Origin of the sequence: Acinetobacter sp. 1294596, from assembly GCF_000582925.1 — a bacterium.
Classification (GTDB): Bacteria; Pseudomonadota; Gammaproteobacteria; order Pseudomonadales; family Moraxellaceae; genus Acinetobacter; species Acinetobacter radioresistens.
In genome coordinates, this window is the sequence record NZ_JFCC01000006.1 from 57,672 (window position 1) to 106,718 (window position 49,047).

The 49,047-nt window shown below is 40.1% G+C and carries 47 protein-coding genes and 1 pseudogene (1 of these 48 cut by a window edge); 22 read left to right on the forward strand and 26 right to left on the reverse strand.

The genetic code is table 11. The annotated features are described in order from the left end of the window. Positions 1-167, forward strand: partial view of an NF038105 family protein gene (locus J502_RS04265; protein WP_005406867.1) — the 3' portion only. It extends 22 nt beyond the left edge of the window; 167 of the gene's 189 nt are visible here — the last part of the coding sequence; its start codon lies beyond the left edge, outside the window; the stop codon is at positions 165-167. Positions 168-220: 53 nt separating this feature from the next. On the opposite strand, the gene pal is transcribed toward J502_RS04265, so the two are convergent. From pal to ybgC, 6 genes are all read right to left on the reverse strand, one after another. After that, positions 221-793 (reverse strand): peptidoglycan-associated lipoprotein Pal, encoded by a 573-nt coding sequence (pal, locus tag J502_RS04270; RefSeq protein ID WP_005406681.1) that lies wholly within the window; start codon positions 791-793, stop codon positions 221-223. Positions 794-830: 37 nt separating this feature from the next. After that, the gene (tolB, locus tag J502_RS04275; RefSeq protein WP_005406536.1) at positions 831-2,114 is read right to left on the reverse strand and encodes a Tol-Pal system beta propeller repeat protein TolB; all 1,284 of its coding nucleotides are present in this window, start codon (positions 2,112-2,114) and stop codon (positions 831-833) included. A 281-nt stretch (positions 2,115-2,395) separates the two neighbouring features. After that, on the reverse strand, positions 2,396-4,072 hold the full coding sequence (gene tolA / locus J502_RS04280; protein WP_034683211.1) for a cell envelope integrity protein TolA: 1,677 nt from the start codon (positions 4,070-4,072) through the stop codon (positions 2,396-2,398). A gap of 4 nt (positions 4,073-4,076) precedes the next feature. After that, positions 4,077-4,526: a protein TolR gene (tolR, locus tag J502_RS04285; RefSeq protein ID WP_005019311.1), complete on the reverse strand. Its 450-nt coding sequence runs from the start codon at positions 4,524-4,526 to the stop codon at positions 4,077-4,079. Continuing rightward, a complete protein-coding gene (gene tolQ, locus J502_RS04290) occupies positions 4,526-5,224 on the reverse strand; it encodes a protein TolQ (protein ID WP_005027054.1) in 699 nt (232 codons plus the stop codon). Before tolQ ends, tolR begins: the two co-directional genes overlap by 1 nt. Positions 5,225-5,246: 22 nt before the next feature. Continuing rightward, the gene (gene ybgC / locus J502_RS04295; RefSeq protein WP_005019316.1) at positions 5,247-5,654 is read right to left on the reverse strand and encodes a tol-pal system-associated acyl-CoA thioesterase; all 408 of its coding nucleotides are present in this window, start codon (positions 5,652-5,654) and stop codon (positions 5,247-5,249) included. A 519-nt stretch (positions 5,655-6,173) separates the two neighbouring features. On the opposite strand from ybgC, the gene J502_RS04300 reads away from it, so the two are divergent. Genes J502_RS04300 through J502_RS04310 form a run of 3 tightly spaced genes read left to right on the forward strand, consistent with a single transcriptional unit; the run spans position 6,174 to position 9,591 of the window. Then, positions 6,174-7,169 (forward strand): metal-dependent hydrolase, encoded by a 996-nt coding sequence (locus J502_RS04300; protein WP_034683214.1) that lies wholly within the window; start codon positions 6,174-6,176, stop codon positions 7,167-7,169. Positions 7,170-7,199: 30 nt separating this feature from the next. Continuing rightward, complete coding sequence (locus tag J502_RS04305; RefSeq protein WP_005406609.1) at positions 7,200-8,033, forward strand: SDR family NAD(P)-dependent oxidoreductase; 834 nt, start codon at positions 7,200-7,202, stop codon at positions 8,031-8,033. A 13-nt stretch (positions 8,034-8,046) separates the two neighbouring features. Next, complete coding sequence (locus tag J502_RS04310) at positions 8,047-9,591, forward strand: flavin-containing monooxygenase (RefSeq protein ID WP_005406810.1); 1,545 nt, start codon at positions 8,047-8,049, stop codon at positions 9,589-9,591. A gap of 89 nt (positions 9,592-9,680) precedes the next feature. Here the strand turns inward: J502_RS04310 and ruvB are convergent, their stop codons facing one another. The 3 genes from ruvB to J502_RS04325 are packed head-to-tail and all read right to left on the reverse strand — an operon-like array spanning position 9,681 to position 12,660. After that, the gene (ruvB, locus tag J502_RS04315; RefSeq protein ID WP_005027049.1) at positions 9,681-10,685 is read right to left on the reverse strand and encodes a Holliday junction branch migration DNA helicase RuvB; all 1,005 of its coding nucleotides are present in this window, start codon (positions 10,683-10,685) and stop codon (positions 9,681-9,683) included. Positions 10,686-10,705: 20 nt separating this feature from the next. After that, complete coding sequence (gene ruvA / locus J502_RS04320) at positions 10,706-11,308, reverse strand: Holliday junction branch migration protein RuvA (RefSeq protein WP_005019323.1); 603 nt, start codon at positions 11,306-11,308, stop codon at positions 10,706-10,708. A gap of 20 nt (positions 11,309-11,328) precedes the next feature. Beyond that, entirely contained in the window at positions 11,329-12,660 is a 1,332-nt protein-coding gene (locus J502_RS04325) for a deoxyguanosinetriphosphate triphosphohydrolase (RefSeq protein ID WP_034428985.1), read from the reverse strand. Between the two features lie 2 nt (positions 12,661-12,662). Between J502_RS04325 and J502_RS16920 the strand changes: the two genes are divergently transcribed. Next, the gene (locus tag J502_RS16920) at positions 12,663-12,827 is read left to right on the forward strand and encodes a hypothetical protein (protein WP_005406730.1); all 165 of its coding nucleotides are present in this window, start codon (positions 12,663-12,665) and stop codon (positions 12,825-12,827) included. Positions 12,828-13,210: 383 nt separating this feature from the next. Beyond that, positions 13,211-17,044: a phosphoribosylformylglycinamidine synthase gene (purL, locus tag J502_RS04330; RefSeq protein WP_005406641.1), complete on the forward strand. Its 3,834-nt coding sequence runs from the start codon at positions 13,211-13,213 to the stop codon at positions 17,042-17,044. A gap of 58 nt (positions 17,045-17,102) precedes the next feature. Here purL and J502_RS04335 read toward each other — a convergent pair whose 3' ends face one another. Further along, positions 17,103-17,954, reverse strand: a complete 852-nt coding sequence (locus tag J502_RS04335) for an SDR family oxidoreductase (protein WP_005406775.1) — start codon at positions 17,952-17,954, stop codon at positions 17,103-17,105. 118 nt (positions 17,955-18,072) lie between these two features. Between J502_RS04335 and J502_RS04340 the strand changes: the two genes are divergently transcribed. Then, complete coding sequence (locus J502_RS04340; RefSeq protein ID WP_034683217.1) at positions 18,073-18,387, forward strand: YqfO family protein; 315 nt, start codon at positions 18,073-18,075, stop codon at positions 18,385-18,387. 227 nt (positions 18,388-18,614) lie between these two features. On the opposite strand, the gene J502_RS04345 is transcribed toward J502_RS04340, so the two are convergent. Together J502_RS04345 and J502_RS04350 are read right to left on the reverse strand one after the other, a co-directional pair. Next, positions 18,615-19,397: a nitroreductase family protein gene (locus tag J502_RS04345; protein ID WP_005406875.1), complete on the reverse strand. Its 783-nt coding sequence runs from the start codon at positions 19,395-19,397 to the stop codon at positions 18,615-18,617. Between the two features lie 107 nt (positions 19,398-19,504). After that, positions 19,505-20,353, reverse strand: coding sequence for an enoyl-CoA hydratase-related protein (locus J502_RS04350; RefSeq protein WP_005406841.1), 849 nt, complete (start codon positions 20,351-20,353; stop codon positions 19,505-19,507). A gap of 98 nt (positions 20,354-20,451) precedes the next feature. On the opposite strand from J502_RS04350, the gene J502_RS04355 reads away from it, so the two are divergent. Further along, positions 20,452-21,021: a nicotinate-nicotinamide nucleotide adenylyltransferase gene (locus J502_RS04355; protein ID WP_005019331.1), complete on the forward strand. Its 570-nt coding sequence runs from the start codon at positions 20,452-20,454 to the stop codon at positions 21,019-21,021. Between the two features lie 183 nt (positions 21,022-21,204). On the opposite strand, the gene J502_RS04360 is transcribed toward J502_RS04355, so the two are convergent. The 5 genes from J502_RS04360 to dapD all read right to left on the reverse strand — a co-directional run bounded on the left by J502_RS04360 (position 21,205) and on the right by dapD (position 24,462). Next, positions 21,205-21,672, reverse strand: a complete 468-nt coding sequence (locus J502_RS04360; protein WP_005406881.1) for a peroxiredoxin — start codon at positions 21,670-21,672, stop codon at positions 21,205-21,207. A gap of 51 nt (positions 21,673-21,723) precedes the next feature. Continuing rightward, on the reverse strand, positions 21,724-22,134 hold the full coding sequence (locus J502_RS04365; RefSeq protein WP_005019333.1) for a hypothetical protein: 411 nt from the start codon (positions 22,132-22,134) through the stop codon (positions 21,724-21,726). A gap of 16 nt (positions 22,135-22,150) precedes the next feature. Further along, positions 22,151-22,819: a 7-cyano-7-deazaguanine synthase QueC gene (gene queC / locus J502_RS04370; protein ID WP_005406799.1), complete on the reverse strand. Its 669-nt coding sequence runs from the start codon at positions 22,817-22,819 to the stop codon at positions 22,151-22,153. A 31-nt stretch (positions 22,820-22,850) separates the two neighbouring features. Continuing rightward, entirely contained in the window at positions 22,851-23,561 is a 711-nt protein-coding gene (queE, locus tag J502_RS04375; protein WP_005404417.1) for a 7-carboxy-7-deazaguanine synthase QueE, read from the reverse strand. Between the two features lie 79 nt (positions 23,562-23,640). Continuing rightward, entirely contained in the window at positions 23,641-24,462 is an 822-nt protein-coding gene (gene dapD / locus J502_RS04380) for a 2,3,4,5-tetrahydropyridine-2,6-dicarboxylate N-succinyltransferase (protein ID WP_005406690.1), read from the reverse strand. 292 nt (positions 24,463-24,754) lie between these two features. Here dapD and carO point away from each other — a divergent pair, with 292 nt between their 5' ends. Further along, positions 24,755-25,483 (forward strand): ornithine uptake porin CarO, encoded by a 729-nt coding sequence (carO, locus tag J502_RS04385; protein ID WP_005406596.1) that lies wholly within the window; start codon positions 24,755-24,757, stop codon positions 25,481-25,483. Between the two features lie 87 nt (positions 25,484-25,570). Here carO and J502_RS04390 read toward each other — a convergent pair whose 3' ends face one another. The 6 genes from J502_RS04390 to J502_RS04415 all read right to left on the reverse strand — a co-directional run bounded on the left by J502_RS04390 (position 25,571) and on the right by J502_RS04415 (position 31,079). Continuing rightward, a complete protein-coding gene (locus tag J502_RS04390) occupies positions 25,571-26,494 on the reverse strand; it encodes a CysB family HTH-type transcriptional regulator (RefSeq protein WP_005406575.1) in 924 nt (307 codons plus the stop codon). A 49-nt stretch (positions 26,495-26,543) separates the two neighbouring features. Continuing rightward, a complete protein-coding gene (locus tag J502_RS04395) occupies positions 26,544-27,605 on the reverse strand; it encodes a sulfate/molybdate ABC transporter ATP-binding protein (protein ID WP_005406885.1) in 1,062 nt (353 codons plus the stop codon). An 11-nt stretch (positions 27,606-27,616) separates the two neighbouring features. Further along, positions 27,617-28,510 (reverse strand): sulfate ABC transporter permease subunit CysW, encoded by an 894-nt coding sequence (cysW, locus tag J502_RS04400; RefSeq protein WP_005406544.1) that lies wholly within the window; start codon positions 28,508-28,510, stop codon positions 27,617-27,619. Continuing rightward, positions 28,507-29,340, reverse strand: a complete 834-nt coding sequence (cysT, locus tag J502_RS04405) for a sulfate ABC transporter permease subunit CysT (RefSeq protein ID WP_034683221.1) — start codon at positions 29,338-29,340, stop codon at positions 28,507-28,509. Before cysT ends, cysW begins: the two co-directional genes overlap by 4 nt. A gap of 86 nt (positions 29,341-29,426) precedes the next feature. Further along, the gene (locus tag J502_RS04410) at positions 29,427-30,038 is read right to left on the reverse strand and encodes an RBBP9/YdeN family alpha/beta hydrolase (RefSeq protein WP_005406538.1); all 612 of its coding nucleotides are present in this window, start codon (positions 30,036-30,038) and stop codon (positions 29,427-29,429) included. Between the two features lie 27 nt (positions 30,039-30,065). Next, a complete protein-coding gene (locus J502_RS04415; protein WP_005019352.1) occupies positions 30,066-31,079 on the reverse strand; it encodes a sulfate ABC transporter substrate-binding protein in 1,014 nt (337 codons plus the stop codon). Positions 31,080-31,248: 169 nt separating this feature from the next. Between J502_RS04415 and pabC the strand changes: the two genes are divergently transcribed. From pabC to tmk, 3 genes and pseudogenes are all read left to right on the forward strand, one after another. Then, the gene (gene pabC, locus J502_RS04420) at positions 31,249-32,061 is read left to right on the forward strand and encodes an aminodeoxychorismate lyase (RefSeq protein ID WP_005406808.1); all 813 of its coding nucleotides are present in this window, start codon (positions 31,249-31,251) and stop codon (positions 32,059-32,061) included. Positions 32,062-32,064: 3 nt separating this feature from the next. After that, complete coding sequence (mltG, locus tag J502_RS04425) at positions 32,065-33,108, forward strand: endolytic transglycosylase MltG (RefSeq protein WP_005406733.1); 1,044 nt, start codon at positions 32,065-32,067, stop codon at positions 33,106-33,108. A 9-nt stretch (positions 33,109-33,117) separates the two neighbouring features. After that, positions 33,118-33,423, forward strand: a pseudogene (tmk, locus tag J502_RS04430) (dTMP kinase); the annotation flags it as partial. A gap of 876 nt (positions 33,424-34,299) precedes the next feature. On the opposite strand, the gene J502_RS04435 reads toward tmk, so the two are convergent. Beyond that, positions 34,300-34,797: a hypothetical protein gene (locus tag J502_RS04435; protein WP_034683224.1), complete on the reverse strand. Its 498-nt coding sequence runs from the start codon at positions 34,795-34,797 to the stop codon at positions 34,300-34,302. A 94-nt stretch (positions 34,798-34,891) separates the two neighbouring features. Here J502_RS04435 and J502_RS04440 point away from each other — a divergent pair, with 94 nt between their 5' ends. Continuing rightward, positions 34,892-35,098, forward strand: a complete 207-nt coding sequence (locus J502_RS04440) for a helix-turn-helix domain-containing protein (RefSeq protein ID WP_034683227.1) — start codon at positions 34,892-34,894, stop codon at positions 35,096-35,098. Positions 35,099-35,140: 42 nt separating this feature from the next. Here J502_RS04440 and J502_RS04445 read toward each other — a convergent pair whose 3' ends face one another. Next, entirely contained in the window at positions 35,141-35,476 is a 336-nt protein-coding gene (locus tag J502_RS04445; protein ID WP_034683230.1) for a helix-turn-helix domain-containing protein, read from the reverse strand. 316 nt (positions 35,477-35,792) lie between these two features. Here J502_RS04445 and J502_RS04450 point away from each other — a divergent pair, with 316 nt between their 5' ends. The 9 genes from J502_RS04450 to J502_RS04490 all read left to right on the forward strand — a co-directional run bounded on the left by J502_RS04450 (position 35,793) and on the right by J502_RS04490 (position 48,264). Further along, complete coding sequence (locus J502_RS04450) at positions 35,793-36,407, forward strand: DUF6088 family protein (RefSeq protein ID WP_005103072.1); 615 nt, start codon at positions 35,793-35,795, stop codon at positions 36,405-36,407. 85 nt (positions 36,408-36,492) lie between these two features. Next, positions 36,493-37,974: a type I restriction-modification system subunit M gene (locus tag J502_RS04455; RefSeq protein WP_034683234.1), complete on the forward strand. Its 1,482-nt coding sequence runs from the start codon at positions 36,493-36,495 to the stop codon at positions 37,972-37,974. Continuing rightward, on the forward strand, positions 37,971-38,222 hold the full coding sequence (locus J502_RS04460; protein ID WP_155757369.1) for a restriction endonuclease subunit S domain-containing protein: 252 nt from the start codon (positions 37,971-37,973) through the stop codon (positions 38,220-38,222). Before J502_RS04455 ends, J502_RS04460 begins: the two co-directional genes overlap by 4 nt. After that, positions 38,198-39,118, forward strand: a complete 921-nt coding sequence (locus J502_RS04465; RefSeq protein WP_081403945.1) for a restriction endonuclease subunit S — start codon at positions 38,198-38,200, stop codon at positions 39,116-39,118. The genes J502_RS04460 and J502_RS04465 overlap by 25 nt, the downstream gene beginning before the upstream one ends. A 163-nt stretch (positions 39,119-39,281) precedes the next feature. Next, the gene (locus tag J502_RS04470) at positions 39,282-40,451 is read left to right on the forward strand and encodes a PD-(D/E)XK nuclease family protein (RefSeq protein WP_034683239.1); all 1,170 of its coding nucleotides are present in this window, start codon (positions 39,282-39,284) and stop codon (positions 40,449-40,451) included. Between the two features lie 218 nt (positions 40,452-40,669). Continuing rightward, positions 40,670-44,125: a DEAD/DEAH box helicase family protein gene (locus J502_RS04475; RefSeq protein WP_034683240.1), complete on the forward strand. Its 3,456-nt coding sequence runs from the start codon at positions 40,670-40,672 to the stop codon at positions 44,123-44,125. Positions 44,126-44,165: 40 nt separating this feature from the next. Beyond that, positions 44,166-45,359: an SIR2 family protein gene (locus tag J502_RS04480; RefSeq protein WP_171072014.1), complete on the forward strand. Its 1,194-nt coding sequence runs from the start codon at positions 44,166-44,168 to the stop codon at positions 45,357-45,359. Beyond that, the gene (locus J502_RS04485) at positions 45,352-47,019 is read left to right on the forward strand and encodes an ATP-binding protein (protein WP_005252338.1); all 1,668 of its coding nucleotides are present in this window, start codon (positions 45,352-45,354) and stop codon (positions 47,017-47,019) included. Before J502_RS04480 ends, J502_RS04485 begins: the two co-directional genes overlap by 8 nt. Positions 47,020-47,199: 180 nt before the next feature. Then, a complete protein-coding gene (locus J502_RS04490) occupies positions 47,200-48,264 on the forward strand; it encodes a hypothetical protein (RefSeq protein WP_034683243.1) in 1,065 nt (354 codons plus the stop codon). Between the two features lie 314 nt (positions 48,265-48,578). Here the strand turns inward: J502_RS04490 and J502_RS04495 are convergent. After that, the coding region (locus J502_RS04495; protein ID WP_034683244.1) for an integrase core domain-containing protein at positions 48,579-49,047 on the reverse strand (469 nt) is incomplete at its 5' end.

Sequence of the window (49,047 nt, forward strand, 5' to 3'; positions counted from 1 at the left end):
CGACTCCAACTCCAAATGAGCCAATTAAGCTGGATAATATCTCAACTGAAAAAGTGAAAGAAGCTTGGAAAAGTTATGAAGCGAAACCTGAATATAAAGAATTTAATAAGCATGACATGATTGAAGCCATGCAAAAAAATGAAGAAGATAAAAAGTCGGAGAATTAAAAAAGCGCCCAACAGATGTTGTGCGCTTTGCTCTTGGAAATTCGAGCGTTTAATTATTTGAGTAATGGCGGTACAGCTTCGTAGTTGATTTCTACACGACGGTTTTCTTTCCAGGCTGCTTCATCATGGCCAGGATTAATTGGCATCTCTTTACCATAGCTCACAGCTTCAAGCTGATTGGGGTTTACACCATTTGTCACTAAATAGCTTTGTACTGCTTTGGCACGACGTTCACCCAATGCCATATTGTACTCACGTGTACCACGTTCATCGGTATGGCCAGTTAGAGCAACTTTTGAATTGGCATTTGCCATCAGGAACTGGGCATGAGCCTGTAGGGTTTGATAATCCTCATTGCTCAGATCACTGCTATCATAGTCAAAGTATACAACACGTTTTGCTAAATAAGCACGATTCGCTGCGGTAACCCCTTTAGCTGAAGCCCCAGCCATATTCTGTGCATTTAGTGCCGCATCTTCACTTAGACCGCTTGTGTTAACACTCGTACCCGCTGTAGTTGGAGTAGTAGTGGTCGTAACATCTGAAGTAGGTTTACGGTTGGCACAACCAGTAATAACTAGGCTGGCAGCCAGTAAGGGAAGAGTTAAATATTTTACTGCGTTCATCTTAATCTCCATGAAAAAATTGTTATAGCCAGTTACATTATTTGGGTGCCCAAGCAGGCTCACGAACTTCGCCTTGTTCACTTGGCAGATTCATCCGGAAGCGCCCATCAGTTGACATAATTGCCAGTAATCCCCGGTTACCTTCACGGGTAGCATAAACGACCATCTGGCCATTTGGAGAAAAACTTGGAGATTCATCCAGACTGGTTGGGGTAAGAATGCTGGTAATGCCAGTAGCAATATCCTGAATGGCAACTTTATAGTTACTTCCGGCTGGGCGGTGTACCAGTGCGACTTTTTTGCCATCTGCACTTAAGGTACCGCGCGCATTAAATGCACCTTTAAAAGTCAACCGCTTGACTGAGCCATCTGCAAAGCTGTAACGGTAAATCTGTGCTGAACCGCCACGATCAGAAGTAAAAATAAAAGATTTACCGTCTGGTGCATATCGGGCTTCTGTATCGATGGCAGAATCATTAGTCATACGTTTAAGCTGACGGGTATTCAAATCCATCTGGTAAACTTCAGGGTTTCCATGCATGGACGCTGTGAAGAGCATAGACTGTCCGTCTGGAGAGAAACTTGGTGCACCATTAAGACCACGAAAACTGGCCAGTACTTCACGTTGCCCAGTAGCCAGATCTTGCACGTAAATCGCAGGGCGCTTGGTTTCAAACGAGACATAAGCCAGTTTTTTTGCATCTGGTGTCCAGGCTGGAGACAGAATCGGGTCACGTGAAGAAAGGACAGTACGTGGCTGTTCACCATCAGTGTCAGCGATCTGTAAGGTATAACGCTGTTCTGGGGTTGCCGGATTGCGCAGTACATAAGCAATACGGCCACTAAAATCACCAGGAATACCTGTCAGTGCCTGATAGATTGCATCACTGATCATATGGCCAGCCTGACGTATACGTGAAGCGGGTACAGTTAAAAGTTCATTTAACAGATAGGTCTGCTTCTCGACATCATAAAGCTGGTAATGCACTTCATACGAATCACCTGCAACAGACTTGATACTACCTGTCACTACATAAGGGATTTTAGTCGCTTGCCAGCTTTGTGCATTAATATTATTGAGTGCAGCGCTAGCCGGAAGATTTTTTGATGAACTGGTAAAGCGCCCTGAACGATTCAAGTCACTTTCAACTATTGGATAAATAGACTGATCATTTGCAAAGGGTACAATTGCTATTTTTGGAGCTTCTTCAGGAGCCTTTGCAATTTCAAGGTGTAATTGGGCAAAAGCTGTAGTGGTGATGGCCGGACTAAAAACAGCTGTTAAGGCAAGGGCTAAAAGAGTTTTACGCGTCATATTCATAATCGCAGGGCGCTCAATTCCATGATTCTGGGGTATGGGAATGCTAATTTGTAACATGATGACATAATTTAAATCTATTTAAAGCATGTAAATATGACTATCTCGTGAGAAGTCAGAACCATCTTATAACTAAAGAAATAGATACCCCAAGTTATAGGTTTCAGAAAATTATAAAGAGTAAAATTAATATATTGATATTAAAATCAAAATAACCCAATCCTATCGATAAAAAATAAAACTCGGTCAATTTATTTAAATACCCTCAAAAGAGGGTGGTTTTTTTATTTAGCAGTAAATGTAGAGGTAAAGGTACGTGCTTCACGTCGTGCATCAGCATCAGATGGCATTGGATAAGGAGCGGCTGCCCTTACCGCAGCTTCTACACTGGCTTTCATATCTGGGTCACTTGAATTCACTACCACTGAGAGAACAGCTCCACTATCACTTAAAGTTACACGTGCTGTTGCCTTGTTACCAGAAGAGCCATTAGGTATATCCCAAGCACGTTTAATTTTATTTTCAAAATCACGTTTGGCAGATGAAGCAATTTTTTTAGCTTCAGCTTTTTTATCAGCCGCTTCTTCAGCTGCTTTTTTTGCAGCTGATGCTTTCGCTTCAGCCTCAGCCCGGTCTCTGGCATCGGCATCGGCTTTGGCTTTTTCAGCAGCATCCGCTTTTGCTTTGGCCTGCGCATCAGCTTTGGCTTTTGCAGCAGCGTCAGCTTTTGCTTTGGCCTGCGCATTGGCTTTGGCTTTTTCAGCAGCATCAGCCCTTGCTTTAGCCTGAGCATCGGCTTTGGCTTTTTCAGCAGCATCAGCCCTTGCTTTAGCCTGAGCATCGGCTTTGGCTTTTGCAGCAGCATCCGCTTTTGCTTTGGCCTGTGCATCGGCTTTGGCTTTTTCAGCAGCATCAGCCCTTGCTTTAGCCTGAGTATCGGCTTTTGCTTTGGCCTGCGCATCAGCTTTTGCTTTTGCAGCAGCGTCAGCTTTTGCTTTGGCCTGTGCATCGGCTTTGGCTTTTTCAGCAGCATCCGCTTTTGCTTTGGCCTGTGCATCGGCTTTGGCTTTTGTAGCAGCATCAGCCTTTGCTTTAGCCTGCGCATCCGCTTTTGCTTTTGCAGCAGCGTCAGCTTTTGCTTTGGCCTGTGCATCGGCTTTGGCTTTTTCAGCAGCATCCGCTTTTGCTTTGGCCTGTGCATCGGCTTTGGCTTTTGTAGCAGCATCAGCCTTTGCTTTAGCCTGCGCATCCGCTTTTGCTTTTGCAGCAGCGTCAGCTTTTGCTTTGGCCTGTGCATCGGCTTTGGCTTTTTCAGCAGCATCCGCTTTTGCTTTGGCCTGTGCATCGGCTTTGGCTTTTGTAGCAGCATCAGCCTTTGCTTTAGCCTGCGCAGCCGCTTTTGCTTTTGCAGCAGCGTCAGCTTTTGCTTTGGCCTGCGCATCAGCTTTGGCTTTTTCAGCAGCGTCAGCTTTTGCTTGTGCATCAGCTCTAGCTTTTTCAGCAGCTTCGGTCTTTTGTTTAGCCAATGCTTCAGCTTTAGCTCGTGACGCGGCATCTGTTTTTGCTTTTGCGTCTGCTTGAGCTTTTAATTTTTCTGCCTCTGCTGCTTTCGCCTTCTCTTCTGCACGTTTTGCAGTTTCAGTTGCCTGTAGTGAAGCAGAGGTTGTAGCAGGAACTGGAATAACAGGAGCTGGTTCTATACTTGGCTCGGCAGTTTGCGTAATTTCGGTTGCCTGGTTTTCATGTACGGTCTCTACAGTATCCGTCTGTTCTAGAGGAACAGGTTCAGGCGGGGGGAGATCCTCAGGTTTAATAAGTACAGTTTTAATTTGTTTAGGAGCTTCAGGCGGTGTACTCATACCCAAATAAAGCAAGCCGACCACAGCCAACAGATGTACGCCTAGCGTAAATCCAATTGCTACTACTTTTTGTTTAAAAGGAGGCTTTTTAAAATCTTTCATAAAATTACTTTAATGGTTCGGTCAGTAAACCCACTTGAGTTAAACCGGCTTCCTGAAGACTGGACATCAAGGCTATGACATCACCGTAAGGGCGGGTATTATGTCCACGGATCACCACATTGAGCTGTTTGTTGTCTGCCTCAGCCTGAGTCTGTGCTTCAGTTAAAATCTGGGTCAGCTGAGATAGCTCTAGAGGCTCTGCCTTATGCTGTTCGTATTCTAGATAGTAATGACCATCTTTATCTAGGGTAACCATGGCAGGTGCATCTTTAGATTCAATCGGATTACCATTAGCTTGTGGTAAATCTACATTAATGCCACTGGTAATCATTGGAGCAGTTACCATGAAGATCACCAGCAATACCAGCATGACGTCGATATAGGGCACGACATTCATATCACTTTTTAAAGGTTTTTTGATCCGCTCAAAGCGTCCGGAACGTTGAATAGCCATTATTCAGCTTCCTGTGCAGGACCCACAGACTGACGTTGTAGCAAGGCTACCATTTCTTCGGCGAACAGGGCACGGTCTGAGTAAAGTGCTTCACCTTTAGCTGTAAAGTGGTTAAAAGCCAAGACAGCAGGAATAGCTGCAAACAAGCCAATAGCAGTTGCAATAAGTGCTTCGGCAATACCTGGTGCGACAGTAGCGAGTGTTACCTGGTCAACAGCAGCAAGACCAATGAAGGCATTCATAATGCCCCATACTGTACCGAAAAGACCGATATAAGGGGCAACTGAACCAATGCTGGCCAATGCTCCCAGCCCCTGCTCAAGATTACCTTGGTCACGGCTCAGACCTACACGCAAAATACGTTCGGTTCCCTCAATCGACTGTGTCGTTGAGGCATGTCGTTTACTCAATTTAAAAAATTCGCCCAGTCCCTGATAAAAAATATCTTCCAGGCCTGAGCGTTTTGAGTTGAGCTGGGCGTTATTGTATAGCGTATTCAGCTCGGCACCAGACCAGAACATTTTCTGGAAATGTTCATCATCTTTTTGGGCTTTCTTATGACTCATATACAACTTGGCAATCAGGTACCAGCTATAGATTGAAGCGAGTAGTAGAATCAGCATAACCAGCTGAACCACAGGACTTGCTTGCAGAATTAAATCGGAGATATGCAGGGTTGATTCAAGTTGTGTTGCCATAGAGAAGTTGCCAGTGATTTTTCTAGTCTTGTTCCAGTTCTTTACGGATGAGATCGCGGATTTGCTCTGGCAGCTTGCGCGGCATCATTTTGTCATTCAAGCAGGCCAGTTCGACTTCACCCGAAGCCAGCAAGATTTCACCACGATAAATATTCTGTTGCAACACAAATGATGCAGCTTTACACGAAATAACACGTGCTGTAACAGTGATCAGGTCATCCATGAGAATTGGACGCATGTATTTGACGTTAATCTTATGCACCACAAAGTTATAATCTTTCTGGTGCCAGTAATGATCAACACCAGCAGCGCGTAGCCATTCCGTACGGGTGCGTTCCATATAGCGGATATGATTGGCGTGATAAACTATACCGCCCGCATCTGTATCTTCAATATATACCCGAATCTGAAACTCGAAATGATTTGCCATAGATCGCATCCGTCTAAAATACTTTTAGATATTTAAAAACTAAATATCTGGTTTTGCTTTACTTAGGGTAATACTTGATATTTCTTTCTTGACCAGACTTGAACTTATTTCAATACAAGGAAACTTAAACCAAAACATGTAATTCATTACGACTGATATAAAGAAATTGCTATTTTACCTCTGGCTGAAAGAAAGCTTTAAATTGAAAGTCCTACCAAGATACCACCCTGACTCAGGCCCGGATTTTAGCATAGACGTTCTGAACTCAAATGGCACAAGCTGACAATCCTGTAGAGAGCATGCAAATACAAGAAAGCAATTAATTGGCAAAAAGGTTCAGTGCATGCGAGCACTTTGCCAATTGTATAAAAACTGCCTATACCGCACCCTAACTATAAAAATCGTGACACTTGGCTAAAGAAGCATAGATGAACCTGCTAACGGATATTTCCATAAGTTCTAAAAATGTATTTAGCCAAATTTCACATGTAGAAAAATAAATTGGATAAGAGGTGTGCAATGCTCACGCAAGTTGTACGTAAAATCTTTCTCACCCGTAGCGGGAATGAAACTGCATGTAAGCAGCATAATGTAGCGAGTCTGAATATACCTATTCGACATTTTGATTTTAAATTTGATAAAGATGAGCTGGATAGCAAGTTCTATTTTCAGACTATTTTAGGCAGTGCGTACTGGCAGGCGCTCTCGATTTTTCTGACTTATGGTGAAGACCTGGTTATTGAAACTGCTCGTTTTCATCGTGATCTCGTAATTGATCCGGTTTTAAAACAGAGAGTTACCAGCCTAATTGGACAGGAAGCCATCCATTCAAAAATTCATGAGGAATGGAATGAAATCTTAAAAGATAACCGTTTCCCTGTCACTCTGTACCGTTTTTTGGCAGACAAAGTCTTTGACCATATCTTTCTGCGCTTTCCTCAGCCAATGAAATTATCACTTATGGCGGCTATTGAACATTTCACCGCGGTTATAGCCCAGCATATGATGGTTAATACAGATTCTTCGATTATGGCTATGATGGACAATCCGCTAACTCGTACTGAAGATAATAAGACTATGGCGCTATGGATGTGGCATATGCTTGAGGAGTCTGAACATAAAGATATTGCTTATGACGTTTATCAGGTTCTATCAGGTAATTACTGGTTAAGAATTTCTGGTTTTGTACTGGCATTGGTTACTATTCTGGGGCTGGTGTCATTAGGTGGCATCATGCTCCCTTATCTGCGTTCACCACGTTATCTCATCAGCCGACGTTATTACAACGATGTCAAAGATAGTTTAAAACTGCTGGTCGGGCGGAAATATGGCGTCTTCGGTAGTAACTGGCATCATGTATTCGATTATCTGCGCCGTGATTTTCACCCGAATGACCATGACACTACTGAGTATCTGGAATTCTACAAAAAATATTTGCTTGATCCGGAGAAAGGGCTGTTAACGCCATACTTTATTAAAGAGTTTGTGCCACCTCTGCGTACAGCTGCAGCTTAAAAATCTTGAATATCGAATATTGGATTCAGCATGAAATTATCAGGTAATAAAAGTAAATCAAGCCAGAATGCCTATGCGGTAGTTACCGGTGCCGGTAGCGGTATTGGACGGAGTTTTGCATATGAGCTGGCTAAACGTGGAGGTGCAGTAGTCTGTGTAGACCTTAACCTGGCAGCCGCACAGGATACTGTTGATCAGATTAAGGCAACTGGTGCGAAAGCATTTGCATTACAGTGCGACGTAGGAAATGCTGAACAGGTAAACAGTGTTGCTGAACAGGCTGAGCAGCTTTTAGGACACCCGGTTACACTTTTAATCAATAATGCTGGCGTTGGGCTGGGTGGCAAGTTTGACGAAGTATCACTTGATGACTGGAAATGGTGTATGCAGGTAAATCTATGGGGTGTTATCCATGGCTGCCATGCTTTTGTGCCAAAATTTAAAAAGCTGGGGTATGGCGCTATTATCAATGTGGCCTCAGCAGCCTCTTATACAGCCGCTCCAGAGATGAGTGTATATAACGTCAGTAAAGCAGGGGTATTAGCCCTCTCTGAAACTTTGTCATCTGAGCTGAAAAAGTTCAAGATTCAAGTAAATGTGGTCTGTCCAACTCTGGTCCCTACCAATATTATCAAGAACGGCCGTATTCCAGGCCAGTACTCAAAACTTGCTGATCATGCCTTGATGAATTATGCATTTACGACCAGTGATAAAGTCGCCAGATTGAGTTTAGACCGGCTGGATAAAGAACAGCTTTATACAACACCACAACTTGATGCCAAACTGTTCTGGCTGATGAAACGAACTTCTCCAAGTCTGTATGCCAAGTTTCTTGGCCTGTCTTATCAGTTTATAAAAACTTGAGAGTATAAATATAATGATGACTGAAGTTAAAACCAAACAGCGCGTCCATAAGAAGCAGTCTGCTAAAAATGATAACCAGTTATATGATACTTTTATTATCGGAGCTGGTATTTCTGGTATTGCAGCTGCCATCAAGTTAAATGAAGCAGGGTTGAATCATTTTAAAATAATTGAAAAGGCAAATACTGTAGGGGGGACCTGGCGGGAAAATACTTATCCGGGCTGTGGCTGTGATGTTCCTTCGGCACTATATTCCTATTCATTTGCGCCGAGTACTCGCTGGAGTCATTTATTTGCCAAACAGCCTGAAATATTTGCTTATCTAAAAAATGTAAGTGAAAAATATAATATTCTGTCAAAAATTGAATTTAATCAGGAGCTGGTCAAGGCCATCTGGCATGAAGACCAGCAAAGATGGATACTGGAAACTCATGAGAGGGTTTATCAAGCTAGAACTGTAATTTTTGCTACAGGCCCTATTACTGAGCCGCAAATTCCCAAGCTTGAAGGACTAGAAACCTTTACAGGAAAGATGTTTCATTCAGCAAAATGGAATCATGAATATGATTTAACAGGCAAGCGCATCGCAGTTATTGGAACAGGTGCCTCAGCAATTCAGTTTATCCCGCAGATCCAACCCTTAGCCAAGGAACTTTTCGTGTTCCAGCGTACCGCACCTTGGGTCTTGCCAAAACCTGATTTACCCTTAGGAAAATATACCAAGACCTTGCTTGCCAGGGCTCCAGTCATTCAGCAGAGATGGCGTCAGGCTGTAGCGGGTTCTCTTAACCTAATTAATTTGGGGTTACGTCATCCTGTATTTTTAAAACCAGTCAACAATGGAGCTAAACAGCTGCTTAAACTTCAAATTAAAGATGCAGTATTACGTCAAAATGTTACCCCTCAATTCTTGATTGGCTGTAAACGTATTCTGTTTGCCAATAATTATTATCCCGCCTTAATACAGCCGAATACCCGGTTAATTCCACACGGACTGGTTCGGGTAGAGGGCAATAAAGTAATTGCAGCAAATGGAGAAAGCCACGAGGTAGATGTCATTATCTGGGGTACAGGATTTGAAGTATCCCATCCGCCGATTGGTCAGCGCGTGATTAATGAAAAAGGACAGTATCTGGCAGATTTATGGAAAAATAGCTCACCGGAAGCTTACTTGGGAACCAGCCTTGAAAGTGTCCCTAATGCTTTCTTGATGCTAGGCCCAAATATTTTGGTCTATGATTCATTTATAGGACTGGCAGAGGCACAGGTGCAATATATCGTAAACGGTTTATTGCAGATGAAAAAACAAGGAATCAGTAAGCTCTCTATAAAGTCTGATGTGATTCATCAGCATAATGTTCAGGTGCAAAAACACTTGCGTAAGACTGTATTTAATAGTGGTGGATGTAAAAGTTACTATCTTGATCAGAACGGCCGTAATTTTGCTGCCTGGCCATGGTCGCTTAAAGTTTTAAAGCAGCGGCTAAGCCGACTGGACTTAAATGATTATGACATAGAATATTTAGAGAATATGCAAGAAACTAAACGCTCTGCATAAAACTCTAACTGAGCATTTTTTAAGATCATATCTTGGAACCGTGATTAACCCGGCTTAGCACACCGGGTTTCTCTATTTCTAGCTTATTCTTAATGTTTTGGTTCTGGTGGGGTCATACCGAACTGCAAGTAAGCCATATTGGTCGCGATACGGCCGCGCGCAGTACGCATGGCATAGCCTTGCTGAATCAGATAAGGTTCAATCACGTCTTCTAATGTCCCTGAATCTTCTGCCATTGCTGCAGCAAGTGCTTCTACACCGGCAGGCCCGCCGTCAAATCGTTCAAGTAGCATGCTTAAATACCGGCGATCCAGCGTATCTAATCCATCTTTATCGACATTCAGCATATCTAGTGCGCGCTGCGCCATTTCCTGAGTTACTTCTCCAGTACCTTTTACCTGAGCATAATCACGAACACGACGCAACAGCCGATTGGCAATACGGGGTGTTCCGCGGGCACGGCGTGCGACCTCACGTGAACCTTCTTCAGTAATTGGTACATCCATAAGACTGGCTGAGCGCGTTACAATATGTGTCAGGTCTTCTACTGAATAAAATTCCAGACGCTGTACGATACCAAAACGGTCACGCAGGGGCGAAGTCAGTAATCCGGCACGAGTAGTGGCGGCAACCAGCGTAAAAGGCGGCAGGTCCAGCTTGATTGAACGGGCAGCTGGTCCTTCGCCAATCATGATATCCAGTTGATAGTCTTCCATCGCCGGATACAGAATCTCTTCAATTACCGGGGAAAGTCGATGAATCTCATCGATAAACAGTACATCACCTTCTTCGAGGTTGGTCAGCATTGCTGCCAGATCACCCGCGCGTTCTAGTACCGGCCCTGACGTGGATTTGAGATTTCCACCCATTTCCCGGGCAATAATATTAGCCAAGGTAGTCTTACCCAATCCCGGCGGGCCAAAGATTAAGGTATGGTCTAGTGCTTCACCACGACCACGCGCCGCGCCGATAAAGATTTCCATTTGCTCACGTACTACCGGCTGACCAATATAGTCATCCAGTGAGGTCGGGCGGATGGCACGATCAAAATGATCTTCTGGTTTTTCTGAACCACTAATAAGTCGGTCTTGCATGAGCTCGTTATCTACTTAATTTATTTCATCATTGACTTAAGTGCAGCACGGATCAAATCGGCTGATTCACTGAAGTCACCTTTTACTGCAGCTACAGCTTTTTGTGCTTCTTGCGGTTTATAGCCCAGTGACTGCAGAGCGGCTTCTGCTTCGGCAATCGGAGAGTTGGCAATGAACTGGATTTGCGGCAGGGCAGTGCTACTGGTAGTTGCTGCTTGTGCCAGTGTTTTGAAACGGTCACGCAATTCAATCATTAAACGCTCGGCAGTCTTCTTGCCAACACCAGGGATTTTAACCAGTGTGTTCAGGTCATCATGTTCAATCGTATGCACCAGCAGTTCTACACTTAAGGTAGAAAGAATACCAAGAGCCATTTTCGGACCAACACCATTAACTTTGAGTAAGGTACGGAAAATGGTTTTTTCCTGAGCATTACTAAAACCGTAAAGTTGTTGAGCATCTTCACGTACTACCAGATGAGTCCACAATGTAACTTTCTGGCCTTTTTGTAATTGGCAAAATGTAGAAAGCGGGGTGTCAATTTCATAACCTACACCGTTAACATTTAAAAGTACGGTAGGAGCTTCCAGTGCAAATACTTCACCAATTAAACAACCGATCATTTTGAGTTTATATTCCTGAATTAAAGAAAAGTAGTGCGGCGACCCTGTAAGGCTTGGGCCAGTTCATATGCCTGATGATCTGAAAACTTACTGATAATATCCAGTACCTGCATAATATTCTGGTAATGATCAGTCTGAAAATTGGCCCCAAACTCCTGCAAAATTGTCATCAGACGCCGTTCTTTAAAGCTTAAAGACTTTTGTGGCAATGTTAAAGGAACAAAAGCATCCAGAATGTGCTGCAAGCTCATATGCGCGATAATTTCTAGATCTGATTTCTGCCGGTGCTCAAAAATCTTGTTTCGGGCCATATTCTTGGCAGTTTCTATACCTTCACAAATATCTTTGGGGCAATACTGCAACAAGCTGCCTTTAAGCTGGCCAGTTAAAATTTCAAAATGATGGCGTGCAAAAGCAGAAGTTACTTCGTCTACCAGACGTTTCATGGCCCGACCACGTAAGGCCGCGATTTTTTGCTGCCAGGTGGTATTCTTAAAATTCAGTTCTTCTGGCTGACCATAATCTGCAATCAGATTCAGGAAAATCGGCTCGACTTCTTCATAACTCAGCATATTTAAAATAATGCCATCTTCCAGGTCGATCAGGGCGTAACAGATATCGTCCGCCGCTTCAAGTAGATAAGTAAGTGGATGGCGGCAATAATGATAATCACCGAGCTGAATCAGTCCAAGCTGTTCGGCAATCTGCTTTAAAATTTCTTTTTCAGACTGATAGCAGCCGAACTTGGCCCGTTGGTGTGATGGCTGGTCATCAATGCGTTTAGACAGCCAGGGATATTTTAAATAGGCACCCAAAGTCGCATAAGTCAGGCGCATTCCACCATCATTCGGATGATAATCAATTCGGGTGAGCAGACGCAGTCCCTGTGCATTACCTTCAAACTGACGGACATCGGCTTCCTGCTCAGGAGTTAATTCTCTCAGCAAGTCATTATGAGATGCGTCATCAAACCATTCCCGAATCGCATATTCACCTGCATGTCCAAAGGGCGGGTTACCAATATCATGGGCCAGACACGCAGCCTGAATAATGGCTCCTACATCTGCTGGGGAAATCCATACCGGTAACTCATCCTTGATTTTCTCAGCTGCAAGCATACCCATTGAACGGCCAATACATGATACCTCCAGTGAGTGGGTCAGACGGGTATGAATACCATCATGCTGGGTAAGCGGGTGCACTTGGGTCTTGCGGTTTAACTGTCTAAAGCTTTGCGAAAAAATAATACGGTCATAATCTTTATGAAAAGGGCTACGGGCCAGTTCTGAAGTACTCTTTTTACTTCCCAGACGCACCGCCGAGAGAAGCTCTAACCAACGCATTTGTTCCATTTATGATTATTCAGTTGATTCAAAACCTGATCATGCCAAAAAATCCTATAATTCGCCAGCCAGAAGCGACAGTAATTGTCGGGCTTGGCTCAGGTGTTTTATATTCAGCCGAGCTTGGCCTTTTGGTTGGCAGACAGAACAGTCATTCAAAACTGCGTTTAACTTAAGTCTCTAAAGTATTCATAAAAGCAGTACCCTGATAAATTTCCTAAATATCGCCTCTAATGCCAAATTAGACATCAGAAATAGCTGAAAATTACAGTAAATTTTTATATTTTTAACTCTGGAATAGTTTGAAAATTATACAGTATTTAGAAATTACATGAAGTAAGAAAATTTATTTTTAATCTGTGAATAGTATGCCTGAACACCGAGATGATAAGAGCTAGGCGAAGGTTAAGCTCTTATTTTTTTAAAATAAAGCGTAGGAAAATGAGCTTTTCATGGCTTTATCACTAGCCCCAAATAGGCTTTCACAGTAGAATATGCGCTCTCTTCAAGTCACATTGCGGCATGGTCGCTCAGGCCTGCCCGTGGAGCCAAAATCAGCATGTTTATCGTGGCCGGTGCACCAGCACATTCTTCTTTCAAGAAAACTCAACTATTATCACGTTTAGCGTCAATTAGTTCTGTTCAATCTTTTGACAGCCAGTGGGTTTATCTGTTTGATCAAGCGCTCAGCGAGCAGCAGCATCAATCTGCCTTGCAACTTCTGAATGATGGTGAAATCTTTGAATTGCGCCAAGTTTCAGATGATGAAATACAAATTCTGGTAACACCACGCGTGGGAACCATTTCGCCATGGTCATCTAAAGCGACTGATATTTTCAAGAACTGTAATGTGCCGGTACATCGTCTGGAACGCGGTATTCTTTATACTTTAAAAGGAATTCCTGAGGTTTCTGCTGATGTGAAACTGGCTCTGCATGACCGTATGACCGAAAGTGTATTTGCTCAGATTGAAGATGCACAGGCGTTATTTAATGAGACTGCACCAAAACCTTTAAATTCAATTGATATTTTAGGGCAAGGTAAAGAGGCACTGGTTAAAGCCAATAATGAGTTTGGTTTTGCCCTGTCTGATGAAGAGATTGATTATCTGACCCAAGCTTTTACTAATATGGGCCGTAATCCGAATGATATTGAGCTGATGATGTTTGCTCAGGCTAACTCTGAACATTGCCGTCATAAAATCTTTGGATCAGAATGGACAGTAGATGGTGAAAAACAGCCATTATCCTTGTTTCAAATGATCAAAAATACTTATAAAGAATCTCCAACCGATGTTCTGTCTGCCTATAAAGATAATGCCTCTGTAATTGTAGGCTATGACACACAACGCTTTTATCCAAAACAGGATGAAAGTGGTCATTATGTGTATAAATATAAAAGTCAGGCTGCCCATATTTTAATGAAGGTAGAAACCCATAATCACCCAACAGCGATTTCTCCATTTGCCGGTGCAGCCACAGGCTCAGGTGGCGAAATCCGTGATGAAGGTGCAACAGGCCGTGGAGGTAAGCCAAAAGCAGGTTTAACCGGCTTTACTGTGTCTAATCTCAATATCCCTGGCTTTGAACAGCCTTGGGAAGAAAATTATGGTAAGCCATCTCGTATGGCTGCTCCGTTGCAGATCATGATTGAAGGCCCGCTGGGTGGTGCTGCATTTAATAATGAGTTCGGTCGTCCTGCATTAAATGGCTATTTCCGTACTTTTGAGCAAAATGTAAACGGTGAAGTTAAAGGATTTCATAAACCCATCATGATTGCTGGCGGTTACGGCAATATTCGTCCTGACCATGTTGAAAAAGATGCGATTCAACCGGGTGACCTGTTGATTGTACTCGGTGGGCCAGCTATGTTGATCGGTTTAGGTGGTGGTGCAGCATCTTCTGTTGACAGTGGTACGATGGGAGAAAATCTTGATTTTGCTTCGGTACAGCGTGAAAACCCTGAAATGGAACGCCGTTGTCAGGAAGTGATTGATACCTGCTGGCGTCTGGAAGATTTTAACCCGATTGTTTCTATTCATGACGTCGGCGCGGGTGGTTTATCTAATGCCATGCCTGAATTGGTCAATGACCATGAGCTGGGAGCTGTACTTAACCTGCGCAAGATTCCTTCGCTTGAGTCAGGCATGTCGCCAATGGAAATCTGGTCGAATGAAGCTCAGGAGCGTTATGTACTGGCAATCCGTCCAGAATCTCTGCAGCAATTTGAAGAAATCTGTGCTCGTGAACGCTGCCCGTTTGCTGTACTGGGTGAAGCAACGGAAGCACGTCATCTTACGGTTGAAGACCCGCTATTTGCGAACAAACCGGTAGATATGCCGATGCAGGTTATGCTGGGTGGCACACCACGCATGCAGCGTTCTTATGAGGCAGCACCTCGTCAGGGTAATGATTTTGATGCCTCAAAAGTTGATTTAAACGATGCAATTTTCCGTGTTTTGAAAAATCCGACAGTTGCTTCAAAATCTTTCCTCATCACAATTGGTGACCGCTCAATTACTGGTATGGTTGCGCGTGACCAGATGGTAGGGCCTTGGCAGGTTCCTGTCGCTGATGCAGCAGTAACTACCACCAGCCTGCAAGGCTATACGGGTGAAGCAATGGCAATGGGAGAGCGTCCTCCTGTAGCTTTACTGAATCCGGCAGCATCAGCACGTCTGGCAGTAGCAGAAGCAATTACCAACATTGCCTGTGCCAATATTGAACAGATTAGTGATATCAAGCTTTCTGCCAACTGGATGGCTGCAGCAGGCCAAAAAGGTGAAGATCAGGCCCTGTTTGAAGGTGTAAAAGCGATCGGTATGGAAATGTGCCCAGCCTTAGGAATTGCAATTCCGGTTGGTAAGGATTCACTTTCCATGCGTACCACTTGGAATGATAACGGTGAAGATAAAGCTGTAACTTCTCCAATGACCGGTGTGATTACAGCATTTGCACCTGTTGGTGATGTGCGTAAAACCATGACGCCCGAGCTGAAGAAACTTGAAGATTCAGTACTGGTACGTATTGATCTGTCTAAAGGCCAGTTCCGTCTGGGTGGTTCTATTTTGGCACAGGTTTATAAAGCAATCGGTACAGTTACACCAGATGTAGATAACTTTGATGAGTTTAAAGCGTTTTTTGCACTGATTCAGGATTGGAACAACCGTGGTCTGATTCAGGCATATCATGACATCGGTGATGGTGGCCTGCTGGCAACTGTTACAGAAATGATGTTTGCCTCACGTCTGGGTGTTGCACTAGAAGAGCAGTCAGTTGAAAGTCTGTTTGCAGAAGAAATTGGTGCAGTATTACAACTTAAAGCCACTGATTGGGAAGGACTGCAGGCAGAAATTTCCGAGTCTCTACTTAAAGATGCTATCAGCCTGATTGGTTCGGTAAATACGACCGATACTTTAAATGTAAATGGTTTAACGCTGGCACGCTCTGACTTGCAACAGGCCTGGTCGGAGGTTTCTCATCAGATTCAACGTTTACGTGATAATGTTGAAACGGCTGATCAGGAATATTCACTGATTACCAATGCTGATCATCAAGGTATTATTGCTAAACCAACCTTTGACTTAAATGAGCCAATTGAGGCACCATTTATCAATACACGTCGTCCAAATATGGCAATTCTGCGTGAACAGGGTGTAAACGGACATGTAGAAATGGCCGCGGCATTTGATAAAGTGGGTTTCAACAGTATCGATGTGCATATGAGTGACCTTTTAGCTGGTCGCGTAAGTCTGGACGAATTCGAAGGTCTGGTAACCTGTGGTGGTTTCTCTTATGGTGATGTGCTTGGAGCAGGTGGAGGCTGGGCAAAATCAGTCCTGTTTAATACCAAGTTGCGTGACCAGTTCGAGCAGTTTTTCCATCGTGAAGAAACATTCTCTTTAGGGATCTGTAATGGCTGTCAAATGTTGTCGCAGTTGGCGCCGTTAATACCTGGCGCAGAAAACTGGCCACGTTTTCACCGTAATACTTCTGAAGTATTTGAAGCCCGTACTGTAAACGTACGAGTAGAAAAATCAAATTCTGTAGTGTTAGAAGGAATGGAAGGTTCTATTCTGCCAATAGCCGTTGCACATGGTGAAGGTCGTGCAGTAATTTCTCATGACAGCTTGAGTAGCCTGAATGCTAATGGTCAAATTGCTCTGCGTTATGTCGATAGCTATGGCAACCCGACCCAGCAGTATCCTCTTAACCCGAACGGTTCTCCAGAAGCAGTGACTGGTGTAACCTCTAGAGATGGACGCGCGACTATTATGATGCCACATCCAGAACGTACTTTCCGTGCGATCCAGCATTCATGGAAACCAGAAGAGTGGAAGGAAGATGGAGCTTGGTTACGCATGTTCCGTAATGCCCGCAAGTTTATTGGTTAATTATACAAATATAAAAAAAGCCACCTGAGGTGGCTTTTTTTATATAAAAAATTATTGACTATTTATCCTTAGATGCCTTGGTATAAGGCTCAAGCTCATAAGCCTTTTCAACTTGTGGATGACGTTTCTTGTCGGTACTCACTTTTTTGGTCCAGAGTTCATCTTCAGATTTCTGTAACTGATCATTCATCTCCTGAGGCACAACATTTCTAAACAGATCACTTTTACCTTCAACGACATCAGCAATAACCTGATAAACTATTTCAGGCTCAAACTGTTCATGAGGAAAGGCCATTTGAGAGTAATCAAAGATCCACTCTTCAGGGTTGTTTTCCCAAGTTTTCCAGTCTTCAAACATCCGGTCATTGAAGCCTGTCAAAAAAGGTCCCGGATTTACAGTTGCAACCTGTACGCCAAATTCTTGCAGTTCACCATCCAGTGCTTTGGCAAATGCTTCAATCGCATGTTTGGAGGCTGAATAAGCTCCAATCAGGGGCCCGGCAGAAAGTCCGGCAACACTTGAAATGAAAATAATTTTTCCGCTATGTTTATCTACCATTTTACGAGCGAACTCTTGTGTTAACAGCATTGTGCCGAAAACGTTCACTTCAAATTGTTCACGCAAATTTTTCTCAGGTATATCGACCAAAGAGCCGGCTTTTGAAATCCCTGCATTATTAACCAAGACATCGATATCCCAAGCTGCAGCTTTTTCACGATCTTTTGGATCTGCAATATCAAGCTTTTCAAAGCGAATATTATTAAGTCCCTGAGCCTTAGCTTCCTGTTCCAGACTAAAAATCTGTGCTGCAATCTCGACACCTGCAATCACTTGATGATTCTTTGCCAAGAGAAATGCTGCGCCTTTACCAAAGCCGGTGCCCGCACCTGTAATTAGTACTGTTGCCATAAAATAATCCTGAGATTGTTATGAATTTTTTTACTATTCGGTAATTTATTCAGCTTGCCTAGTGACAATAACGTTGGCTATACGATATTAAAGACAGAGATAACAAAAAGGAGGTTCTATGTTAAAGCTGATTTACTTCGTTCCTGATGAGTATCTGGATTCTACCAAACAAGCAATCTTTGCCGCCGGAGCAGGAGGAATAGGAGATTATGAACATTGTGTATGGCAGGTAAAGGGAATTGGGCAGTTTAGACCAATGCAAGGAGCGGACCCACATATTGGTCAGGTCGGACAAATTGAACAAGTAGAGGAATGGCGGGGAGAATCAATTGTACCTGAAGAAAAAGCTGCTGCTGTTGCTCGGGCGCTAAAGAACAGCCATCCTTATGAAGAACCAGCATTCGAGTTTATTCAACTTCTCAACATACAATAGCAGAGCTGTTTTCAGCATCTTTATGAACAAACCAAAGCTGTAATAGGCGATTGAAGCAGGTTTTATTTTAAGAAAAATTTCCTTTTAAAATCTATTACCTTAGCCTACTTACCGCTCTATACAAAATAGCCTGTTTATACCTGTCTGCTTACTTTTATTAATAAAGTAAGCAGAAGCAAGAAAACCTATTTTACTTACTTGTACTCGATGACGCTCAAGAAAACTTTTTAAACTTTTTGTATAAAAAGTTCGCGATCAAAACGGTACTGTGGAAAGAATACACCATCTTTGGCCCGTTCACCTGCAGCAATCACCATGATTGGATATTGCTGGTCATTTAGTTCCAAAATCTGGCGTACCATCGGCTCATCAAAACCTTCCATCATGCAACTGTCAAAACTGTAGGCACGTAAAGCCAGTACCAGATTTTCACATGCCAGCGCTGTGGTCTTGCTTGCCCAGAGTTTGGCATCTGCAGGACTAAATGCAGAGACTGGCATCTGCTTATCCAGACTGCGCGCCACTTTAAAAGCAACTTTCTTAAAGTTGCCAAAAGCATTCAAATAGCCCGTTTTATAGTTATACGGAATATACTTGTAGTATTTCTTGATTGCTGGCGGCGCTTCTGGAAAAGGAAATTCATTGATATTACGTTTTGCCATTTCATCAATGCGGTCTGTACGTGAAACACAGACAATCAGTTCAGATGCAGTTTTGGCAGCGAGCTGGCTCATACAGGCTTTTATCAGCTGCTGTTTTTTATGAGTATCTTGAACTACGTAAAAAGTCCATGGTTGCAGATTGGATGAATTGGGTGCCAGTAAAGCTAAATCCAGACATGCATCCAGCACATCTTCTGGAATGGGCTTGTCAGTAAACTTACGTACTGAACGGCGACTTTCTACGACTTTTTTGAACTGCTCAACGTCAATATCCTGAGGTGCAGGTTCATAGTAACGTTTCTTTTCTGGCTGTTCACTGTCTTGGGTATAATTTTCAGTATTTGGCATAATTAAACAGTTCAATAGGAAGATTTAGAGAAAATCCTCAGAGGCAGAGGAGTATAGACAACAAAAAATCTGGACACATCTCATGTATCCAGATTTGAGCATAAAACTTAATTGAACTGTGTAAAGTCAGGTTTACGTTTTTGCATAAAAGCCTGTACAGCTTCCATCATTTCAGGAGATTTAACGCGCTGCATAAAAATTTCAGCTTCTTCATCAATGCACTCAATAATATTAGCTAAATCTTTTTTCATTAGCGCTTTAGTCTGTTTAATGGAGGCAAGCGGTAACTGAGTCAGATATTCGGCAGCTTTGTGAGCATAATCATAAACATCATTTTCAATAATCAAGTTAATAATTTTGGCATCTTCATAGATGTCATCCTTAATCACACGATTGACCAAGCCTACCTGTTCGGCAGTTTTTGCTGTGAATTTTTTAGCACTAAACAGCAGTTCAGCAGCACGATGGTAGCCTGCTTGCTTAACAAGAAGCTGGCTTGCTGCGCCTTCTGGAGAAAGACCTAAACTTACAAATGGAATCTGGAAAATGGCATCATCATCACTGTAGACCAGATCAGCATGCAACAGTATAGTTACTCCTATACCAATAGCTACCCCCTTAACCGCTACAATTAAAGGCTTTGAAAATTTTGCTGCTGATTTAAGCAAGACAAAAGGGGGCATATTGCCTGCTTTATCCTGTAAAGGCTGCTGGGTAAACTGCATGAAATCTTTCATGTCATTTCCTGCAGTAAAGTCATCATTTAAGCCACGAAGTATTACTACCCGTACATCACTAGAAATATCTGCTTCATCAAGTGCCTGAGCAATCCATAAATAAAGCTCACCATATAAGGCATTCTTGGCTTCAGGCCGGTCAATAGCCAGCGTAAGAATTCCGTGATCCAGTTTTGCTTTTAAATGTTGATGTGGTTGTTGTATACAGCTTAATGTCATCGTACTATCCATGCTTTAAATCATGATTTTATTATGGCTTATTATGTCGCATATCTTTTTTGAAAATGCAACTGATGAGTCATTAAAGCTCAGAACTTATGTCATATACTTTTGATTATCTTGTCTTCATCGGGCGTTTTCAGCCTTTTCATTATGCACATTTGCAGACGGTACAGGTTGCCTTAAGTCAAAGTCAGTATGTGATTCTGGCTTTAGGTTCAGCTCAAAATGAACGGAATCTCAAAAATCCATTCACAGCTTCTGAACGTGAAGAGATGATTTTGTCCAACTTTTCACCAGAAGATCAGAAGCGAATTATTTTTGTTCATGTCATTGATGTCTATAATGACGAAAAATGGGTAAAGCAGGTTAAAGCTTTAGTTAATCAGGTGGTTCAAACTGGCTCTAAAATTGGTCTGATCGGCCATTTTAAAGATGCATCATCATATTATCTGAAACTATTTCCAGAATGGACGATGGTTGAACTGGAGAGTCTGGAAGGTGCTATTTCTGCGACGCCACTGCGCGAAGCCTATTATCAGGGTATAATTAAAACAGAAGCTTTTCCGGCGGGTTCACAAAATTTTTTGAAGAATTTCCAGCATGGTCTGGTGTACCGTCAGCTACAGCAAAAATATAAAGAGCAAGACTATAGCAATATACAGTAATGAAGATTAAAACCTTTAAATAATTTAGCGATATTAGAGAGTTTATATGTCGAACCGGTTAAACTTGAAAACACACCTGTAGTCTGCTTCACACCTTTCTTAAAGAAATCAAGCAAGACTAAAGACCACAGATCTATAAAAATGCCGGCTAAAGTGCCGGCTTGCTATTAGAGTTTTTATAGTTTATTCCACTTCACTCATTGTGCGGATATCATCTAATACTTGAGCAGCATGACCAGCTGCGGTGACTTTACGGTAACTCTTCATTAGCTGGTTGTTATGGAACAGGAAGGTAGAACGCTCGATACCCATAACTTTTTTGCCATACATATTTTTTTCTTTAATGACATCAAAATGTTTGCACAGGATTTCATCCGCATCACTGACCAGCTCAATTTGTAGTTCCTGCTTAGTGGTAAAATTCTGGTGAGATTTGACTGAATCACGAGAGATACCCACGACAGTAGCGCCCATAGCATCAAACTGGTCTTTTAATTCAGTAAACTCAAGGGCCTGAGTAGTACAGCCGGGTGTAGAATCTTTAGGATAGAAATAGAGAACCAACCATGCAGATGGCACTTCAGATAAGTTGATCTCACCATTTGCGGTTGGGAATACGTGGTCAGGTAATTTAATATCTTCAGTACTCATGGTTTTCTCCAAAAACTAGCCACGAATGTGGCTAGCAAAATAATAAGGCAATTATTTTTTTGCCTGCGCTGATTTCATGGCTTCTTGGGTCAGGTTTTGCAGTTTTGAAGTTAACTGTGGACCGAAGCATGCTTGTAAATCACTATTTTGTTTTTGAACAAAAGCTAAACTGCTTGGGCTTTTCTTCTGGTTAATTGTGCTCTGGATTTCCCATTTTTGAGCATTGGTCAATTTACCATCTGCTTCTACAGCACAGGTACAGTATTTGCTTACTTCAGCAGCAGAGAGTTTCTTGCTTTTACCTGTTTCTGTTTTACAAACATTGATCAGGGCAGATTTAACATTTGTGCTTTTATAAGCCTGCTGAAGAGGATTTGCTTCTGCAGCATGGGTATTTACTGTTAACAGAGTAGCTGCTGAGAACAGGGAGGAAAGGAAAAGTTTTGATGCTAAGTTCTTCATAAATTGTACCTGGTGATTACGGTATATAACGTGTAGGGTCTTCAATACCTGCTTCTTGGAAACCTTGTTTACGAAGTCGGCAGCTATCACATTGTCCACAAGCACGTCCTTGGTCATCTGCCTGATAGCAGGAAACCGTCTGGCTATAGTCTACGCCATGTTCAATGCCCAAACGTATAATATTCGCTTTAGATAAATGTAACAGGGGTATTTCAAATTTTAAAGGCTTGCCTTCTACTCCCACTTTAGTGGCCAAGCGCGCCATATTGGCAAATGCTTCAATAAACTCAGGACGACAATCCGGATAACCTGAATAATCTACGGCATTAATCCCGATTACTATAGCCTCTGCATCAAATACTTCTGCAGCTGCCAAGGCATAAGACAAGAAGATGGTGTTACGGGCAGGAACATAAGTTACGGGTATGCCTGACTGTTCCTGTACAGGGACATCAATATTATGATCTGTCAGTGCCGAACCACCCAGATTGCCCAGGTCAATATTAATAACGCGATGTTCTACGCCGGCACGCTGAGTAAGTGCTTTAGCTGCATCCAGTTCAGTAGTTGAACGCTGACCATACATAAAGCTAATAGCGATACACTCATAACGTGCCTGTGCCCAAGCCAGACAGGTTGTTGAATCTAATCCACCAGATAATAAGACAATTGCACGCGAGCGCATATATTGTTTCTCCAATCTTTCTGTACCGTGATTAACGGCCAGTTTCATCATTCCAAAGTAGCTTGTGTAGTTGTAACTGGAAGCGAACGGGAAGCTGGTCATCTAGAATCCACTGTGCTAATTCACGAGCCAGTTTAGGTAATTGGGCTGCACCTTTTTCTACTGCAAACGCAGGAGAGAACCAGACTGTACTGACTTTCTGTTCTAGGGAGTACAGCGCAAGCTGCTCTTTGGCCCATTGGTAATCATCACGGTTACAGATAACAAACTTGATTTGATCATTTGAGGTCAGAAATTCTAGATTTGACATTAAGTTACGTGTAACTTCTCCAGAACTTGGAGTTTTTAAGTCTAGAACTTTTGATACGCGTGGATCAACTTTAGATACATCGAGTGCACCACTGGTTTCTAAAGAAACCTTATGTCCTAAATCACATAAACGTTGTAGTAAAACCAGACAATTCGGTTGTGCCAGTGGTTCTCCACCGGTTACACAGATGTAAGGTGTATTATAACTTCGGGCAGTTGCAATGATTTCTTCAAGTGACTGACGTACCCCTCCTTCAAAAGAGTAGGTCGTATCGCAATAGGTACAACGTAAAGGGCAGCCAGTCAGACGAATAAATACTGTTGGTAACCCCGCAGCGTTTGCTTCTCCCTGCAACGAATAAAAAATCTCCGTAATACGTAAACCAGCTGCCGGATCAGACACTGGAATAACGGAAGAACGTAAGGGATTCATAGCCCAATATCACCTTCTATAAAAAACAAAAATCTCTACGATCAGGCATGACCGTAGAGACCTTTAAACAGACAGAAAATTAGTCAGCGCGAAGCAGGTCATTTAGACTGGTTTTAGCTCGTGTCTGAGCATCTACCTTTTTCACGATAATTGCAGCATAAAGGCTGTATGTTCCATCTTTAGATGGCAAGTTCCCTGGTACAACAACTGAACCTGCAGGAACACGGCCATAATGGATTTCGCCAGTTTCACGGTCATAAATCTTGGTAGATTGGCCGATGTAAACGCCCATTGAAATGACAGAACCTTCTTCAACAATAACACCTTCAACAATTTCAGAACGTGCACCGATGAAACAGTTATCTTCAATGATAGTCGGGTTGGCCTGAAGCGGTTCAAGTACACCACCGATACCAACACCACCCGACAAGTGAACATTTTTACCGATCTGTGCGCACGAACCTACAGTTGCCCATGTATCCACCATTGTGCCTTCATCTACATAAGCACCAATATTCACATAAGAAGGCATAAGAACCACATTCTTAGCTTGGAAACTACCACGGCGAGCTACAGCAGGTGGCACTACACGTACGCCGGCTTCTTTAAACTGCTCTTCAGTCCAGCCAGAAAATTTGGTCTCGACTTTATCATAAAAACGTAGGTCACATGATTCGATTGGTTTATTATCATTTAATTTAAAAGATAATAAGACCGCTTTCTTCAGCCATTGATGAACAATCCATTCACCATCAATTTTTTCAGCTACTCGCAGTGTACCGTTATCCAGACCTTCAATAGCTGCTTCTACAGCTTGACGCACTTCTGACGGACAATCTGCTGCAGTAAAGTTGGCGCGGTTTTCAAAGGCCTGCTCAATAATAGTTGAAAGCTGAGTCATGATATTCCTTCCTGAAAAAATTTATGAGAGTTTACACTATTTGTGTATAAAAACAGCCAAAAACTAGCAAACTTTTCATCTATAAAGGTCTCTGGTACGGGTAAAGTAAATATGAAGCTTTTCGGAAATATTTTTACAAAAAAATATGTAAAAACAAGAAAAAACGTTAAATGTATCAAAAAATAACAGAAACCACGTAATTTGTGTCTAAAAACCCACTTAGGTTTTATCTAACATACAAGACACGAAACAATTATAGATTAAAAAACAAACTCTTCTGAGGAGATTAATAATGAAAGCTTTAAGAGTTTTAGCGACCGCTACTGTTTTAACCGCTTTTGCAGGTTCTGCATTGGCAGCTGATGAAATAATTGTCACTGAAGAAGGGGTTTCAACGTTCTCTTTCTTTAAACCAGCTTCAGTACGTGCAGAAGTTGGTACTACTGGTTACGGTGGCGCGATTTCATATAATGCCAATCCATATGTTGGTGTAACTTTAGGTTACAACGGTGGAGATATCTCTTGGTCAGATGACTTATCTGTAAATGGCTCAGATTATGACATCGATATGGATAACAATAATGTTTACTTAAATGCTGAGATTCGTCCTTGGGCAAACTGGTTCTATATGGCTGCTGGGGTAGCTTATGTAGATAATGATTACGACTTGGATCGACGCATAGGTGCTAGTGAAGGCTTCACTGTAAATGGAACTGATTTTGTTGCTGGTACTAGTGGTGCACGGATTAATGGTCAACTTTCTTATAAAAATAATTTAGCACCGTATGTAGGTATCGGTTTCTCTCCAGCAATTACTAACCGTTGGGGCGTATTTGGTGAAATCGGTGCATTTTATAATGGTAACCCAAATGTCAACTTGACAGCTTCTGGTACAGCTATCACTACTGAGCCTGGTACTGACTTTGCTACAGCAGTTGAACGTGAAGAACGTGATATTGAAAATGATAACAAATATGAATGGTTACCAGTAGCTAAACTGGGTGTAAGCTTCCGCTTCTAATCCAGTCAGCAATAAAAAACGGACTAAGGTCCGTTTTTTATTGCTTTTATAATTATTTAATCAAATTTAAAAATTGTTTTAAAAACTTTACTCTTCTGGATAGGCCACTTTCTTAAGTGCTTTTATGTCAGCTTCAGGTGAACATAACGAAATAAACTCGTAGCCATAACCACGTAATAAATGTCCCTTACGAACTGCTAACCAAGTGGTATTTAAACCAAAAATATCAGTTTGAATCTGTTTTAAGCGATAGTCGCGTTCCGCATCATAAGCGACGTTATTAACAATGCCTACCCCCATACCGAGTTCTACATAAGTTTTAATAACATCTGCATCAAGTGCAGACATTACTATATCAACTTCAATATTGGCTGTTTCAAAAGCCTTGTCAATTTTAGAGCGTCCAGTAAAACCGCCATGATAAGTAATGATTGGATAGTTAGCCAGATCTTCTAGACGAATATTTTCCAGTTGGGTTAAGGGATGATGCTGTGGAGTAATAATGCTGTGTTCCCATGTATAATATGGAACACTGGCCAGATTTTCTTCTGTTGTCAATGATTCTGTAGCAATACCAATATCAGCTTCCCCCTGTAAGAGCATTTCTGAAATCTCTACCGGACTGGCTTGTTGCAGGATGAGATGAACTTTGGGAAAAGCTTTTTTAAACTGGTTAACAATTGGTGGGAGAACATAACGCGCTTGGGTATGAGTGGTAGCAATGGTAAGTGTACCTTCATCAACTTTGTTGAAATCATCAGCTAACCGCTTGATATTTTCTGCATCGACCAGCATACGCTCAACAATATTCAAAAGAGATTGGCCAGGTTCTGTCAGACCTAGCAGACGCTTACCTTTACGAATAAAAAGCTGTACTCCCAGTTCATCTTCAAGATCTTTAATATGTTTGCTAACACCTGACTGTGATGTATAGAGTGCCGCTGAGGCTTCAGTCAGGTTAAAATTCTGTCTTACCGTTTCCCGAATAATTCTAAGTTGCTGAAAGTTCATCTGGATTACCTCAAAAAAGAGTGGGGCATATACAGCCCCTTTATTATATTTACGCGACCTGATCTTCAAACAGGTGTAGGGCAGAAGCACTGATCCATACATTCTGCTGTGCCCTGAACTGGTGCTGTTTTACTTCTTCTGGTGAAAGTGTGATTTCAATCAGATTACCATTGCGGTCCTGCAATTCTGCTACAACATTACCAGCAATCCAGATTTCACGCAGAAATATTGCCTGAATCGTATTATCTTGCGGTTGAGCGTGAATACGTAATTCATCAGGACGGGCAAACGCAACAACTTTTCCCTGTGCAATTTCCACACTATGAGGAAGCTGGATACGGTCTTGTCCAATCTGGATAATGCCTTGCTGATATTGCCCTTCAAAACGGTTGGCCTGACCCAAGAAATCAAATACAAATGGCGTAGCTGGTTTCTCATAGACTTCCCGAGGTGAACCAATCTGTTCAATATTACCTTTATTCATCACCACGATTTGATCAGCAACTTCAAGCGCTTCTTCCTGATCATGGGTAACAAAGATGGAAGTGATATGAAGTTCGTCATGTAAAGTTCGTAACCAGCGACGTAACTCTTTACGAACTTTCGCGTCAAGCGCACCGAAAGGCTCATCTAGTAATAAAACTCGCGGTTCTACTGCAAGCGCACGCGCTAAAGCAATACGCTGACGTTGTCCACCTGAAAGTTGGGCTGGATAACGATCTGCCAGAAATCCTAATTGCACCAGATCTAACAGGCGGGTTACCCGTTTTTTAATTTCAGCTTCCGATGGTCGGGTACTGCGGGGACGTACACGCAAGCCAAAAGCAATATTGTCAAATACGCTCATATGTCTAAATAGCGCATAATGCTGAAATACAAAACCTACCTGACGTTCACGAACATGTACATCAGTCGCATCGCTACCTTCTAGCAGAACCTGTCCGCCGTCTGCCGATTCAAGACCGGCAATAATCCGGAGTAAAGTCGTTTTACCACAACCTGAAGGGCCAAGCAGGGCAACCAGTTGACCTTCAGGAAAATCGAGTGAAATATTTTTTAGTGCATGGAATGCACCAAAGTGTTTTTCAATATTTTTAACTTGAATACTCATGGGGTCATTCCTTAATAAGAGGCTGAATCATCATTACGCTTAGCTTGTTTTTCCTGCCCGAGTTCTACCCAGGTTTTCAGGATTAATGTCACAATTGCCAGTAATGCCAGTAGTGATGACACAGCAAAAGCGGCACTGAAGGTATATTCGTTATAAAGAATTTCGACATGCAGGGGTAATGTATTGGTTTCCCCACGGATATGACCAGATACAACTGAAACTGCGCCAAATTCACCCATAGCTCGTGCATTACATAAAATTACGCCATAGAGCAGGCCCCATTTAATATTGGGTAAAGTCACTTTCCAGAAGGTCTGCCAGCCAGATGCGCCCAGTACAATTGCAGCTTCTTCCTCTTCATTACCTTGTGACTCCATTAATGGGATCAGTTCACGTGCTACAAATGGCACAGTAATAAATATTGTGGCTAAAACAATCGCAGGAGTGGCATACAAAATTTTAATATCGTTATCTATCAGCCATTCTCCCAGCCAGCCTTGAGATCCAAAAATTAGGACCAGCATCATACCGGCAATAACAGGCGAAACCGAAAAGGGCAGATCAATAATGGTGGTCAGAATAGACTTGCCTCTAAAGTTAAATTTGGCTACACACCATGCAGCAGCTACGCCAAAGACTACATTAAGAGGTACTGCAATCGCTGCTGTCAATAAAGTCAGTTTGACTGCAGATAAAGTATCCGGATGGATCAGCGCCTGAAAGTAAACCCCGACACCCTGCTTAAAAGCTTCAACGAATACCAGAATAAGAGGAAGAACCAGACAGCTTAGAAAAAATAGCAGACCGATAGTGAGTAATAGATAGCGTACCCAAGCTGCTTCCCGGGTCGCATCGCGTGACTGCAGTTTTTCTGCCAGTGCATTGCTATTGGTGGTTAAACTCATCTTGTGGTTCTCCCGGTACGACGGCTGGCCCAGGCCTGCAACAGATTAATCAGAAATAAAATCGCAAATGAAATTAAGAGCATAACCACAGCAATAGTGGTCGCAGCCGCATAATCATACTCTTCTAGTCGTGAAATAATCATGAGAGGAGCAATCTCGGTTTCAAAAGGCTGATTGCCTGCAATAAAAATTACAGAGCCGTATTCGCCCACTCCCCGAGCAAAAGCAAGTGCAAAACCGGTTAAAAGAGCTGGAAATAGAATAGGTAAGATAATTTTAGTAATAGTCTGAAAACGGGTTGCACCTAATGCAGAAGCCGCTTCTTCCAGTTCAGTTTCTACATCGCTTAAAACTGGTTGTACCGTGCGCACGACAAAAGGCAGACCAATAAAAATTAGTGCCAGTGTAATCCCGATAGGGGTATAAGCGACCTGAATGCCTAAAGGCTCCAAATACTGTCCAATCCAGCCAGTGGGTGCATAAAGAGAAGTTAAGGCAATACCTGCAACTGCAGTAGGTAGCGCAAAAGGCAGATCGATCAAGGCATCTACCAGCCGTTTTCCTGGGAAACTGTAACGTACCAGACACCAAGCCAGTAGTAATCCAAAAACAACATTAATAAAAGCGGCCAGCAATGCAGTCGTAAAACTGAGCTGCAGAGATTTTAAAATACGCTCTGAACTCAGAATTTCCCATAAACCATCCCAGCCAATACCTAGCGACTTGATAAATACCGCAGAAAGAGGGATCAGAACAATTAAAGACAGATAAGCAAGGGTAAAGCCTAAAGAAAGACCAAATCCTGGCAGCACTCGGGAACGCTGCAACATGTTAACTCCTCAAAAGAGAGTATGCCCACTTAAAATAAGCAGGTGAAATAAAACTGAAAAAACTGCTCAAGCATATTCATGAGCTTTTAAATTGCAAATCTGAAAAACAACTCAGTATTATCAGTAATATTGATATTTAAGCTGTTTTTCTCTGCAATTAAAAAATCGAAAATCTCCGGAAAAGGCCCGAAGCCGGAAGCTACATTAATATGACCTACTTTACCCAAGCTAACTGGTTTTAGATTCCAGGCATTAGCAAAAAACTGGGCATCTTCAAGCTTAAACCACGGATCATTGTCACTGATGATTAGCTGGGCCGGGACACGGATTTTTAGATTCTGAAAATATTCTGCATAGTTATATTGACTGTTCCGTGCAAAACCGGCCTCACCAAAACGTTCAGGATTAGCTGGAGCGACCAGTACCAGATTTTTGATTCTGTGTGCCAGCTCGGGATATTCGGCAAGTGCGGCGATGCTGGTCAGACAGCCAAAGCTATGCGCTACAATCTGGAGAGATTCCTGATGCAAACTTACAGTTTTCACAAACTGGGCAATCCATTCCTGAAGTATTGGCATATTCCAGTCTGTTTGCTGTACACGGGAACAGGACCTGAGCTGTCTTTGTAACCAGGATTGCCAGTGTTCATATTCACTGCCACCTACGCCCGGTACAATTACTGTATGTATTGAACTCATGTCTGATCCCCCGGTTTACACAGAACTCTACTTTTGACTGTTATTGATTTTTACAATCTGGTCAAATACACCGCCATTTTCGAAATGCTGCTTTTGTACCTTATTCCAGCCACCAAATTCCTGATCAATTGTGACCAGCTTCAGCGGTTTAAAAGTACTACTATATTTTTTCAGGACTGCCTCATTACGTGGTCGGTAATAATTACGGGCAACCAGATCCTGTGCATAAGGTGAATACAAGAAGTTTAGATAACCTTTTGCAACATTCAGATTCCCTTTTTTGGTTGCATTTTTTTCTACAATCGCTACAGGCGGTTCAGCCAGAATAGATAAAGAGGGCGTAATAATTTCAAACTTGCCAGGCTGTTCACGTACTGCCAGAAAGGCTTCGTTTTCCCAAGCCAGCAGCACATCACCAATACCACGTTCAGCAAACGTCGTAGTGGCTCCGCGTGCGCCAGAGTCAAGCACTTTGGTATTTTTATAAATCTGGCGAACAAACTCCTGTGCCTTGGCATCATTACCCCCTGGCTGGTGCTTTGCCCATGCCCAGGCTGCCAGATAATTCCAGCGCGCGCCTCCAGATGTTTTAGGGTTTGGAGTAATAATTCCTACTCCCGGTTTTACCAGATCACCCCAGTCTTTTATTCCCTTCGGATTGCCTTTACGTACCAGAAATACAATAGTTGAAGTATAAGGTGTCGAATTCTGTGGTAATTTTTTCTGCCAGTCAGCAGGTAATAATTTTGCTTTTTCAGCAATTACATCGATATCAGCAGCAAGTGCCAAAGTCACCACATCAGCTTCCAGCCCATCAATCACCGAGCGTGCCTGCTTACCTGAACCGCCATGAGACTGGCGTAAATTCAGGTCTTGACCGGTACGTTGTTTCCAGTAAGCACCAAACTGCTTATTTACCTGATCATAAAGCTCACGCGTTGGATCATAAGACACATTGAGAAAATCTTTAGCTGCAAAGCTTGCAGTAGAGGCCGAAAGTAATGCTGCAATTATTCCAATTTTTACTTTTGAAAATTTCATATTTTATCCCCAATATTTTGCATAAGCATAAAAACATGAAAGCAGAATAGCGCTAGTCTTTATCCATAAAAAAATAATAAAAAACGAATTCATTATGAAAAATAAAGAAAAAGAAAATATACTTCTGTTTCTAAACTAAGTTGCAGAATCAACTGGATACTTCATATCGATGCTGTTTTTCAAGAATGCTGAGAAAATAGAAAATGTTCCTATTGAAGACCGGGCTTTTCAGTATGGAGATGGCTGTTTTACGACAGCCCGGCTGCGGAATAACCAGATAGAGCTGCAAGATTTACATTGGGCTCGGCTGCGGAACAGTTGTGAGCGTCTATATCTTGATGCTGATTTTGACCTGATTGATAAAACGCTTGAACAGCTACAAAATCATTATCCGGTATTAAATGGTACGTTAAAAATACTGATCAGTCGCGGGACGGGGCAGCGCGGTTATAGTTTGCCTGAACATCCGGCCGATATTTATATACTGTTTTATCCTAAAGCCAGTGAAGTGATTAGACCGCAGCTGATCCGAAGTGGTGTGCTAAATCAGGCTATAGGTTTATGTATGCCGAGTCTGGTAGGTATTAAATCTTTGAATCGTCTGGAGCAGGTGCTACTTAAAAAGGAAGCCGAAATGCAGGGTTGGGATGAGGCACTGGTCACCGATGTGCAGGGAAGTGTTGTTGAAGGCGTGAGCAGTAATTACTTCGTTTTTCAAAACAATACATGGTTTACACCGGAACTTCGCTATAATGGCGTCCACGGTGTGATGCGGGCGACAATCCTGTCACGCATGCAGCGGGAAAATATCGTCTGCGAGCAGCGTTTCATCGACATGGAAAATATTGGGCATTTTCAGAGCCTGTTTTTCTGTAATGCATTAAGCCCCATGAAAATTGTTACTCAACTTGGACAGCGGAGCCTGGATTCCCAGCCTTGTCTGGATTTATTCCGTATTTTGCAACTGGATCAGATTAGCTAGTTTATGCCGAAACCTCACTCAACTCCGAAAAAAAAGAATGCTAAACCTACGTTCCCTGCTGTACTGACGATTATTGCAGGCCTGTTCATACTTGGCTTGGTGGTGCTCTGGTCAAGCCTGTTTAAAGATTATCCGGTAAATGGGCCAAAACAAATGCTGGCAATTAATCCGGGAGACACCTATTCAGGTTTTATTGACCGGCTGGCTGAAGACGAAAAAATCAGTTTTCCAATTATTTTAAAGCTTTACCAGAAACTGGTCATCCATGACACATTAAAGGCTGGTGTATATGAAATCCAAAAAGGCATGAGTGTTCGGCAAGTACTTGAACTGATCTCGAACGCTGAAAATGCCCAGATGAACCGGATTTTAGTGATTGAAGGCACGACCTTTAAGCAGTTACTTGAAAATCTGAAAAAGGACCAGCTGGTTACTCATACTATTACTCATTTACCAGAACAGCAGCTATTAAAGGAATTGAATATTCCTTACAGCCATCCGGAAGGGCTATTTTCACCAGACACTTACTTCTTTGCAAAAGGTGAAACCGACCGCAAGATTCTAACCCATCTCTATACACGCCAGATGAAAGCACTGGATGAGGCATGGCAAAACCGGGCCAGTGGTCTACCGTATAAAGATAAATATGAAGCACTGATCATGGCTTCTATTATTGAAAAAGAGACCAGCATTGATAGTGAACTGCAACAGGTTTCCGGAGTGTTTGTGCGCCGCCTGAAAATGGGAATGCGCTTACAGACTGACCCGACCGTAATTTATGGTATGGGGGATAACTATAAAGGTAATATCACCCGAAAGGATCTGCGTACACCAACGCCTTATAATACCTATACAATTTCTGGCTTGCCGCCAACGCCAATAGCTTTGCCAAGTAAAAAAGCGATTGAGGCAGCAATGCATCCGGATAACTCAAATAATATTTACTTTGTTGCCACCGGCAATGGGGGGCATAAATTTAGCGCCAGCCTCGAAGAACATAACCGTGCAGTACAGCAATATCTATCTGTACTGCGAGCTAAAAATTAGGAGAGTAGGATGTTTATCAGTTTCGAAGGTACAGAAGGCGTAGGAAAAACTACTCTAATCCGTGAAATTTATGCACATTATGAGCAAAAGGGTGCCGAGATCATACTCACTCGTGAACCGGGCGGAACACCTTTAGCTGAACAGATTCGTGCACTGTTACTCTCTGTTAGTCATGATGAAAAGATGAGTGATGATACCGAGCTTCTGCTGATGTATGCAGCAAGAGCCCAACATTTACAACAGGTCATTTTACCTGCGCTTCAGGCCGGTAAAACAGTTTTGTGTGACCGTTTTACCGATGCCTTATATTCCTTTTTCTCTAATGTAAATGTAATAAGTAGGCTATAATATGCATGTTTTTTAAAAGATTTTTATTTAATACCTTGTTTTAATGTAAACATGTAAGATTTTTTAGAAGTTTGTTTGTTAGTGGAAACCTTGGTAACTGTATTTATAACGAGAATTTAGCTATTTATCTTCTATAAATGTAAACACAATTTAAACTTAATTAGCTTCAGGAAGTGTTGTAAGTCTTTTTTCAACTGGATTTTGAGTTTATGGCTTTTAACTCAAAATACAAAAGTTCTAAATTTAATGCTCAATTTCTTGTATTAAAAAACAACTTTCAAAAATTCTGTATAGATTGCAATGGCATAAATTTGCATGATCGCAATATCCTCACTGTAATTTCATACGATCTTCCAAAAATGTGAATTCTCAATGTTTAATTTTTCATAGATAGAAGCAATTTCATCATTTAGTAATATGAAAGTATGGAAATATGCTTTATTTAGAGAGAAATGTTTTTTATGCCTTGGCGACATGAAAAAAGAACGAGCTGATCAGTGTATGTTTGATGAAAACTTTAATCCAGTAACATTAGATGAATTTAGGTTGAAGTAAGCTTATCATCGTCATAGGTTCTAAGTATCCAAAAATATACTGATCCAAATTCAAGCTAGAAGTATCAGCTTTAATGGAGAGTGAGGGAGTTTAGGAAAAATATCTTTCTTTGCTTAGAGGTTGCTCGCTGGGAAATTCTTGAATAACCCTTGCAGCTTTAATTTCATCTAAAATGAAAGATACAGATAGAACCTCTATCTTATGATTTTGGAAAAAATCCTTATCCATGATCCGAGTTAATATAGTAACTGTTATAAATGTTTATTTTTATTAAATTTTTATTAGAAATCATCTGTTGTGTATTTTAATAATCTTATCTATTGTTTTTATTTTTAGGTTGCAATAATCAATCTGATAATCAATTTCTTCTCTATATTTTTTTATTGAATAGCAAAATTCTGGGTAAGATAAAGTTAACTCATTAATGAATTCAGCCTGTTTTATCAAAAAAATTAACTCTTTTTTTAGTTTGTTCTTTTGAATATTTAAAGGATTTCTTGATTCATTCTCGATCAACTGCTTTCTCAATTCTTTTAATTTTTGAGTTTCACTATATAAATAAGATTTTTTCTTAAATAGCGATCTTTGAGCAACTAAGTAGTCATTTTTTGATAATAATTTTATAGCTGCATACATCTCTTCTTTTAAGCTTTTAATATTGGAAGAATCCAACTGATCTGTTTGTCTAATAATCTCCCAAAAACACTTAGCTTCCCAATCCTCAATTTCATAATTTTTTATTATTTCAAGAAGTTGGTCAGCCAATGGAATATTAAATTTAATCATTGTGGAAACCTTTAGAAAGTAAAAGGGGATTATAGTCCGTGGATGTTTAGTCCTCAATTGGTGATATTTCTTTTTTTTGAGCAGTTTGTTCTAAATGTCAGAATTATCGAAAGTAATTGGTTGTTCAATCCGTAACAAAAGAAAAGAGAAAAATATCACTCAAGAATCACTCGCATTGCAATGTGGAATTGATCGTAGTTACATGGGACGTATTGAACGTGGTGAGGTCAATATCACGGTAGAAAAACTATATGAAATAGCATCAGCTTTGCAAATTTCAGCCAAAGATTTGATTCCTTAGTTTCATTCAAATAAAAACTAAAAATCTAATTTAGGTTTAAAACTACCAACCTAAATTAGGTGTATCTGTTTTATTTTTATTATTGCCTGAAGCTCTTTTTCTTATTTTTCCTCTTAATTTTAAGAGTTCTATTGGAGATAAAGGAGGCTCTGGCAGAAATGAATTAATCTCATCTAACATTTCCAAAGCCCGTAAAATAGCTATCAGGCCAGCCAATCGAACATCTCCTTTCTCTGCTTTTAGCACTGTCCTTTTTGAAACCCAGGCTCTGTCTGCGACTTCTACTTGTGTCATGTCTCGGTTTAATCGTGCTCGCTTTAACCGTAGCCCAATTACTTCGGCAATGTAGGAAGGATTATCACTTTTATGAAATTTCATTTCTTAAATTTGAAGTATTAATAAACTAACTTAAAGATATTCTTTCTACATGGAATCACCAAATATCCCTGAAGTTAACGTTAAGTGCCAAAATCTGTACTTAATAAAGATTTTTATAGGATTAAGTGCAAGATATTGCACTTAATAGCACACCCCACATCCAAATTATTTTAGTAAAAATCTTAATTTACTTAAATTTTATTTAATCCAATAATGTAGAAGAAATACATAAAATCGAACATGGTAGTTGAAGGCATACGTTGTGTAGTTACCTGATGGTTTCAACCACCTTTTATATAGTCTGTTTGGGGCTTCTATGTCAGATATTGCAAAAGCAGTTCAGGAACGGGTAAAAGGATTTCGCCTTGGGTATGTCTTTTCTGTGGACGAGTTTGAACAGTATGGAAAGACTGAAGTGGTTTATCAGGAGCTTTATCGTTTAACTGAGCAAGGCGTGATTAATAGCATTCAGCACGGTATTTATTATAAACCTGAACCAAACCGTATGTTGAAGGGGCGATACCTGAGCCCTGATGTTTATGAGGTGGTCAAAGTGATTGCTGAAAAAAATGGTGAACTCATCCAGGTTCATGGAGGTATAGCCGCAAATCGGCTTAAATTAAGTACTCAAGTTCCAGTGATGGATGTGTTTTACACTTCAGGTAACTCTCGTGAATTTGAGATTGGCGGCACTCACGTAAGATTGCTGCATACTAAAAATAGTAAATTTTTCCAATATCCATTGGGCAGCCGTGTAGGAATGGCTATATCAGCATTACTCTTTTTGGGAAAAGAGATTGTTGATTTAAATATAGTTAAAAAGCTTGAAAAAACGCTTACATCTGAAGAATGGATATTACTTTATCAGTCCTCTTTGCCTGCGTGGTTGCATAAGATACTGGATGATCAGAAGACAAAATTCTGCTTTTAATCCCAAGTTATTTGCATTCCTTATCCATAGCTTTTCATATTTAAATCTACCACAATACCCCCAAAGAAATTTGAGAGTCATCAGTGTGATTACAGGCGAAATTAAAAGCAAAATTGACCAAATTTGGAACTCTTTTTGGAGCGGTGGTATTTCCAATCCTCTAGAAGTCATGGAACAAATGACTTATCTGCTTTTTATCCGTCGACTCGATGAAATTCAGATTACCAAAGAAAAGAAAGCTAACCGTCTAAAAACTGCTGTAGAAAACCCAATTTTTACGCCAGAACAAGACCATTTACGTTGGTCTAAATTTATTACGCTCGGCGATCCTACTCAGCTTTATGACACGATTGCTAATGAAGTTTTTCCCTTCATTAAAAGCATTGGTAGCGAAGATGACACTACCTACAGTCATCACATGAAAGATGCCCGTTTTACCATTCCTACGCCTGCACTTTTAACCAAAGTGGTTGATATCTTGGCTGAAGTGCCGATGGATGATAAAGATACCAAAGGTGATATTTACGAGTACATGCTTGGTAAGATTGCTTCAGCAGGTCAAAATGGCCAGTTCCGTACTCCTCGACATATCATCAAAATGATTGTTGAACTGATGCAGCCAAAACCAACAGATACGATCTGTGACCCTGCGTGTGGTACGGCAGGGTTCCTTGTTGCAGCCAGTGAATACTTAAACGAACATCACAGCACTGAGATTTTTGCTAGTCCTGAGTCTGCTAAACGCTTTAGCGAAGAAACCTTCTTTGGTTATGACTTTGACAGCACCATGCTTCGTATTGGCTCTATGAACATGATGCTGCATGGTGTAGAAAATCCAAGTATTGAATATCGTGATTCTTTGAGTGAAGAACACTCTCATATTGAAAGTCAGTTCAGTTTAATTCTTGCTAACCCTCCATTTAAAGGAAGTTTAGATGAATCGACTTGTGCTAAGAATATTCAAACCATTGTTAAAACTAAAAAGACTGAACTGTTATTTTTAGCTTTGTTCCTACGCATATTAAAAACTGGTGGTCGAGCCGCGGTTATTATCCCTGATGGTGTGTTGTTTGGCTCATCTACTGCCCATAAAACTTTACGTAAAAAGATCGTTGAAGAGCAAAAGCTTGAAGCAATTATTTCGATGCCTTCAGGTGTGTTTAAGCCGTATGCAGGTGTATCGACAGCCATTATGATTTTCACTAAAACTGAAACTGGTGGTACAGATAAGGTTTGGTTTTATGACATGCAGGCAGATGGTTATTCGCTAGATGATAAGCGTAATGAGCTAGATAGCTCTAAGTATGAAAATAACAATATTCCTGACATCATTGCCCGTTTTAAAAACTTAGAAGGTGAAGCTAATCGCAAAGCGACTGAACAAAGCTTCTTAGTAGACAAAGCCGATATTGCTGCCAATGGTTATGACCTGTCGATTAACCGTTATAAGGAAGTCGTGTATGAACAAGTTGAATATGAAACACCAAGCAAAATTTTGTCAGATTTAGAATTACTTGAGCAAGATATTCTAGAAGGAATGAAAGAGCTTAAGGAGTTGTTGAAGTGAGTTATCCCAAAATAAGATTAGATAAAGTTTGTCGAATCACAATGGGACAAGCTCCATCTGGTGATTCTTATAATTTTGAGGGTGAAGGGTTAGCTCTTATTGCTGGAGCAGGTGATTTTGGTAAACAAACTCCTGAACCAAAAAAATTTACTACAGCGGCAGGCAAAAAATCAGAAAAAGGAGGAATCATCCTCTGTATTCGTGCAACTATTGGTGATCTGAATTGGTCTATAAAGAATATTGCTTAGGTCGAGGTGTTGCAGGGCTATTTGGTCATAAGGATAAATTAGATCAGAAATACTTATGGCACTGGCTTACAAACGTCGCTCCAATTTTAAAGTCAAAAGGTAAAGGAGCAACTTTTTTACAAGTTACTAAAGAGGATATTTGTTCATTAGAAATCTCACTCCCACCACTTTCCGAACAACGCCGAATAGCCTCTATTCTGGATAAAGCAGATGAGTTACGCCTAAAACGTCAGCAAGCGATTGAAAAGTTAGATCAGCTTTTACAAGCAACATTTATGGATATGTTTGGTGATCCTGTGAGTAATCCTAAGGGGTGGGATTTAAAATCTGTGGGTGAAGTAAGTGAATCAAAACTTGGGAAAATGCTTGACAAGAAAAAGCAATCTTCTGAAAAAGATCAATATAAATATTTAAGAAATGCCAATGTTAAATGGTTTAAATTCGATTTATCAGATTTGCTTGAGATGGAGTTTAACGAAAAAGATAGAAAAAATTGTGAATTAAAATTTGGTGATATTTTAGTTTGTGAAGGCGGTGAACCTGGTCGTGCTGCTATATGGAAAAATGACTTAGAAAATTGTTTTTTTCAAAAAGCTTTACATCGAGTACGTTTAAATACAGCACAAATACTCCCCGAATATTTTGTGTGGTTATTTTGGTTCTATGCAAAAAATGGTGGGTTTGATGACCATATAACTGTTGCTACTATTGCACATTTGACTAGTATTAAAATGAAAGCAATGCAAATACCAATACCGCCAATCTCATTGCAAGAAGAATTTCAGAAAAAAATCAATGAAATTGAAGTATTAAAGACAAAACATGAAAGCTCTAGTAAGTTGGTTGAAAACTTATTTATATCATTACAAAATCAAGCATTTAGCGGTAATTTATAAAATTATTTTGGGGTGTATACATGAGCAGCTTTCAGTTTTTAGAGCCTGAGTTTAGCAAGTGAGGACCAATTCCAAAGGAAGCTGAAAAGCTCGTGTATATAGCCCTAAAAGCGCTTTAATAAACATAAATAGCCATGACTTAATTTCTAATAGGAATGAGTAGATGAATGAAAAGATACTGATTCCAATAGACACGGAAAAAGAATTATTGAATCCTTTTAATATTTACCAAGCTGAAAAAGCTATGGAAGCTTTTAAAAAGCTTCCATTTAATAAAGGACAACGTAAGTCCTTTATCGACATTATGGGGGTAAGTCATTTAGAAAGTGTAAGCTCTAAGACACTGGCTTTCTTTTTAAATACTCAAGAAGAGCATAAGTTAAACGATCTTGTTATTAGTGCGCTGTTTGATGTTATAGGTGAGAGCTTTCCATACCAGATACATACACAAAATGTCATTCTTGAAAAAAGAATTGAACAAGGGGGACGTCTTGATTTTTGGGTTGAAACGAACGACCACATCATCGTTATTGAAAATAAAATCAAACACCATGCAAATAATAATCCCTTTTCTGATTATGTCTCACATGCACAAGTAAATAATCCTAAGAATAAAAAATTACTTTTTATTCTATTGGTGATTCAAGAGCCTGAAACTAAACCTGAGAATTTTATTGTCATTAAACACTTTGATTTATCAAAACAGATATTAAAAGGACTTGGGCAAAGAACATTGCAGGCAGATCAATATTATCTAACCTATTTAATTGACTATATTTCTGCTATAGAAAAATTTAATCCATATTCTGAGTATTCAAAAATGCAAATGGAAGTCGTTAATTTTTATCGTAAAAATAGTAAAATTTTAGAAAGCATTGAAGATGAAGCGAATAAGGAATCTGTTTATCAGTATTACGAACAAAAAGTACGTGAAATAATTGTAATGTTAAGGGATTATAAACTAGATATTTTCCCCGATGATGCCGAATTTAATAAATATGAGGGCGATTTATCTTCAATTGGAGGTTCATTAAATAGTAAAACATTAGAATCCCAAAAATATGATTACAAAATTGAATTTGAAGTTTATGCAAGTACTTCATTTACAAATTTGTGGTGTCGTCGTTTTAAAGGCAAGAATATGAATAAGCAAGATTCAATTGACTTACAAACATTACTAAAAAGTAAAAAGATTTCTTTTCAGGAACAAGATGATCACAATGACATATTACTACTTGAAGAAGGTGAATCTATCTCCGTTGAGGACTTTGTGAACAAAGCTACACCTATCATCAAACAAATTTTGTCTCAATGTGGTATGGAAAGTTATTAAAATTTCGATTTTTTTATGCCATAAAAGTTAAACAGATTTTATAAGTCCTTTATTGCCAATAAATTGTGCCTAGAAAAGATAGATAGTTCTTTAGTATTATTTATATTAATTGAAATTTAATCTAATACTTTAGATAATCAATTATTAAATCAGTAAGTTAATATAAGTTATAGTATTGAAATAACGAATATTTAAAATAATTTTTTTTTGAGGGATACATGAGCAACTTTCAGTTTTTAGAGCCTGACTTTAGCAAGCTGGCGCTCACAGCGAAGGAAGCTGAAAAGCTTGTGTATATTTCCCCTCAAGCTTCTCTAATGTTTGCCCGAAACTCATTAGAAAACCTTGTCTTCTGGCTGTATCAATATGATAAGAAGCTCACTCAACCCTATGATCCCTCCCTATATAGCCTGATCACCGATGTAAAGTTTAAGGAAATTATCCCACCCTACATTTGGGACAAGATGGATAACATCCGCATGGTGGGCAACAGTGCGGTACATGGGAAAAAATTCAAACAACTAACGACTGAAGAAACCGTTAAACACATTAGTCATCTGTTCCTGATCTATGTTTGGTTTGAACGGACCTATGGTTCTCCAAGCAAAGATCGTTCTCAGCCTAATCTATTTAACCCTAAGCTGATTCCTAATGCAGATAACGCTCAGCCTCGAACTGCAAATCAGGAGCAATTACAGAAGCAGGCAGAAGCTAAAGAAAAAGAATTTGCGGTGTTGCATAAAGCTCTACGTGAGCGTGAGCAAAAACTACTGGAGCTGTCAGCAAGTCTAGAGGAACGTGAAAAGTATCTTGCAGATATTGATGCTGAAATTGCGAAGAAACGCCAGCAAGTTGAACAGGCGAAATTAGCCAATAGTAAGATTCCTGATCATACAGATTACAAAGAAAGCGAAACACGAAAGCTTAAGATTGACCTGTTACTTGAAGAAGCAGGTTGGGAAATTGGTGTTACTGTACGAGAAGAAGTACCTGTTACAGGTATGCCAAGTACATCAGGTAAAGGGTCTGTTGATTATGTCTTATATGATGCGAACGGCTTACCTTTGGCATTAGTAGAAGCTAAACGTACATCGGTTGATCCTGAAGTAGGACAACAACAAGCAAAACTCTATGCAGACTGTTTAGAGAAGCAAACAGGACAACGCCCTGTTATTTTTTATAGCAATGGCTATCGCACCCGTATCTGGAATGATGTACAAGGTGGTCCACCTCGTTTGGTACATGGCTTCTATACCCAAGCTGAACTGAAACGCCTGATTGAAAGACGTAAAAACAATCCTGATCTCAGTAGTTTCCCAATCAACACCAGTATTGTAGAGCGTTACTACCAAACTCGTGCCATTAAAGCCACACTTGCAGCGTTTCAACGTAAGGAACGTGCTGCCTTACTTATCATGGCAACAGGAACAGGTAAAACCCGTACTTCAATTGCTCTGGTCGATGTGCTAATGAAAGCTAATGTCGTGCAGAAAGTCTTATTCCTTGCTGACCGTACTTCATTAGTGGTACAGGCTACGAATGCTTTTAAAGCTAACTTACCTGATTCTGCACCTGTGAACTTGGTGGAGAGTAAAACTCAGAATGGACGAGTTTATCTTTCTACCTATCAGACCATGATGGGCTTGATTGATGAAGTGAATGCCGATGGCACACGTAAATACGGTACAGGCATGTTTGACTTAATCATTGTCGATGAAGCCCACCGTAGTGTGTATCAAAAGTTTGGCGAGATTTTTAAATACTTTGACAGTCTACTTGTAGGTTTGACTGCTACGCCACGAGATGAAGTTGATCGTGATACATATACTTTATTTGGCTTGGAAAGTGGCGTTCCTACCGATTATTACGATCTAGACCAAGCAATTGTTGATGGCTATCTTGTACCACCTAAAGCGTATTCTGTACCGCTTAAATTTATGCGTGAAGGTGTGAAATATAGTGAGCTTTCAGAAGAAGAAAAACTGCATTGGGATGAACTAGATTGGGACGGTGGTGATGCACCTGATGAGGTGACGGCATCCAAGATCAATAAGGAACTATTTAATACAGGTACGGTAGACAAGATGCTACAACACTTGATGGAAAACGGCATCAAGGTTGAAGGTGGTGATATGTTGGGTAAAACCATCATCTTTGCAGTCAATCAGAATCATGCCAACTTCATTGCAGAACGCTTCGATAAAAACTATCCGCACTATGATGGTAAGTTTGCCCGTGTGATCACACACTCGACCAAGTATGCACAGAGTTTAATTGATAGTTTTAGTAAGAAAGAACTAGCTGATCCACAAATCGCCATTTCCGTAGACATGCTGGATACAGGGATTGATGTTCCAGAAGTAGTTAACCTCGTGTTCTTTAAAGCTGTACGCTCAAAAGTAAAATTTATGCAGATGATCGGGCGTGGTACTCGCTTGTGTAAGGACTTATTTGCTCCAGAGCATGACAAAACAGAATTCTATATTTTCGATTATTGTTCTAACTTTGAATACTTCAATGAGAACCCAGATGGTGCCCCTGTATCTACTACAGAACCATTGGGTCAACGCTTGTTTAAGGCTCGATTAAATATCCTAAGTTTGCTGAACACATCTGATTCTAAAGTAGAACAACAAGCAGATGAGTTGAACGTAGTGCGGAAAGAAATCCTTCAAGGATTGCAAACTGAAGTGAAGTCCATGAATAAGGACAACTTCATTGTGAAATCTGAATTGGAGTATGTAGAGCATTTTCAGAAAGACGAAGCGTGGGACAGTTTAGATGACCTAGCTATTGGTACATTAACAGAGCATGTTTCTAAACTTCCAAATGAGCTAGAGTCTGAAGCACTAGAAGCTAAACTGTTTGACATGCTCTGCTATAACATTGAACTTGCCATGTTAAATAAGAACAACAAGGCTGCAGCTAATTACGCAAACAAAGTCATCGAAATTGCGTCTAAGCTGGAAACTAAAGTAAACATTCCTGTGGTGGCAGCACAGATTAATCTAATTCAAGAGATACAAACTGAAACCTATTGGGAAGGCATCACAGTTCCAATGCTAGAGTCGATGCGTAAACGTATCCGAGGCTTGGTGAAGCTGATTGAGAAATCTACATCAACGATTGTCTACTCAATGTTGGATGATGAGATTGGTGAAGCGACTGAAGTTGATATCCCCGTGGTTTCAAGTGGTGTAAACATTGCTCAATACCGAAAACGAGTTGAGAGCTTTATCAAAGCTCATGAAGATCACATTACTATTGCCAAGTTGAAACGCGGCCTAGCTCTAACACCAATGGATTTAAATGGGCTTGAACGATTCGTTTTTGAAGCTCAGGAAGTTGAGAGTAAAGAAAAGTTTGAGGAATGCTTTGGTACGGATAAGCCATTACCACTTTTCATTCGTTCTCTCGTTGGTTTAGATCGTCAAGCGGTTCAACAGGCGTTCTCTAAGTATTTGCAAGGTTCAACTTATAACGAAAAGCAAATTCGATTCATAGAAATGGTGATTGATCATTTGACCATTCGGGGAACTTTAGAGGCATCACAACTTTATGAACCGCCATTTAATCAAATCCACTATGAAGGGATTGATGGTTTGTTCGGTGATGCAGATGCTGACAACATATTTGGAGTTGTTGAAGCATTTAATGAAAGTGCAGTGGCTTAAAGATTAAAATTAAAATGTATGAAGGTGATATATGACTCCGATAATTAAGAAATACTATGATTCATCTGAATGCATTTGGATTGAAGAAAAGAATGAGGATGGAACCGACAATGAAAATTTTGAAACTAATATAAAAGTCAAATTAAAATCTGCACTACAGATGCCAAATATCATGGTATTGGCAGGTAGTGGAACCTCGTTAGGTGATATTGTTAAAGGCCCAAAAATGTGGGATTTATGGATATCATGTACGACTGGTGATATGAAATTAATTTCTGAAGATTGTTTTAGTGAATGCAAATATGATCATAAAGATGATAACAATAAAAATATAGAGCTATGTCTATCTCATTGTGAAGCTTATTCTCAAGTGGGAGAAACCATAGAAAAAACTGAACTATTCATAAAAAAATGTAAGGAATTAATTTTAGATAAATGTCGGTTTCTCACTGATAAAGACGCACAACTAGTTGGTCATAAAGAATTTATTAGAAAACTGGCTAGAAGAAAGTCAAAAGATCCTAGAGTTAAGATTTTTACTACTAATTATGATACATGTTTTGAAGATGCTGCTGGATTATTAGGTATTACCGTAATAGATGGTTTTTCCTTTTCAATGCCCCGTATTTATGATGCTAAATTTTTTGATATGGATATTGTCCGTAGAAATACAACTACTTCATCAACAAATATTCATTATTTAGAAGGAGTGTATCAACTTTATAAACTTCATGGCTCTACAAATTGGAGTCGGGATAAAACTAGCTCTTATACTATTAAGCAGGCAGAAAATGTAAATGCTGAAGATAGCTGCATGATTTTTCCTGCAAAAGGGAAGTATCAGCAATCATACATACAACCGCATCTTGAATTAATTGCCCGCTTTTCACAAAGTTTAAGAGAACCAAATACATGTTTAATTATTGCTGGCTTTGGATTTAATGATGATCATCTATCTGAGCCAATTTTATCAGCAATTCTGTCAAATCCACATTTAAAAGTAATCATTGTTTCTCCTAGTATTGAAAATGACTTCTTAGAAGTTCCTCCTAAAACCTCTAAGTATTGGAAGATATTTAAAAAAATTGCAGATAACAGAAAGAATGATGAGATTGTTTTTATTAACTGTGATTTTCAGCAATTTTCTAGTCTTATTCCTGACCTAACAGCATTGTCTCCTGCAGAAAATCTTCATGAAAATATGAAGAAGTTATTTGGAGATACACATGCATAACGGTGTAATCAAACCAGAACTACTTTTTGGAAAAGTAAATGCTGTTACTGCTAGTTCTGTCAACTTTGGATATATCAATTTACATCATCAAGCAACTTACTTTCATGGCAAACGTTATGGAAAGGGTGAAGTTGGTGAGTTCATATTAATTGAAAGTCAGGTAAATTTAATTCTTGGTCGAATTGTAGAAATTAAAAAAGATGATTTAGATCAATCTAACTTAGATATTGCAGGTAGAATCCAACTTCTTGGTACCATCCAGATGGATAATCTACATGTAACTGCTGGCGTTGAATATTATCCAAACATTAATGATTTAATTTATTCAGCTCCACATGAACTTATCGCTCAACTACCTAAACGCATGAATAAAGGAATACCTAAAGTTGAGTTAAACATAGGTTTTATTGATGTAGATCAAGGGTGTGATATTACTGTTACACCAGAAAAGCTATTTGGACGACATTTGGGAATTTTAGGTTCTACTGGGGGAGGTAAAAGTTATACGACAGCAAAAATTTTAGAGGAATGCAGAAAATTTGGCTCGAAAATAATTATTCTTGATCCAACAGGTGAATATAAAGACTTCTTAGGAGAAGACATTGAAAATATTCATCTAGCTAATCCTATTAATCCAGCAATTGGTTCTTCAGCAGTTAGTTTGCCAGCAGAATGTTTCCAAGAAACCGACTTTATTGCTCTATTTGAACCGTCTGGAAAAGTACAAGGGCCAAAATTTAGAGATGCTATAAGAAGTCTAAGGCTTGTTCATATTTTAAAGGAGCAAAACTTACATTTAGATAAAATTGAACACGGTATTTTCTGGAAAATTAGAAGAACTGAGCAATCATGGAAAGATTGTATTAAATCTATAGGAGGTACAAAACTCTTAGAGCATCCATCAACACCATTTAATCCTTTAAAGCTGAGTAAACAAATCCGTGAGGAATGTATATGGCCACCGAAAACGGATGGTATATGGGGAGAAGATCAGCAAAGTTTTAGTTATTGTCTTGCATTAATATCAAGGATTCATGGAATAACAACCTCAAATACTTTTAAATTTGTTTTTCAGCCGGAAGATTTACCAACACTTATACAAAAATTTGATGATTTTTATGAATCTGATAAAAAAATATTAAGAATTGACCTTAGTGATGTAGGTTTTGAATTTAAGGCAAGAGAAATAGTGGCAAATGTAATTGGACGGCATTTATTGAATAAGGCACGAGCTAGAAAGTTCTCAAATAAGCCATTAGTTGTTTTTCTTGATGAGGCACATAACTTTCTCGGAAAGGCTATTGGCAATGAAGATACTATAGCCCAATTAGATTCATTTGAATTGATCGCTAAAGAAGGGCGTAAATTTGGTTTAAATATTTGCCTAGCAACACAAAGACCAAGAGACATCACAGAGGGCGTTTTAAGTCAGCTCGGAACTTTGATTGTTCATAGACTTACAAATGATCGCGATAGAGAAATTATTGAACGTGCTTGCGGTGAAATTGATAAAGCAGCATCAGATTTTTTACCAAGTTTACAACCTGGAGAAGCAGTTCTTATTGGAAATGATTTTCCAATTCCCCTAACTATTAATATTCACAAGCCTGAAGTAAAACCAAACTCATCAGGTGCAGATTTTCAAAATAAGTGGTTGTAACCTCTATTATGTGATTGAAGGTGTTGAAGCAATAGCCTATTTTTATAATTTATATATTATTAACTAGTAAGATTCACTTGAAATTATTCTTATCGAAGTAAAAAAGTTCTCTCTAAGGGATCTTTTTTTTATACATCTTATACAGATTACTTTACTAGTATATTGGAGTACGTAAAAAGCATGTCTAAAAAAAAATCTACATCGTCAGAAAAATCTAAAACTCGATTAGATCTTAATAAAATTCTGACTATAACTTTAAGACCAATAGCTAATATTGATACGAATATAGGTAGAATTTTTTTATATCCTTTAACAATTGGTGCTATTGAAAAGTATACAAATAGTCTGGAAGACTCCACTATAGAGCGAATTCGTAAATTTCTCCCCACAATTTCTAGCCTATCTGCTGATAGAATGGAATCAAAGCTAAGCCTTGATCAGATGGCACAATTATCTGACGATGAAATAGAGCTAATTTCTGAAGTTTATGCTTTATCAGGTCAATTTAAACAATTAGAAGAAAGTGAAGACAATAAACTTGTGGTTGTTCGTAATAAAAATGAGAACAATAGTGAGTTTTTGGATAGATTGCTTAAGGCTGAGGTGGATAAGACTAAAAAACAAGCTAAGCTAATTCATGAAAAAGTATTTTCATCAACTGAAGGGATTTTTGATCGAGTTCGTAAAAGTAGTTCTGAGTTAGGACAATCATGGCAACAGTTTGACCAACTAAACAAAGCAGCTTTTCAGCAGCCTCCAGAGTTTAGTCTAAAACCTCTTATAGATAATCGATTCGCTGAACATACTAAAATATTAGCTAAGGAACGTGCTCAAGATCGAGAAATGGCTCATCTGACAGGACAAATGACAGCACAGTCGGCAAAAACGCTTCAGGAGCTTGCAGAGGCTGCAGCTACAATGTTGGAAAGACTAGATCAGAGAGATAAAGAAGCAAAACATACTACGAAGATACAATTATGGTTTGCAGTTGGTTCATTAATTATTTCAACTCTAATTGCAGGAGCATCTGTGTATCAAGATTATCGAAACAATAAGTCTGGCGATCAATGGCAAGCTACAGTTTTAGATGAGTTTCATCAACTGAATTCACAAGAAAAATATAAGGATAGAGAAATACAGGTTGTCAGGGAAGAAAATCAAAAGTTAGAAAATCGTGTTAAATTTCTGGAATCACAGTTGAAAGAAGAAAAAAAGATTCACCACTTTATTACTAGTAGCAAATAATATAAAAAGATCCTATATAGAGACATTTTTTATTAACTGATACATTTTTGTATATTCTTATTCAAATAGACACTTAATGGTAAATTATATTGGACACTCTGACTTACTACAAAAATATCCTAGAATTAAGTACTAATAGTTCAATATTTTCACTCTAGATTTGGTCTATTATCAGAGAACGTAATCTTCTCATAGATAACCGAAGTTAAAAGTTGAGATTAAGTATTCATTCGAGGGAGCCTCCCTATATTTACTTACTTGTACTAGCTCAAACCTGATCTGACAGTTACCCATTTTTTATTGTGCCTGTCAGGTTAAATTTGAGCTAAATTCTTCTCAGCCCAAATCCGTTTTCCATCAAGTAAAGTTTCAAGTGGTGTACGACCACAGCACATTTTTCCTTGATGAGTCCGTTCAGTATTATAGAATTTCAGCCAATCGTCTAGATCAACTTGTAATTCTTCCAATGAGCTATAAAGCTTCTTCCTAAACGTAATTTGATAGAACTCCTGCAAAATCGTCTTATGGAAACGCTCACAGATACCATTTGTTTGCGGCGAAGCTGCTTTTGTCTTCGTGTGATCAATATCATTAACTGCCAGATACAACTCATAGTCATGTTGTTCTACCTTACCGCAATACTCAGTACCTCTGTCTGTGAGGATGCGAAGCATTGGTAAGTCCTGAGATTGATAGAATGGCAACACACGATCATTGAGTAAATCAGCCGCTGTAATCGGTGTTTTTGTTGTATAGAGCTTGCAATGAACGACCTTGCTATAA

Bases quoted from the DNA above. Each gene is read 5' to 3' on its own strand.
- J502_RS04325 (WP_034428985.1), bottom strand. From the start codon at position 12,660: ATGGAACAAATGCGTTGGTTAGAGCTTCTCTCGGCGGTGCGTCTGGGA.
- J502_RS04435 (WP_034683224.1), bottom strand. From the start codon at position 34,797: ATGATTAAATTTAATATTCCATTGGCTGACCAACTTCTTGAAATAATA.
- tolQ (WP_005027054.1), bottom strand. From the start codon at position 5,224: ATGGCAACACAACTTGAATCAACCCTGCATATCTCCGATTTAATTCTG.
- purL (WP_005406641.1), top strand. From the start codon at position 13,211: ATGTTTATCGTGGCCGGTGCACCAGCACATTCTTCTTTCAAGAAAACT.
- J502_RS04490 (WP_034683243.1), top strand. From the start codon at position 47,200: ATGTCTAAAAAAAAATCTACATCGTCAGAAAAATCTAAAACTCGATTA.
- J502_RS04445 (WP_034683230.1), bottom strand. From the start codon at position 35,476: ATGAAATTTCATAAAAGTGATAATCCTTCCTACATTGCCGAAGTAATT.
- J502_RS04350 (WP_005406841.1), bottom strand. From the start codon at position 20,353: ATGACATTAAGCTGTATACAACAACCACATCAACATTTAAAAGCAAAA.
- J502_RS04340 (WP_034683217.1), top strand. From the start codon at position 18,073: ATGTTAAAGCTGATTTACTTCGTTCCTGATGAGTATCTGGATTCTACC.
- J502_RS04355 (WP_005019331.1), top strand. From the start codon at position 20,452: ATGTCATATACTTTTGATTATCTTGTCTTCATCGGGCGTTTTCAGCCT.
- J502_RS16920 (WP_005406730.1), top strand. From the start codon at position 12,663: ATGATTATTCAGTTGATTCAAAACCTGATCATGCCAAAAAATCCTATA.
- pabC (WP_005406808.1), top strand. From the start codon at position 31,249: ATGCTGTTTTTCAAGAATGCTGAGAAAATAGAAAATGTTCCTATTGAA.
- J502_RS04440 (WP_034683227.1), top strand. From the start codon at position 34,892: ATGTCAGAATTATCGAAAGTAATTGGTTGTTCAATCCGTAACAAAAGA.
- J502_RS04470 (WP_034683239.1), top strand. From the start codon at position 39,282: ATGAATGAAAAGATACTGATTCCAATAGACACGGAAAAAGAATTATTG.
- cysT (WP_034683221.1), bottom strand. From the start codon at position 29,340: ATGTTGCAGCGTTCCCGAGTGCTGCCAGGATTTGGTCTTTCTTTAGGC.
- pal (WP_005406681.1), bottom strand. From the start codon at position 793: ATGAACGCAGTAAAATATTTAACTCTTCCCTTACTGGCTGCCAGCCTA.
- dapD (WP_005406690.1), bottom strand. From the start codon at position 24,462: ATGACTCAGCTTTCAACTATTATTGAGCAGGCCTTTGAAAACCGCGCC.
- J502_RS04390 (WP_005406575.1), bottom strand. From the start codon at position 26,494: ATGAACTTTCAGCAACTTAGAATTATTCGGGAAACGGTAAGACAGAAT.
- ybgC (WP_005019316.1), bottom strand. From the start codon at position 5,654: ATGGCAAATCATTTCGAGTTTCAGATTCGGGTATATATTGAAGATACA.
- ruvB (WP_005027049.1), bottom strand. From the start codon at position 10,685: ATGCAAGACCGACTTATTAGTGGTTCAGAAAAACCAGAAGATCATTTT.
- J502_RS04310 (WP_005406810.1), top strand. From the start codon at position 8,047: ATGATGACTGAAGTTAAAACCAAACAGCGCGTCCATAAGAAGCAGTCT.
- carO (WP_005406596.1), top strand. From the start codon at position 24,755: ATGAAAGCTTTAAGAGTTTTAGCGACCGCTACTGTTTTAACCGCTTTT.
- cysW (WP_005406544.1), bottom strand. From the start codon at position 28,510: ATGAGTTTAACCACCAATAGCAATGCACTGGCAGAAAAACTGCAGTCA.
- tolB (WP_005406536.1), bottom strand. From the start codon at position 2,114: ATGAATATGACGCGTAAAACTCTTTTAGCCCTTGCCTTAACAGCTGTT.
- mltG (WP_005406733.1), top strand. From the start codon at position 32,065: ATGCCGAAACCTCACTCAACTCCGAAAAAAAAGAATGCTAAACCTACG.
- J502_RS04305 (WP_005406609.1), top strand. From the start codon at position 7,200: ATGAAATTATCAGGTAATAAAAGTAAATCAAGCCAGAATGCCTATGCG.
- J502_RS04485 (WP_005252338.1), top strand. From the start codon at position 45,352: ATGCATAACGGTGTAATCAAACCAGAACTACTTTTTGGAAAAGTAAAT.
- tolA (WP_034683211.1), bottom strand. From the start codon at position 4,072: ATGAAAGATTTTAAAAAGCCTCCTTTTAAACAAAAAGTAGTAGCAATT.
- J502_RS04410 (WP_005406538.1), bottom strand. From the start codon at position 30,038: ATGAGTTCAATACATACAGTAATTGTACCGGGCGTAGGTGGCAGTGAA.
- J502_RS04395 (WP_005406885.1), bottom strand. From the start codon at position 27,605: ATGAGTATTCAAGTTAAAAATATTGAAAAACACTTTGGTGCATTCCAT.
- tolR (WP_005019311.1), bottom strand. From the start codon at position 4,526: ATGGCTATTCAACGTTCCGGACGCTTTGAGCGGATCAAAAAACCTTTA.
- queC (WP_005406799.1), bottom strand. From the start codon at position 22,819: ATGCGCTCGCGTGCAATTGTCTTATTATCTGGTGGATTAGATTCAACA.
- J502_RS04365 (WP_005019333.1), bottom strand. From the start codon at position 22,134: ATGAAGAACTTAGCATCAAAACTTTTCCTTTCCTCCCTGTTCTCAGCA.
- J502_RS04415 (WP_005019352.1), bottom strand. From the start codon at position 31,079: ATGAAATTTTCAAAAGTAAAAATTGGAATAATTGCAGCATTACTTTCG.
- J502_RS04360 (WP_005406881.1), bottom strand. From the start codon at position 21,672: ATGAGTACTGAAGATATTAAATTACCTGACCACGTATTCCCAACCGCA.
- J502_RS04345 (WP_005406875.1), bottom strand. From the start codon at position 19,397: ATGCCAAATACTGAAAATTATACCCAAGACAGTGAACAGCCAGAAAAG.
- J502_RS04450 (WP_005103072.1), top strand. From the start codon at position 35,793: ATGTCAGATATTGCAAAAGCAGTTCAGGAACGGGTAAAAGGATTTCGC.
- J502_RS04300 (WP_034683214.1), top strand. From the start codon at position 6,174: ATGCTCACGCAAGTTGTACGTAAAATCTTTCTCACCCGTAGCGGGAAT.
- ruvA (WP_005019323.1), bottom strand. From the start codon at position 11,308: ATGATCGGTTGTTTAATTGGTGAAGTATTTGCACTGGAAGCTCCTACC.
- J502_RS04335 (WP_005406775.1), bottom strand. From the start codon at position 17,954: ATGGCAACAGTACTAATTACAGGTGCGGGCACCGGCTTTGGTAAAGGC.
- J502_RS04475 (WP_034683240.1), top strand. From the start codon at position 40,670: ATGAGCAACTTTCAGTTTTTAGAGCCTGACTTTAGCAAGCTGGCGCTC.
- queE (WP_005404417.1), bottom strand. From the start codon at position 23,561: ATGAATCCCTTACGTTCTTCCGTTATTCCAGTGTCTGATCCGGCAGCT.